The sequence below is a fragment of the Paenibacillus sp. NRS-1782 genome (assembly GCF_050467685.1).
In the GTDB taxonomy this organism is placed as follows: domain Bacteria; phylum Bacillota; class Bacilli; order Paenibacillales; family Paenibacillaceae; genus Paenibacillus; species Paenibacillus terrae_A.
This window is the reverse complement of record NZ_JBITPH010000026.1, coordinates 1-53,863: the sequence shown is the minus strand read 5'-3', so window position 1 is coordinate 53,863 and position 53,863 is coordinate 1. Positions and strand designations below refer to the sequence as shown.

Below are 53,863 nucleotides of genomic sequence, written 5' to 3'. Positions count from 1 at the left end.
TCAATTCGTTCGATCATTTCTTCGCACCTCCTCGTATGGATTCCATCTCGGATACCGTATCCAACACCTTCAGCGTGGAGCCGCCCGATGAAGCTTTTGTTGTTTTTTCCTTCGCTTTCTTTTTCTTCTTCTTTGCCGCTTCCTTCTTCGGCTCCGATTCTTCGTATTCCAGTTTCGGTAAGTCGTCCGTTTTGGACAGCGTAAGCGACATCATGTGCGTGCCATTTTGGAACGTATGAGTATCCGCGTTGACATAATAGCCGCCGACAATGTCCGTCATGCTCTCGAAGGCATAAACGGCAGTTCCCGCAACGACCTGCGTAATACCTAACGCATCTACGGATACGTCTTCGCCGACTTTGCCGAGTTCCTTCAGCTTGGCCTTCGCGAGTTGTTGGATTTGGCTGGCGGTTGCGTCACTGTCCGCAGACTCTACGTGTTGCATCATTCCATATTTTTTAATCAGCGCGGCATCCTTCGCCGTAGACGTTATCGGTTTCTCGTCCGTTCCACCCTGCGCCTTGACCGCTGTACGCATCTCCTCAATCGACTGAGAGCGTCGCGCTGACGTAATGTTAACGCCATCCTCCAGCATCCAACGGACAACTTCGTCTTTTTTCTCACGCAAAAAAAGCTTACCCTCACGCGAGTAAACGATGAACTTACGGTTATTTTGCTTACGCGTTTCCGTTAGCGCCGTCGTAATCATATCCCACAGCGACATATCACGGAGGATAAGCTTCGGGATAACGTAGCCCGTGTTTGCAACGGTTCCGGCCGGGATTCCGAACGATTTACACAACGAGGACACGATCGTTCCCGCCGTTTTGCCGACGAACTTCTGCGTATCTACGTTTTTCGTGAGATATACGTTTTCGTCATACGCCGTAATCGTTGTATCGCCTTTGTCGTCGATATCGTACGTAAAAATAACGCCGCGAAACAGCCCGACATCGTCCGCGTAGAAGCGCAGCTCCTTCCCGAGTTCAAACGCAATGCGCTTGTCGTCCGCGTTTAACGTATTGGAGTACGAGATGGACAACGTACGATGTGGCTGTGCGACGTCTCCGGACCACGTTGCGGATTTGACGAGCGGTTCGATCCAATACTTTCCGTCATAGAGTAATTTAATTTCCATTACGGTATCACCAACTTTTGCCCCGGCTTGAGTACGTTAGGGTTCGGGCCGATTGCGGACTTATTTTTTGCGTAAAGCTCACGCCATCGGTCGCCGTTGCCGAGTACGTCTGCCCGTTGCGCTATCTTCCACAACGAGTCGCCTGCCTTAACCGTATATGACTTTGCCTTAACGGTTGCGTTCGGACGCTTTACCGCCGATGTAAGTTTCGGCATTGTTTTCGACGCGGAGCCCGTAAGCTTTTTATTGTCCGATTTCTTTGCGATGTCGATAAAAACGTGTTCTTTCAGCGACAACGTATAATAGATATCGCCCGGCTCACCGCCGCGCTCTTCGTATTCAAAAGAGCGTATAGTAACCGCGAAATTGACGGAGGTACCTGTAATGATAAACCGCGCAGGCTTACCACTACGCATCCAACGCTCGATTATCGCGACATATTCACGTGGTGCCTTGAGGTTAGAGTACGAGCAATAGCCTGCGTTGTAGTCACGCGGGAAAAACGATGACATCGAGAACTCACGGAGACGTTGATTGCCGATTATCGTGTACTCGCCGAGATTCGAAATCTCTACGTCTTCGTAACCGTGGGTCATCGTTGTTTGGATACTCTCGGGATTAACGGGGAGCCATAGGACTTCCGCGCCATTATTGTACTTTAGCCAAAACTGCAAAACATCGCCTCCTATCTCGCTAACTGATACGCCAGTTGACGCGCTATTTTCTCGATGTCAGCGTCTTCACGTACATTAAACGTATTCCCCGTGATTACGATGCCGCCCGATCCTCCTCCACGTTGCTGATCGCGCCATTCGGACGCCTCGTGCTTCGTGAGGACCGTCTCATCCTTATGGAGGCGTGCCGGCATCCCGTTATATGGAACCCGGTCAATACCGCCAGCAAAACCCGCTGCGCGGCGGAACTTCGCCCACATGCTATCGTCGTTAGGGTCCACCGAACTTGATGGAGCCTGTAATTCCGTAGGCCCACTAAGTGCCGGAGTACCTTCCGACAGGCTGTTCAGGTGTGCGTTATACTCAAGTAGACGTTCCCCACCGGCTGCGCCGCTAATCTCCTTCAGACCGCCGCTCAGAAAGTCAATAGTCTTCTTAACCCACGGGGATGCTGTAATAGCAAGGGCTACGGTAAGCCCGATTGGATTCGGCGCTTTTCCCGCGATAAACAAACCGAGGATAAACGCAAACTGCGGATTATTGACGATCGTACTCGCGAAGTTCTTACCGATAGCCATCGCAGATTCCTTACCGAATTGCGCAAACTTTTCGGATGTACCTCCGTTCCACCATTCGGATAACGTCTTCTTAACGTCATCGAACACAAACGCAATTTTACTCTTAATATCCGGAAGCTTATTAAACTCCGGATTGTTGATAAAATGCGTTTTCAAATACGCCTTCGACGTACTAACTGCGCGTTGCATAGCCGCCGTGATTCGCGGAGTGTACTTAATAACGAGGTTAGACATTGCGTCCGCAAGTTTGGCAATGATCGGCATCGTCGGTATCAGGGCGGAAATCTGCAATGTCTCTAATGCTCCGGAAAATTGCTCTACACTTCCCGCCGCGCCTTCCATCTTCTTTTTCGCAACTTGGAGGGCCGTGACGTTCGCCATTTCCTGTTGAAACTTCTTGACGCCCGCCGCGCCCTCTTTGAAGAGGATGTTACCTGCGCGAATCGCATCGGACCCGAACATATCATACATGTAGGTTTGACGCTGTTCAGCGGTTAATTTACTGAACCGATTCCTCAGCAAATCCGCTACCTGCGCCAGGTCTTTAATCTCGCCTTTATTATCGTAGAACGCGGAGTGAATGAGGTTACTCGCTGTCAAGAACTTCTTCGTTTCCTTTGCCGACTTAGCCGTCCCAACCTTGAGCCCCGTCTGAGCTGCGACGTATTTCTCGATGTCCTTCGTAACCGCTTGGACGGATGTACCCGTCGATTTGATGCCTTTTTTCGACATGAACGCTAATGCATCCGTAGTATTAACAGTCAGTAAGTTGAAGTCCTCGAACAAGCCGTACGCTTTATCGGTCATGGGAGTCAGGTTTGATAGCATCGTCTTCAGCGATGTACCTGCGGATGCCCCTTTCAGACCGTTATTCGCAAACAAACCGAGCGCCGTATTCGTATCTCTAAACGACATACCAACACCGTCAGCTACGGAGCCAACCTCAGCTAGGGAATAGCGTAAATCGTGTACATCCGTAGCTGACGCATTCGCGGTACCCGCCAAGATATCCGCAGCCTGCGCCGCAGTTAAGCCGTCTTTTTTGAACGAGTTGAGCGCGGTCGACATGACTTCCGCAGCTTCAGCGAGACCGAGTCCGCCAGCCGTCGCGAGATTCAAGGCCGCGTTAAGACCGCCCGCTTGGACCTGCGCGGTGGACATGCCCGCTTTCAACAGTTCCTCGATACCTTGCGCGGCTTCAAGTGCGGAATATTTCGTTAATGCGCCTTGCTGAAGGGCTAATGCCTGCATGGATTTCGTTTGCTCGTCGGTCGCGCCTGTTAGCGCCTGTACTGTCTTCATTTGAGCCTCGAAATCCATCGCCTTTTTGACGGAGTCCGCCGCGAACGCAATCCCCGTAGTCGCAACGCCAATCCCCGTTGCTGCTACTCCGAACTTGAGCATTCCGCCCATTGCCTTACGGAGAGGACGAGACATATCGTCGATGAGGCGTAGGTGTCCGATCAAATCGAATGAAATCGTAATTACCTCCTTCCTGCGTTATTTCTGTCGCGCCTTCGCTTCGATATCGAGCTGAACCACCATGGACGCGTACATAAAGAAGCGATGTCTTCGTTCCTTTGCGTAAACTTCGTCGGGCGGAATCCCGTGACGCTGGAATATCTCGTGTAGCATGTACGCCTCCGGATCGCCCGACTTAATTAGTTTTTTGCGTCTTCAACGAGCTCCGCGTCTTCCACGAAACCGGAAAGGACCAGAACCGCTTGTACCATACGAGACTGTTCGCCTGGCAACAGCGCCTTCTTCACGCAATCGGCTGCGTCGGATGCCCCGTAGTGGTCTTTGAGTGACTTATCGCTAAAGTCCGGATCGACGGCGCTTTTTGCAACCAGTAGCCGGTTAAATAACGAGCCGTCTAAGGAACCGTCCTTACCTGTCGTTGCCTGTGAGCGAGCGCGCTCAATTGCGTCCTCATCTAACGCTTTAATCGTGAAATGCGTCTTCAAACGCGGAATATAAATCTCTTCCTTCAAATCCGTTGTTGCTCCGAGTAACGCTTCGAGTCCTTTAGCCATCTATGTCAACCTCCGTTTATTTTCGTAATTAAAAAGAGGCCCCGAAGGACCCCGTATGTTAAGCCGCGCGAATTTTATCCATAACTTCGTAACCGCTGAACAAGAACGTAAGCTCCTGCTCAACGATCGAACCGACCTCGTAGTTGATAATCGGAATCTTATCGAATGTGACGTTTTTCAGCCGCACCCGATACGCTCCGAACGATTCGGGGTCGTCCAATTTGACAACGAGTTCCGTTGTGAAGGCAGGACTCTTATCGTCCGTAACCTGCGCCATCTTCTCGATCCATTCCGACGTCACCATGTAGCTCCCGATCGAACCGGAGCCTTTCAGCGACGTTACCTTATTACCGATCCAGCGCGTACCGGCGAGCTTGACGTCTTCGAAGCCGATCTCGATATTCGCCTCACACGAGTAAACGTTGGACATCCAGTTACCGTCTGCGTCGTTTACCGCTCCGTACGCACCACTGATTACGCGTGTAGCGTCTAGTACCATCTATTTTCACCGTCCTTATACGTTTACTGTGATGAAGATACGTTCCATCGAATCGACTTCCACGTAGGAAAGGGCGAGAAAAACCTGATCGCCTACGGATGGGAAATTCGGATCAAGTCCGACCGCAGGGCCCGATAGTACGCCCGAGATTTCCAAGCGCTCCAGGTACGCCTTAATCGCAACCATCAACGTAGCCTGACCGTCAGCGTTGTTGTTGAGCTTGCCGATGTAATTGTCTTCCGCGGTTTTGGTAATGTCCGTGCTAATCGCCTGACGTGCGCGCATATTGCGGACTTTTTGTTTGGACGTTACGAGACCTTGCTTAACTTTCACGCGAGTACCATCGTTAACGAAAACAAACGAACCAGCCGTAAGCGCAGCGTCAAACTCCGTCTTAGTCAAGCGTCGAGTAACGTCATCCGCAGGCACTTGCGCGTAAGTAGTCGAGCGGTTAATCGCAGTTCCCGCAATCAAGCCGGCCACCCACGGAGCAAATGCGGATGAATGGTACGTTTTAGTACCGATGACCACTCCGCTAATTAAGTTGACGATATAGTTGTCCGCATTAAGTACAGACCGCGCGTTACCCAGCGCAGGGTCAGCGTCCGTAGCCGCGTCACCACCGAATACGGAGATAAAGTGCTTGCCTTCCGTACGGTTGCGGATTGTCCACGTCTTGGTCAGCGCTTGCTCATCCGCGTTAAATTCACCGTCGAAGACAAACACGTTAAATTCGCGGGCATCGTAAGCCGCACGCATATCCGTGTAGTCCTCGGCGACTGGCGTTTTTGGCATCGTATAGACGAGTACGTTCTTCGCACCGCCCTGCAACGCAAATAAGATCGACTGGATATTCGACGCTCCGAACAAATCGGATGCGGCTTTCTCCGTTTCGACCGTGTAAAACGTCTTAGCTGTCGCCTTTGCGCCGTAATTTAACAGCGGGATCGCGGCCGTGCCGCGTGCGCCTCCGTTAATCTGCGCGGCGGCCGCTTCGACGTAATTGATGTAGAGACCCGGCTGGATAGATAATGCAGTAGGGTCCCAAGAACCTCCGGCCATCTAAAAACCTCCTTTGGAAATAAAAAAGAGCGCCCATTGGGACGCCCTACACGTAACGCGGATGTATGTGATTGATCTTGTCGTATTGTCGTTGCGGCTTCATTTCGCGAACTGTCGTTTGCAAAACACCGACCGTCGCGTATATCTTGTTCTCCGTCGCTCCCGGCTGCGCGAAGCCAAATCCTTCGAATCGCATATGCACGTCAGGCAGTCCGCCCTCTGCGTAAATAGCCGCACTCAGATCGGACATGATCGGCATTGTCTCTTCCGGGTACTTCGCGAAATGGATGATTTGGTAATCGCGATCAATCCGGTAATGCATTCCGGTTTCAAGCGTCCGCCCATCTCGTAAAAAGCGGACAACAAAAAGCCCCGGCGTAGGTTGCTCCGGGACTGTCTGCTTCTCGTACGTTGCATCGGGGTATTTCCGCTTTATGAACGCCTCGATTGCTTCAATCTCGCTAATCAGCGCCATGTTACAGCCCCTCTCGCTTAATCGCGGCTTTGATTTCCGCCTCTATCGTCCGTTGCCACTCGCGTTCATTCTCCTCCGCCGGCTTATCCAAAAATCCCGGAACAGTGCCCGGCGTGGTCGGATTACGGAAGGAATCGCCATGCTTCTTCGGGTATACGTCGTTAAGATACGTAGCGTAATCGAACTTACGTTTACCTTTAACCTCGATCGCGGACGCGCTGATCTCGCCGACCCACTTATCGCCCCGCTTCGTAACATCCGTCGAAATAGACCGCCGCAGTGTACCGGTCTTTAGCGGAGCAATATTCGTAGACTCCCGCCGCCACTCGTCCATAACGTCCTGTACTCCCGTTTTCGAACCGTCGGAAATTGCGTCCTCAAGCCGCGTACGATATCCCCTGAAGAAACGTCCGATAACGCGCTTAATAAACGGAGCCCCGCGCGTGGCGTCAAAATCAAGTCTGTTTACCGCCATCTATACGTTCACCTCCGTTATTAGCGCCTTGCCGGACAACCCCCGTTTAGGCTGTATCGCGATCGGCTTGCGTTTAATCGTTACGCCGAGTTCGTTTGTGTACGTAATCTCGTCGTCATACGAAACGTCCGCCAGCTTGTCGAGGTATATCGTCATACTCGATAGCGCCTCGTCTCCGAACTGGTTCGTAACGGTCTTCGTCTGTTCGGATACGCGTGCAGATACCGGTACTTCCGCGCCAGGCGACGAGTGACCCCACCCGCTACCTTTAGCCGCCTTCGTTATCGTTATTGTTTGCCGCATGGATACGAGTGGCACGTCACATCACCGTCCATTTCGCGCTTCGTTTCGATAGCTTCACGCCATTTTCCGCGCCGATAAGGTCGAGCGCAGTCTGCGGAATAAACTTACGCAGGTCATCGTAAGGCATCCCGGTTGAACCGTCTTTAAACGTCACATTGAACACGCCAGTCAGACCGAACGATGCGGTACCCTGCCGCTGAAGCCGCCCGGTATCGTTGTACAAAATCGAAAGTACATTCGTGAACTCGTACGTCGCCGCGTCAGGAATGACGTATTTCGGATAGGCGGTCGTGAGCGTTCTCCCTGCGACATTTAACATCCGTTGTTTTCTCGCGGTATCGCTCGCTTGCCAATCCTCTACGTCAAGGCAAGACGCATTAATGTACGCATCTGCCGCTAATATCGTAGTTGCCACGGTAACACCTCCGTTTATTCGTCGGAGGTTTCCGTCGTCTGCGCCTTCTTAGCGCGTGGTTTCTTCGGCTCCTCCGGTTCTTTCGCGTCAATACGGCTAATCCAAATAGGTACGAGCACGTCCAAACGTGCTATCTCACTGGCATCCTTGGTTACATATACCCCTCGCGTATCAAACTCGATCCCGTCAAGAGAGTAATGAGGACCTGCGTGGTACTCCGCCATTCACGTAGTCACCTCCGTTAAATATAAAGAGGAGCCGAAGCTCCTCCGATTAAGATACCGACGTGCTGATATTGTCCAGAATCGCGATCTTCTCGCCCGCATTTTTGACCGTTACGCCGTACTCGCCGCGAATCTGACGAGCAACAAAGTCAGCGCCCGGTACAGTAGCGTCCACGTCATGCAGCGCACGGCCGTTCAGTGCGTCGATAGACAGGATATCGCGGTCAAACAGTGCAATTTTATTTTTCGGAAAGTTCGGATCGACGATGACGGTTGCTACGGAGCCGCCCACGATATCAGAAACGAACGTTTGTATCTTGTGGCCGGTAGCGGTGTCCGTGCGCTCAGTCCGAATCGTATCGGAAGCGAATTTCGTGATTTGACGAGCCCCCGCGGTGTTAGTCAAGATGGTGTTTACCGATCCGCCACGCAAGTAAATTTGTTCGGACAGGTCGTTCAGATGCGCAGGGGTAACTTCCTTACCCTCGGCATTCTTTTTCGCAGCGCCTTTCTTGTCCGCAAAATAAAGCAATCCGCCTGTTGTACGAGGCATACCAGCGGCACCACCAATACGGCGACCATAAATCAACCAGTCATTCATCTCGCGTTGCATTTCTTTTAGACGCAATTGTACTTGGTAGTTCAGCTCATCCGTAACGTTATAAGTTCGCACGTTCTGTTGTGTACCGGACACTTGCGCATACCGCTCGATGATCTGTGTCACATTGTGATCTACGAGACGGTCATGACCTTCATCGACACCGGGCAGCGCACCTTCCAACTGCGGACGGGCAACGATGCGAATCTCTCCGCCGGCTTCGATCGCTGCTGCGTTTGTGCCATCGTAACCACGGACGACGGTAATGACGTCACCAGCTACGGCAGTAACACGCATATACTCCTCGCCAGAAACTACGATCGCATTGACGCGGAATTTGAGTCCGTCACCTTCAGCGACAGTAATTGCCGTAGCACCTACCGCAGCAGCAGAAGCAGCAGTTGCGCGGTTAGAGTTGAGGTTATCGGACATCCATTCGAACTTTGTTTGATACAGAGAGTTGGAGCCTAGCCCCACAATGCCGAGCAAGTTTGGTGCGTCCTCGATAATTAGGGAAATACCCGCTTCGAGCTGGCGCACTTGGTCCTGAAAATCGTAAGTTCTCAACATATATAAACTTCCTCCTTATATTTGGGCAAAATAAAAAGCCTCGGATTTTCCGAAGCTTTAGCGCGTAAGTTTATTGGATAGCTCGACGACCTTTGCGAAGTCTCTGATTCGTTTTGCCTCCGCGAGCTGCTGCTCAAGTGTGCGCGTTTCCTTGTCGTACGGATTCCCCCCGGAAGCGCCTCCGATTGTCAGCGGTTCCTTTTTCGGCTGCTCAACCAGGAACGGTTTACTCGCAATCAACGCCTTAACTACGTCCTCGACGCCGCTAATTCTTCCGTCACCCTCGACTGAAGCGGTGCTCAAATCCGCCAGTACATACGCGTCGTCAATCGCATCCACTCTAACGTTTAACTCACGCGCCAACGTGCGAAACTCAGCCTTGATAAGACGTTGATTAGCGGCTGTTAGCGCTTGGTCACGTTCAGTTCTCGCAGTCTCCGCAGCCTCCAATGCTTCCGCTTTTTCCGCCTCAAGACGTTCAGTTGCGGTCATTTCTGCCCTCTGGCGTTCTTCATTGGCACGCTCGAACTCGGTCAATTTCGCTTTAAGCTCGTCGTAATCCGCATACTTTTTACGTTCACGTGCGATACGATCCGCAATGACCTGGTCGAGTTCGTCCTGCGTGAAGGTCTTCGGTGGTGTCGGATCAATCGGCGGGTTCGGCGTTGGGTCTGGATCGCCCTCCGCGAACAGTTGTAGACTCAGCGGATACTTAACGTTGGTGTATTTGCTCATAAGTCCTCCCGCGTTTAAGCGCCGCGTAGCGCATAGTATCCGACAGTTTTTGGACGTATCGTAGGTCCGGTCTTTACTTCGGGTTTCGTACGGGCATCAAAACGTGACGGCAGCGCGGATGAAAGATATCGCGCCGAGGTAAATCGCCATAATACGGGTAATCGCCGGGGGCGTCCGACGTAAGCTTAACGATCCGCCCCTCCCAATTACGGCAAGCGTCTTTTGCTCCGTGGCTCGATATCTGCGCGTAGTAAACGCCGCGTCCGAGAGATTCGTTAATAGTGGCCTCGCGCTGCATTTCCGCCATTTTCGTACGGACGAGCATGTCTACGTACGTTTCTGGCTTCCAGCGGCGGCCTTTCGCGTCTATAATTCCGGAATCGACCGCATCGCCAAGTGTTTTGCGCATACGGTCGAGTACGTCACGTTTTAATGTTTCATTACCATTAACGCCTTGAGATAAGTTTGCGCGGAGAGAATCCGCAAGAGCCTGTCGGATAGCGGCTTTCGTCTTGCGATCCATGTTGCCGGTCACCGCAAGGATATCCGCATGGGTGTCTAGGATCGCGGAAGCCAGTAAGTCGCGATTAGCTCGGTTGAGCTTAGCTTTATCGGCGGCTTCCAGTAACGTTTTGGCAACGCCAAGATCAATCAACGCACATTTAACGCCATCTTGCGCGGCTTTTGTAAGGTTATCGCGAACCCACTCTTTTGACTCGGCGTTTAATTTAGCAATAGCTTCGGACGCCTCTTTTGCAGCGCTATCGGCCGTCTTGCGGTTAGCTCCTCGCGTAAATAAGCGACTTACGGCGGAACCAATAGCCGAACGAGCGCGCCGAAAAGCCCCGAGTAGTTTAGACACGGGGCCATCATAATTCGGGTCGTCCATTAGGCGTCACCGCCTGGGTCGTTAAATATCGAAGCGTCAACAGTGCCCGAAACGCGCTGCTCGTCTTCGTCAATTCGACGGACAAGCTCGGCTGCCTGCGAGTCATCTACGCCGTCTAAATCTTTGATTGCGTCAGTAACCGACCATGTAGGCTTACCGCCAGTACGCAGGTTAGCGACTTCTGCCGCTTCCTTTTCATCACGCGGAATTCCATCGCGCCAGGTAATCGTAGGGTACACTGCTTCGTACGCTGTGAAATCGGCGACACCATCGTTGGCGTGGTTCTCTAGTTTCATCGCCTTCCACAACGCATTACGTAGACTCCGATCAACGTGCGCTCTAATGCGCTTCACCTTGGACAAGATCGGCATAAACCGTGCTTTAATCGCGCCAGCGTCCGTATGTGACGTCCCTGTCCCGCCTTTATCTGAAGCGAGCGTCGTTCCGAACAACCATTGTGGTGTCTCGCTGATTTGGTAAACGAGGCCAAGAAGAATATCGAGCTCTTTAAACGCGCCATCGAGTTGAGAATTCCACGTCATATAACCAGGCGTTGCGTCGTCCTTGGTTACGGGAATATAGCGCCCGCCGCTGCGTACCGTCGCGTCGTCGTCCTCCTGAAAATCGGGCCCGTACGCAGTTGGATCGCTGTGCTTCCAGAGGATATAGTCAATTTGGACGAGTCGATCGTTTAACGCGGCCAGTACGCTCTCCAGCTTCTCCGTACCGCTTTCTCCACGCCAATCTGCGTCCGTTGTCTTGTACGGGACGTGCTCGACAAGCAATTCCGGCATTCCGGTCGGTACAACGTCCTGCTCCCGTCCCGTCGGAACTGACTCACCGATGTTATACGTTGGAATAGGCGCTCCCCATCGATCATCCACGCCTCGTTCCGTAAGCTCATACCTTTCGTACACGATATAGCCCGGTATATGACGCTCCACGTTTAGGTACGGCGTCTCTGTAGTCGGGATACCGGACAAGAACGACATGATTCGGCTACTATTTTCGATCTCCCACTCTACCCATGCGATATTCACCGCCTTAAACCGCTTCTTAGAGCCGCGCGACAGCTCCGGAAATACAATCGAGGCGTCTACGGGTTCAATAATCGGCTCCAGCGGTGCCTCCGGCGCATCCAAACCGAGTTGCAGCGTCTCAGATACGTCCGTACGTTGTCCGTAGTACGTCTTGAGAAACGAATCGCCCCGAAAGCCTGCTCCGATTACGATCTCGTGGATCATCTGCGTTAGATCGTTCTCTTCGACGATGCGACTTAGCGCTGTTTGTTCGGGGGATTCCGGATCGCGTCCGGTCTCAAACGTGGGCGCCTCACCTACCATCAAGTCCGCGGGCTTCGTCAGCAACACGTCCATAAGGTTGACCGCGATAAATAACGTTTTGAGCTGCGGCGCAAACGGCGTATCTTTTAGGAGTCCGGAAGCGCGATCGTATATCTCAACGTGGCGACCTTGGTAAATAGCCCGTCCGCGTTCATACTTCGCTAAGCGTGGAATCTCATAAACTGGCGGGTATTGAGCTCCGGTATAAAATAGCTTTGTTTCCTTTACATCGTAAAACTCCGACACAAAGCTCCTCCTTTCGTGGTATAATTTCCCTATAATATAGAGGAGGGATATTTTTGAGCTTCTTTGATAGACTGAATAGAAAAATGCGAGAAATTGAAACCGACCAAGACAGAAATCAAATGATTGAGGACAGAAACCACCTTTTAAGTGAAATCAGAGCCGCATTTCAAGAATTGCGGGAGGAAGCCGCAAACCTAAGTGCAGCTTTTAATGTCACACCACCAGCTTTAGGTACCGACACCACTTGGATCGTACAATACCAAGACCGCTCCTTTGCGGTATTCACTGATGAAGTTGCCCAAGTACTTAGAAAGAACCAGGATATTGAAACTAAGTCGGCTATCGAAAATATCATAATCTCTAAAGTGCACTAGACTACATCCATTTCGGCTTATTCCGGAGCTTCTTCCGTCCGGTCTTCGCAATACTTACGGCCATTTCGAGCGCATCCGGTAAGTCATCGTGGCTGCCGGACCCGTACAGCTCGAACTGCTCCAGTAATAACGAGTGTTTCCGCGTAAATTGAATAGCGCCGCTCTCGATATCCGGGAGCAGCGCTTCTATACGGAGGTCCTTACGGGACCGTTGATATATTTCCTTAACGCGAGTCTGAGCGGGATAGCCCGCCGTCCTCAGCGCATCCTTCAGCTTCATAACGAAAAACTCCTGCGCAGCTTGCGCCTCTGCCGCGATCGCTGTCGGTTGATAACGTTGTGTTTTCTCCACGACAACGCGCATAAACTCGTCCGGCTTAACACGCTCTCCGTACGCGTCAACTACGTACTTCGTACCGCTCTGTTTATGCCGCGCAATCGTTACAACCGCAGAATAGTCACCTCGCGTTTTACCCATCGCAAAGTCAATTCCGAGATAAATATCGTAATCGGACGTGAGGAAATCACGGTCCTCTCGATCCCAATACGCGAACCGCTCCGGATTGAAAATCGTCGACTCCACGTCGACCGGATTGTTCATATACTCCGTGTTGAACGCCTTCGTACCGTTATCCCATTTCCACGTCATCAACTTCCATAGCGGCTGCGCTTCCGGCCACAATACGGTAGCCCCACGATCCATTTCCGCGCGATTTAACTCGTACAGCGCTTTTGCGTCCGCAGCTCGATTCGGATTATCTCGGTCGGTATAAACGAGACGGCACGCTTCCCATAGGTCCATACGTTCAGGCCATTCGATAACTGCGCGATATACGCGACTCTTAAAGTCCGAACGCTTGTATAGGACGTTTACGAGTAGCGCCTCGTGATGGACCGTTGTTCCCATGTAAACGAAGGCTGTACGTTTACCCTTCGGATCACCCAACGGTACGACGGTTTGTGCAAACCAGTCACGCATCTTCTGACGGAGTTCTGGCGTGGCCGCGTTAGACTTGATGTCCTCCAAGTCGTCACATACGATCAAATCCGGACGGACACCGTTCCAGTTACGCCCACGCAACGCTTGGCCGGTAGATGCCGCTTCGACCTTCGTTAACATTTTCGGTACGCCGTTGTCCGTCGGCTCCCACGCGATAAACTCCGAGCTATTATCCTTCGGGTTCTCCTGCTGTTTCGGAGACAATAAAGGACCGAAGTCCCTCCGCAGCTTCTCGTTATGCTTAAGCTGCATCGAAATCCAGTCCAGGTTTCCGCTCGATACTGCCGGCGTCTCCGATATGATAATTTCGTACTTTCGTTTCCGATACACAATCTCGCGCAAAGGAAACGCCTTGGAAAGATACGTTGACTTGGCGTGAGAACGGGGCGCAGCGACTGCGACCTTATCGTTGGTATTAATGTTGGACACATCGTCCATTATCACGCTAATTTCACGGTGAAAATCAGGTGCTTCGTCTACGTCTACGATATCGAACCCGTCCCAATTGCCTGCGTTACCCGGATTTTTAGCTTCCGAGAAGTATTCGAGAGCGAACGCAATAAGATCCGTTTCAGCTTCGTTAATTACACTCAACCGCTCATACTCCGAAAGCTGCATTTCTACCTCGCGCTGGTCCTCGTCACCCAAGACGGCGATGTCTACGCCGTCGAGTGCGTCAATTAGGTCGGCCAGTTCGTTTATCTGCGCTTCCCGTTCGTTTCGGCCGATCCATTTTCCGTTAACCCATGCGATAGATACCGCCTCCTCTCTTAGTTTTGACGGGAATTTACCGTGAAATTAGCCCGTTTCGTAGCTTCCGCATAGTCTCGTTAGGGATTGCGTAGATAAGCCGTAATTTTACGTATTTCGCGCGACGGAAGCATTCGCCCACATTACGGCCTCTTCCAGCTTTGTGTTTGCGAGGGACTTCTCGCGCGAGTTCGGAGCGAGTTCATCAATCAAATACGCCAAATCTCTCGCCTTCTGGCGAATGGCTTCGTACTTCTCCGTCTGTCCTGCCCTCGGTGCGTGATAGCGGAAATTGTTCTCGACAACTTCGTTCATAGGACATACTCCTTCCGAAAGTCAAAAGTTTATTTTGATACGCCGAAATTTCGTACACCAGATTTAGGGCCGCGCGAGGAGGCGCTTGGGGGTACGGTGATACTGCGTTGTGTTAAAGCGTTAATCAAACGCAATTGAAGCGCAGACTCCCTTCTTCGTTCTCTAATCGTAAAGGCACCGATATACACCGAGTATGCACGTACATGTTCACAAAATACGCGTTATGTGATTATGTCTGCGCCCGGAACCCGCGCCGTTACTGCGTTTATTCTCGTTGCATAAATCCGCGCTATACATTGCATATACATTTCCAGCGCATAATACGGATAATCCGCGTCACTATGCGGATTATCCCCGTTACATACTGGAAGATTATACACGTATTTCCCGTATCCCCTATCGCGTTTATGCACCGCTTATTCAACGAACAAACGTTCGAGATGCGGCGACCTATTCGTGGTGTGGCGCGGCGTCACGGTGAAGCATGCAGGCGTGATCGGAAAGTTTCGGAGAGGGCGTGCACCAGGAGCTTCGTGTAGATAAAACGCACCTAATCCGAAAGCACCCGAAGACGCCGCGCACAAATCGCTTCCTATTATATACGCGCTTATTCCGTGTCTTCGGAGTCGCTACCCTTACGCACCTTAAACGCCTCAATCCGTGCCCTCAGCGCTTCTACATCCGTAGCGTTCGCATCCTTCGTTTCAACCTCGACCCGATCCGTCAACATCCCGTTAATTTGAAGCACGAGTTTAGCGGCTGCTGCGTTACCCTCACGGATAGCCCATTCCGCCATAGATTCGACTACTTCCGGTAGCTTAGCGCTATTGTTACGGATGATCGCACGCTTTAACTCCACATCAAATGTCGGTGTCTTACGCCAGTTCTCCAGCGTACGCGCAGTAACTCCGCAAATAGCTGCGATCTCTTCGAACGTCTTACCGCCCTTATTCGGAATAGATAACCACTCGATAGCTACGTATTGCTCAGCTGTTATTTTCTTCGCCATAATTACGTCCTCCCTTCGTTTAAATAACGCAAAGAACCGCCTACCCTACGCTCAGGCAAGGCGTAAGGTAAAGCGGCTCATTTCACGGTAATTTAACGCTTAAATCCATCCGCCTAACCCTCCGCGATTGAAGCGCAGTAATACGTATATAAACCAGAATAACGCAGGAAGTGCGACTATGAACGCAGCTCCCTTTGCGAACTCTAGTACGTCAGTCTTCGAATCGCCCCGTATCTCTGCGTAAGTAATCTTAAACAACCCCGCTAAGACTAACGCAGTATGAACGCATAACCAAACGAATAATACCGTAGCCATATACGCCCTCCTTCCGTATTGTTCACGCTGATTCATAGTGAATCTACGGGAACTAAAAGATACTGCGCGTCGCTCCGCTCCTTGCCGTCGCCTATCGGCTCCGAACGCGTATATAGATTATTGATTAATATACTTTTCTGCGTGACCCGCAAGGAACGAAGTGACGCAGCGCTTACTACGTAGTGTGTAAGATAAAGAGTTGCTCGACCCCTAAAACGGCTGAAACCCGCGTCGCTCTAAGGTGAACCCCGTTTTTGAACTATGCAGTATTTGATACCCTTATGGCTCTAACTATGCAGTATTTGATACCCCCTAAAACGGAAGGCCCTCGTCATCCCCGTCAAAAGCCGCTTCAGCAGCGCGTTTATTCTGCGCAAACTCGAACCGTACGCCCTGCGTATATTCATCGTCATCGAACTTCTTACGGTACATCACGTCGGGATTCATGCGAATAACGACCGCACCAAACGCCTCTGAACGCATCACAAAGCCGTTCTTGCTCAATTCACGCAATCCCCTGCGCGCAGTCTGTTCGTCAATCCCAATGATTCGCGCGAGTGACGCCTGCGTAACGTGGTCGAGCCTGCTTACGTCTCTTTCATCCGGATTCGTACAAAGGTAAAGCATTTCGTAGTGTACATACGGTATCATGCAATATAAAAGGCCCGCCGCCTGAACCGTTAAGTTCTTGACGTCGGACCTCGTTTTTGTTTGGTAAACTTTCGTAAAGGACTCGCCTTGTTTAAGCGCTCGCCCGATCGAGTGATACTCCGAATCGACAGCGTATACTTTGCGTCTGCCCTCTTTAGCTTCTGTAAGGACTCCGCACTTAGTCAGCGTTCCGATAAGCGCCACAGTCCAGCGTGCGGCCTTTCCGATTGCTTTCGCGATCTCAGCGGAACCCATACGTTTACTCTCGTAATAAAGGTCGCCGCCTTTGTCCAGCCGCATGTACGGTAGCAGCTTCATGACCGCGCCAAGTCCATTTAGCGAAAGCATTGACGTGAGGTTGCGTACGCCGCCGTGGTATGACGTAACATAATGCTTCGTATTCCGCGAAGCTGCGTCAGCTCGTTGCGCGTACTCGCGTTTCCTGGTGATATCCTCTTCGGACTCCACACGGTAACCGTCGACTGGAACCTCCTGGACCCACTCGCCTGAATCATTCTGCCGCAAAGCAAACTCGCTCATTCGGACACCTCCGCTTTAAACCGTTTCGTAGGATCTATCGGCTCAATTCGGCAATATCCGTTTCCTAAGTCAATAATGCGGGAGTTGTCGCGGAGGTCAATCGCGCCTGCCGCTTCCAGTCGCTGTCCATACGTTAGATCGCTCATACGTCTCTGCGCTGCTTCGAGTTCCCGCAGTGCCTGCGTAGCCTTCTTAGCCTCTCGCTGGATCGCCTTCAGTCCGGTAAGTGCTTCGGATACATCTACGTTAATTCGCGCGCTGATTTCGTTAGCCGCCATGTATACGTCATCCTTCGTGTTCGCGTTTTTACCGATGAGGAACGTTTTTGGACGTCCCAAACGGGAATAAACCGCCTATGAAAGCGCGGCTTAGTTTCAATTATTCTTCATAACGTATAGATAACTAAACGGACAAAAAGCAGGGTCAAAACGCAGGAATCTACGCATATACGTCGAAGTAATCTCGTATGAAAACGCTAATTACTGACGTAGATTTACTCACCGCAGCACTTACACAAGCACGCGTTACAGTTTACGAAAAAGACGGACGAATTGCAGATTACGGAGGTGTGATCGAAAGGTACACGCCTGAAAGCGTGAAGATAGCGGGAATGTACTTTAGGCGCGGAGAATACGTTTTAAGACCGAGAGCGCACGAAAAAAGCCGGAATAGCTCCGGCCTGGATCGTTATTAGTACGTTTTGAAGCGTTCAGCATCGTTCCACATCGCGTTAAACTTCTCGGCAAACTGCGCGGCCACATCCCCGCCTACCAGCGTCACCAACACCTCGTCGTTTTTCGTGCTGGCGGCTTTCGAGTAGTTGAACGAACCTGTCGTAACCGTCTTTCCGTCCGCGATCGTAACTTTAAGATGCATAAGGCCGCTGTGTGCGTTCACCTTGACCGGAATACCCGCGTTTTTAATCAATTTAAGCGCTTGAGCCTGCGCATCGCCTGTCGCCTGGGACTTATCCGCTATGATTCGTACAGTTACGTCGCGCCCCTCAGCGTCCCTGATCGCTTTTACGATGTCGGGCTGCGTTAAGCTGTAAATGGCGATATCGAGCGTAGAGTCAGCCGAATTAATGACGTCAATGAGCGCCTGATCCGGATGATCCTCCGTAAACGTTGCCTGGACATTCGCGGTGTAAACTGGCGCTGCGGCTTCCGCAGTACAGCCGATAACGGTCGTTAGTAATGCGATTGATGTGATAATCTTCGTAATTTTCATTGTAACAACCCCCTCGTACGTTATTTCGACGCCTGGCTAACGTTCTCCTCCCGTTCGATTAACGATGAAATATCGGCCCACTTCCCGACGGCGATGCGCACGTACAAGCGGCCGTTTGCATAGCGTCCTGCGCAGAATTTGCGTTTATTCATTGCGTAAGCACCTCCGCGTATTATTTATTCCGGAATACAATAACCGCGACAATTATCGATACGACCAACGCAGCCAAGCTGACAACCATCGTTATACTCTCCATACGATTACCTCCTATAGAGGGGCCGTAAGCCCTCATGCTTATTTATTGCTGGCGTCCTCGGTAACATCACAGAAGTCAATCGCGTCTTGTTCCCGACGACTTAACCGCTTGAATCCCCGTAGTATCGCTTGTTCCCGGTTGGCGGCTTTTACAGTGACCCGGCACCCCACGCTAATGTTGTCTTCCGTGAATCTTAAATAATAAATGTTCATACTCCATATCCTCCCGCGTAGGCCGCCGCCAGATTGTATATATAAATCCGTTATGTTAAGATTGGGTGGAGATGGCGCTATACTAGCCGCCAACTCTTGAGGAATCCTTAACGTCTGCGCCTACCGCGTCGTTTGGTTCCTTTTTTCTTTTTATTACGGCTGGCGTTGTGTACTTGGAGTATAGCCAGTGCTGTGACCAACTGTATGACTGCCGTAATAAAGTTTACCCAATCTTTCATATTGAAGTTCTCCTTTCCGATGACTCTTCGTATGTGTCATCCTTATATACACATTATACACTAATGTATAATCATTAGTCAATAGTTTTGACAAAAGTTTATTTTTCCTTTATATTAGGTATATAAAAATGTTCGGAGGAGTGGCATAATTGATTAAGGTGACCCCAAAGCTAAGCACTATATTGAAAGAACGCGGACTCACGCAAACTGAATTAGCAACGGCAGCGGGAATCCCGCAGGCAGCTATATCTAGGTTCGACCGAGCCAGCCAAGGCGCATACGCAAACATTATCGCCATCGCCCGCGCGTTAGATGTGTCAGTTGAAGAGTTGTTTGATATAGAAAACGAATAGAATTAATTATTGACTATTCACTTGTGTATAATGTATAATTGACTTATGAAGTTAATTTTACTTTTGAAAGGAAGTTATACAATGGAAGAAATAAAGCAATTACTAACAGCCTTAATCGAAAGATCTGACGTAACGAACGCCAAACTAGACGGTATCGAAATGCGCCTATCCACGTTGGAAGGCGAAGTAAAAGGCGCGAAGGAAGAACTAGCAGACGTAAAGGGTAGCGTTGACTTCCTCGTCCACAAAATGGGCGAACACGATCGCGACCTCTACGTTATCAAAACGAAGCAAGGTTAAACAACGAAAGCGCCGCGTAAAAACGGCGCTCTTTTTATTTCCGTTGTATAGTACGATTACGCTGCGCACATATTAAGGATCGTAGCGCTTTGCGTAAACTCCTCTGTTAGATCTCCGCAGGTATCGTTAAGGTTGTACGTAATGACCGGACCGGGCGCAGTATCCTTGGCGTATTGCTCCGCACGTTGTTCATTCCGCCCTTTTGCGTAATGGTCCACATGCCACATCTCGTAACGGCTGCGCCTCCGTCGCGTAGGTTCGCCGTAGTTCTTCCGGTCTGCTCCGTATTCTTCGGCGGCCTTTTCGGAAGTTTCACGCTCCAGGCGCAAGGTGAGTTGTGACGCGCTGAAGAACGGGTATTCCGTATTCGTAACCTTATCCGGATGCATATCCGTGAGTTCTTCACGGAGAATGTAGTCCGCCAGACGCACCAACTCGTACGCGTCCGGATATTCGCCCGTTTCTGCTGTATACGCAGAAATTAGCGTATCGACTGAGGCCATTCGCTCAGTTCGGTCCACAATATTAGCTTCGATTAAAGCGGATACCGCGCCTGTAAACATTTCTTTATGATTCAAGTAAAATCCCCCTCGTATTTAAGATCGAAATATCTACGCCGCTAGTTGCGCTTCTCCCGGAAAATCACACGTAACTTCTCCGTATTCCCAACGTCGGTATACTTCCGCAATTCTTTCGATCGCACGATCCACCGCCTCGCCCACGCTCTGACGTTCAACGCACATAATGGCCGCCGCCTCTTTCTGCGTGAGGTCTACGCCATAAACCCACGCAATAGCTTCTGTCTGCCGCTCCGTCAAGCCAGCCGAATTAATCGCGCTACGCAAGTCGATTAGTATATCGCTGGCCGCCGTATCGCCTCGGAAGCGTGCGGAGCTGATCCGGTGACGGTCGCGGAGGAGGGAACGTACCCCCGCAGCGTCGTTGAGTGCGTATTTTACCGCGTAGCTGCGGTCTGATTTTGCGATGTCTATTTTTACAGAACCCATACTATGCTACCTCCTCTTCCGCAGTTTCGACGCGTGAACGGATAATCTCTACGTATTCCGGTTCGCGTTCAATTCCAATAAATCCGAAACCCTCACGCTTGGCTGCTACAAGGGTGCTTCCGCTACCTGCGAACGGGTCCATGACAGTACCGCCCGGCGGTGTTACCAAGCGCACAAGCCACGCCATGAGGTCGGTGGGCTTGACTGTTGGATGCGTATTGCCTACGCCTCTGTCCGCTTTGCTCGCCTTTTTGCATACTTCGCGAGGCGTTATGTTGAAATACGGAGAGTAAAACGCGTCCTCGTCCGTCGTAACGCAGTTCGCGGGGAACCATCCGGCAACGTGTGTCGGAGTGTAAAACGCGCCGCCTGCGTATGCATTCGGCAATAACCCGCCAGTTGATGTGTAATTATCGCGAAGAAACTGAACGTCCTCCTCCGTTATTTCTTCGCGCGGCTTCGCAACAATCGCCATACTTCGGACGTTTCCGTCCCATCTTGCTCGCGATGCTTTTCCCATTACGCCACATCTCCTTGCAATAGTTCGTTTAACTTTGCGTCGCCTTCACGCACAAGTTGCAGTTCTTCATCTAGCGAACTCCACGTCCATTTGCGCACTAGCGTCTCACCGTTATACGTCCAAGTAGTCACGCCAACTCCGCAGTCATACTTCTCATCCCACGTAGCTCCCAAAGCCTCCCAGCGTTCTTTGACCGCCACTATCTCGCGAGCCTTCGACATCCAAGCATCTTCGCGCAGTCGTTCCGCTTCTTTTTGGCGCTCTATATTACGTAAATATCGCTCAAGTTGGCTGACTCTTCGCTCGCGGAACGGTGCGTCTGGATTACTAACTAGGTACGTAAGGTAGTCACGCCCCTCGGCCTCCGTCAGTATCTCTGTCCGGTCGATAAAATGGGCGATATACTTACGCTGGGTCCCCGCTATATCCACGCATTCGCCTCCCTTTTTCCGTAATGAGCGCAGCAACAACGTACTTACAAGTACGCCGAACCGCCGCTAATCTATTATGAATTATTCATACGTTGATTTTTGCGAATACTTTACGTAACTTCTCCGCTCTCTCCGACAACACCGCGCTCATGTACTACGTTAGTCTCGATCCAAGCGTGTTCGCACGCATCATGCACGAGGATAGGCTCCGGATCGTACACGCTAGTTACCTCGTCGCCTACGTAAACCTCACCGCCACACCAAGCGCAGTAAGCGGAAATGCGCGGTTCATCGCGTGGGCTTGGCGGTTGGAAGCGATCAAACACGCTCATATCACGCTGCCTCCAGCGCAGAGCCTTGCGTAAGGACTGCGTTAAGCTGTTCGGCTAAAGCGGTGCCGATTACGTAAGCCACACGGGACGCTACACCGTTACCAACGATGCGGTATTGAGCGGATAGCGATATATCGTCCGGTAACACGTACCAGTCGGGTACGGATTGGATGCGTAGGCATTCGCGGACGGTGATACGGCGTGGTTGTGTCGGATGGATTTTCGGTTTGCCCTCGCCCGTTACCGTTCGACCCGCCGAGTCTTCCGCTTCTCTTGCGTAATTACTCCAGAATATGTCCGGATGGGGCTTTGCGGCTTCGCGGCCCGTACAACCTTGCGGGAGTGTCGGTATTATTTCCGCATCGGTGGCGAGTTTCATCTGCTCACCGTGATTAGATACCGACCCCGGATGAATGCCCTCATTCCGGGCATGTCCGCCTACTGTGGCTCCCGGCTTATCCCAAGTCGCCTGTCTATTGGCCTTTTCGTATGTCCAATCGGGGTTTACGTTGTCGAACGGATGCCCATCGTGATTATCTGCGTAAGACGGATGGACAAACGCTTTCCCTTCGTTAAAAATTCGACCCATAATTGTCGGGCTTGGTTCTTCCCACTTATTAACGCGGAACCCGAAAGCACCTCCGGCATTCCGGCGAGCATAACCTTGCATCGCTTTTTCAGTAATTAATTTCTTCTCGTGATTCGCTGAAGGCTCCGGTAAATCTCCGATCACATCGCGTAACACTTGTGTCCGATAATCTTCCGCTCTCGGCTCCGGAAACTTGAACGTGAATCCCAAGTCCTTGCGGATACCCACGATAAACACGCGCTCACGCTTTTGTGCCACCCCGAAGTCCCACGAATTAATTAACCGCCACGTCACGGTATAGCCGATCTCGTCAAATCGCTGAAGCAACGCGTCAAACGTCGGACGATGCCGCTTCGTAATTATCCCCTTAACGTTCTCGAATACGAATGCTTTCGGCTGCTTACGTTCGATAATCGACAGGTACGTCCAAACAAGCTTACCGCGCTCTCCCTCTTCGCCTGCTCCCGATCCAGCAACGCTGTAGTCCTGACACGGCGGACCACCTGCGATAATATCCGCGTCAGGTATCTGCGCCTGTATTTCGTCACTCGTAATGTCACCGCATACGACGTGATCGCCGATGTTATGGGCGTAAGCTTGCACCGCCCGTTTATCGAAGTCGTTCGCGAAGGTTAACGTATATCCTGCCGATTTGAGTCCGACCGCCATGAGGCCCCCACCGCAGAATAATTCGGCGACCGTTAAGCCGTTCGGCGGTAGTTGCGGAGTTACGTCATAGTTTCGTATGGCTACCGCCTCCTTTCGCTCGCTTACGTCCAGTACGTTTTCGGCTTTTGCGCGCACAATCCGAGCAGGCTTTTCGTAACTATCGTTATACCCGATGAGGTGTTTCCGCGAGTGTTCGTACTGCGCTTGTGTCAGCGGGTAAGTAACATGATTCTCCGTATCGACCACGTTCCTTTCTTTTCCTTGCGGATTTACTAGCCCGTTTGGAGCGCCTTTCGCCCACTGTGTAAGCACCGCAGGACTCGGCTGGTCAAGCGTCGCAATCGGATGCTTACGTATATAGTCCGCGTAACCGCCCTCCACGAGTTTATCCGCTACGTGATCACTCAACGTTTTCGGATCGTGATTCGCTATCGTCATTCCCGCCCTCCTTCCCGTAAACACTCCGCAGGGCGGCCGAATAACCGGCCGCATACCCTGCGTCATACCCACGTGAATAACCGCTGTTAGCCGCTTCTTCTACTGCAATCATGCGGCAGTCCCCACTTGTAACAGCCCTACGTCGCCCATATCTCCGAACTCACGCGCTACCCATTCGCGTGCTTCCGGATTCTCGCGTTGCTCACCTTCTGATGGTATCCAACCGAAGTGGCTACCGCAGATATAGTTCAACTTTGCGAGTAACCGTTCGTCCTTGAACCATACGTGGATCGTACCTTTTGCGAACATTTTGAAGCGGAGCCACTCGTTTTCGAATTCTTGCGAAGATAAAGCCGTAAACTCCCCGCTTACAATCGGATCAATAAGCTGAAACGCCTTTACAATATCGTCAACCCATTGGCGTACATCCGAGTTTATCCGTCTGTAGTCTTCTCTAAAGTCCCACGAATTGAACGGTGAATACCGGATAGGAATAACAATTTTCTTGTTGATTTTATACGAACTGTTTGTTTTCCATCCGTTGTAATAGTGTACGTTGCTGGAGTAGCTCGTCATATGGCGATCGGTTATCTTTTGAAAGATTGAGACGATACTGTCTGTTAAAATTTCTCGCTGATTCGCGACGAGCGCCATTAAAAGCATCCGTATGTTTACGAGATTGATTTCCATGTCACTCGCAGCTTCTATCTGGCGGTTTAGCTTATGGACTGCCTCGTTCGTAAGCATTTTACGAAACTCGTCCGTTTCAAGAATCAATTCCCAATATCCGCTCCGCAACCGGTCTAGTTCCTCGCGCAAGTCGTTTCCGGTAAACTCTTTGTTGTACGGCGTCACCGGCGTTAGCCGCGATGAGCGTTCCCCATTAACTTGCGCAATGTAGCTGAAGAACGACGCCTTCGCCCGTATCACCTTGTACGTATCTTTCGCAAGCTGACACGCCGTTTCGTATTCGATTACTAATCGCTGAATGTCGTTCATTTTCGCTTGTAATTCGAACGGTTTGACGTAAGTCGTGAGCGCCGCTCCCACTTCTTCAACCACTTCTTTACGTCTCGATGCGCTAAAGAACGGGATTGAGTCGTATATGGACTTACCGGCGCTCACCTTTTCGACTTTGACGTGGACTAGCGCGACTTCTACGTCAGTCTTACGTTCAGCCTGCGAAAAAGCGCCGCTTACATATCGGACTTCCGCACCGTATTCGCTCAACTTCCGTAATAACTCCTGCCTTTTCGTTGAAAAAGCGTTATCTATCGTTTCTTTGTTGAGTATTGCGAATATCTCACAATTTGTTAGCTGGTTTTCCGCTATTTCCAGTGCCTTTAGAGCGTGATCTACGCCGTTCGAGAATGGTGGGTTCATGATGATGAAATCATATTCCTTGTATGTTTCGTATGTTAGAAAATCGTCCCACACAACGGAAATCCCCACGCCAATCAACGCGCTTACAAGTCGGTGGTCATTCTCAATCGCGTCGATTTTAAACGTAGAACCACGCTGGAACTTTTCTCGTATGTGCCGGATCATATCGCCTTTGCCTGCGGATGGCTCCAAGATGCGCCCGCTTATTCGGTTTCTGCCGACTAGCCTGTCGAACAAATCGCGCGGTGTTGGATAGAAGTCCTTATTATCCGTATAAATCAATTCGCATTCTCCTCCCGATTCTTACGCCTTCCCGCGCTCACTCAGTAACCGGCTGTCGTATGAGCTCTTTAATCATTCCGGCCAGTCTCCGGATAAGTACGCAACGATCTCGTCAATCTGCGCGTGGAGTGCGTCGAGTGTTCCGCTATTGTCTACGGTGAAGTCCGCTGTGTACCCGCCGAGCGCTGTTTCCGTATCATGCACGAGGTCAACGTAATTAAACACGTCGCCGGATTTGATAGCGCGGTCGATACGTACGGCGTCCGATGCTTCGACGCGGATGAGGACGTAGCCGGCGGATTTGAGTGCGTCGTACTCGTTTGGCTGGCGTACGTCGGAAATGACTGCTCGTAAATCTTCGTGAGCGTAGTGCACACGGTGAACTTCCGCGAGACAATTACGAACCCATATGTCCTCGTCAATCAAAGCGCGCATAAGCTGACCGTGTGCCTGGTAGCCGACTCGCGGTTTAGACTCGCGCGGTATTTCTGGATACCTACGGTGAAAATCCGACTTGAGTTCGTCGCCGAACGCGAATTGCGTGTACCCGTAGTTATCCGAAAGGTAACGAGCTACTTCGTCCTTACCGCTGCGGAGACGACCGAGCAACCCGACGTTAGGCAGCGAAATTAAACCGCTCAAGCCGCCACCTCCTCGCGTGTGTCGTCGAGAATTATTACGCGAGTTACGCCGGACCAGCATCTATCGAAACATCTCCGGTTAGTGTCGTTACGGTAAATAACGAAATTCTCTTCACCATTGTGCCCGATTTCCTGTACGGGACCAGTTGCACCACTATGCGACGTACCCTCCACAACGTCACCGACGCGAACCTCTGTAGGCTGCGGTACGTTCAGGTACTCCGCAGGCACGTCAAGACCAAGCGCGCGCCGTAGGCTAATCACGCGCCCGATGTGTGCGTTAAATACGTCGCCTGGCGCGCATTTGGCGACACCCCGCGTAATGTGACCGTCGCACGTACACCGGATTATCGCGACGACCGTACGCTTGTCACGGTTAACTACGTGTTCTACCGTGTGCATTGGTACGTAGTCCTTCGTCTGCTCCGTTAATGGCCAGAAGCATACGGTGTCATTCAGAATCGGCGTCCCTCTAAACTTCCGCAAATCCGCAACGTCAGCCCTCGCACGCTCAACGATTTCGTCCCGGCGCTGTTGCCTCGCAGCCTTTGACTCGCTAACCTCCGCAGCCGTCGCAGGTTGCGTCTTTAAATACGTTGTCGCCGCACCTTTCAGCGCAGCAACTTCCGCTTCGAGTTTGCGGACATCATACGCAATGCCCTCGTCCATGATATCGATATCCTCTTGTGCTACGCGTATATCGGTATCCATATGCCGGACCGTCGCCTCTAACGCGGCCAACCGTAAGGCTAACGCGCTGATCGTAGCGGCCGCTTGATCTTGCGCGGACTGTACGGACAGGAGAGGCGCGGCGGTTAACGGTTCGAGTACGCGGTAATCTCCGTCAAGAATGTACCAACCGTTAACACCTGCCCGGTCAGACAAGCGCGAATCTACGTCTCCAGTTTCGCCTATCGTGTGACGGAAATAGCAATACGCTGATTCCGTTTTATCCGAGCTGACGATGATTACGCGATCGCCTACCGCTGCCTTACGGTTGACCATGCGGAATCGTTCTTCGCCGATGCGGGCGATATCCGTCGATTCGAGGACTACGTAGTCGTCATGTGCCGGGTTCAGCACGGTACCGTCCTTCCACTTTCCGGTTGTTTTTACGTTGAAGCCAGCTACGTCTGTCGCCTCATGTATTGTTCCGTGGAAATCCTGCCCAAAGAAGGCGTCGCGTCCCGCTGTAATTTTAATCCGCTCTCCAACGGCCGCTTCCCGCTTAACTTCACGATATTCACGTTCGATTCCGTTGAGGGATTCGTCAGGAAGTACGGTAATGTTATCGCTCAATATACGCAACCCCTTTTCGCTGAATGTGTGGCGATCGCCATTTTCGGACTCAACTACGTAAACTCGTTCCCCGTCGTGGATAACCGCGTTACCGGCGAGGTCAGTAGCAGAGAGTATTGTAACAACGTCGTCCTCTCTCGGACGAGTGCGGCTGTCTTTATCGACGTCACGGGCTGCGTCAGGATAACCGAGACGCGCGGATAATGCGTGGTACGAAGTCCACCGCCGCCCTGGATGAATAACCTCCGCTTTTCTGCCGCCAATCGGTTTATCGTCAGGCTCTAGTGTGAACCAATTACGGTAGCTGTCCCCACCGGAGTCCGGAAGCTTCGTGTAGCTCCATGAACCGCGAATCGTATATACACGGTCATCTTCGTGAATAACCTCGTACCGCTCACCTACCTTTTGTCCAGCTACACCAGCCGTGTGACAACGCAAATACTTCGTCATATAATCCGCTCCCTGTTCGTTTATTTTTACCCTCGTAGGGCCGCCCGTTGTTAAGGACTACGCCACCTCCTTGAATTGCGTCTCCACTTGCGCGAGGATTGCGGCTTTAGCTTCGGCTGGCATAATCTTTCTGCAAGTTCGTACCCACGCCGCATGGTTCGGGTTTAGAACGGGGCAAACACGTAGTGAAAGCTCGTCATCGTCCGGAACAATTTCGTAAATGACAACGATGTCGCCTACGGCTAGTTTTTCCGAACGGCCCGTATCAATCACACGCGCATAATCGCCAACCTTCAGCGTCTTCTCGTCCGCCAGTTTCATCTCAAGCGCCGCTATGGTTGTGGTAATCTTGGCGAGTTCTTCGCGCTTGGCTACGAGGAGAGTTTCCGTTGAGACACCGCACGGCACATACACGTTAAAATCACGTGCGTACACTCCGTAGGTACCCGAAGCGTCGATGCCACACCCCACATCGTTTATTACGCGGACGTCTCCCGCGTTGTCCGTGAATGACGCATCACCTTCGTGTAAACGATCAATTAAGAAACAGTCTCCTCTATCGATATCCCAATAATCGTCCGAAGGACATACGACGATATCACCTACTTGCGCAGGTTCCTCCGTGTTCCCGAACCTCACGCCTTCGTACTCAATCACGCCGGGCACCTCTCCCCGAATAACTCCGCTTAATGCCGCCATATTTACACGCTCCTATTCGAATAAATTTACGTCAACTGTTTCGATAATCCGCGAATCGTTCAAGTCGTTGACAAGCACGCCGTACTCGCGTGAATTGACGCCAACTGACGCCGTTAACGTGTCCCCGTCGAGTCGGTCTGGCCCGAGCCCCGCGATAATGATGCCGCTAATCTCACCGCGCCGAGATTCGTCCGCCCAAGCGACAAGCACGTCGGCGACTACGTTTGGGAACGGGATGATTTCGGCTAGTTGCGGCTCAGCTGCGGGTTCAATCTCGAAAATGCTACGTAATAAATATGACATTTCCGACTGTGACTTCGAGGCTGACGTGCCCTGCGTAAGATTCTCCGCTTTGAAGTATGACGCGTAGACGCCCCCGCCGGAAGCTCCGCCCTTGTGTTCGATACCCGTTGATAGCTGAATTTCGTCCCCGACACGCCAGTCTGCGAAAGTCTTAGCGCGAGTCTTACGCTTAACGGCTGTGATTTTGTACCGTGCGCTTGTTAACGTTATTTCATCCATGCTACGCCTCCTCAGCGAACATAATACAGACCGCGTACTTCATATTGATGGAGCTACCGCAAAGTGCGGGCCCTACCCATCCGAGTGTCGGCGTACGTTCCGTACGAACAAAATCCCGTAACGCCTGCGCCGTCTCTCCGTTAAAGTGAACACACTCCCCGTTAGTTAACGTTACCGTAGCGACCATATAACGCACCTCCTATCGTATAGCCACGTGAATCACGAACGCCCAAAACAACGCGCAGCCTGCGAGAACTACTGTAATTGATGCTCGTTCCGTCTCCGTAAGCTCCTCGTCCGTCTCGATGAGATTGACGCGAGGAATCGGTAAACTCCGTAATCGGTACGCCGCCGGACGTATTGAGTACGTCCATTAAGCCGCAGCTCCTTCCGTGTCGCCAACGCTGTAGTCAACGTCGGTATCGTCGATAACGGTTCCGTGGTGTGCGTTCCAAGATTGGAGCATACAGCAATTTCTAATATCAAATTCCGAAACACTATCCGTAAGCTTACGAGTCTCACCGGATACGCATCTGACGAGCATGTTCGCAAGCCTCTCCGCGGGCTTCGGCGCATCCGTATACTCGCTCGGCACCGACAGGCCCATCGCTCGGCGGAGTGCGATTGCCTTGCCGATTTCAGCGTGGAATACGTCATCGGGCGCGGCTTTTGCGCGGCTTTTTTCGAGGATCGCATTGCCGAGTACGTTCCGAACCAGTGCAGTGACAACGCGTTTATCTCGGTTAACGTGAAACTCTGGCTTTGAGGTGAGCAGATTAAACGTATAGTTCCCGTCTGTATTAGCGATCGGACTACACATTTTCCGAGTCAACTCCGCAACGTCAGCGCGTGCCTTTTCGATAACGGCTGCGCGGGTTAAGGCGGCCGGCTCCGGTTTAGTTACGTTAGATGCGTCACCGAGAAGCGCGCGGATCGTATCGGCGTTGTCGCGGATGAATTGCGTAAAAGCACTCGCTAAAGCTTCGTCAGTACCTAACGTTGTTACCGGTTCGAGTACGACGTAATCCCGATGCAAGACACCGCACTCCTCCCCGTTGAATATCGCGTATACTCCTACGCCCCTACTCTCTGTGACTGTGCTTTTATCGCCCTCTTCGTAACCGTACGCACATTGCGGATTAACGATTTTAATACGTTCCCCAACGTTTGCCTCACGTTTAACCTCACGATAATTCTGCGCTTGTTTCGTTAATTGCTCCATATTCCGAATCGCCTCCGTTTTAGTTTTGCGTTACTCGGCGGTTACTTCCGCCCTACACTACGTTTGTTTCCAGCGGAATGAGTTTCGCACAGTTGAGCGTAATGTTTTCCGCCTTACACTTACTTCAACGACGCTCAACGTCCTGTGACACACTTTTACGAAAAATAAAAAAAAAACGGAGAAGCCCGTAGGCCCTCCGCTTACTTCCGTCGTTTAGCCGGAACCATCCGCATCAACTCGTCAATCTTCCGCAGCTCGTCGTCCGTCAGGTCGCCGAACTCCGAAGCGTGACGCAAAAACGGATGCAACCGAAACGTCCGCAACATCTCGCACATAATCGCGCTCGCCATTTATACGTACACCTCCGTCTATCTAATCGGACAAGCTCCGCCCTCACATCCGTCCATCCCGTCAAGGTCGGACTCGCCCGTGGTTTCATAACGCTGAAGCAGCGCCATATCAAACGGACTCATAGCCGCGGAAAGCTCGTCGTACTTCTCGCGCGTAATCGCCTCGTATGGCGCAAGGTCGTATGACCCGCCGTCCAACGCTAGGAAAGACACCGCCGTAAACTCGTCCCAACGCGAATATACGATTTCCTCTGCGGTGTCCCACTCGTGCGGACGTACCGTGATCGTATTAGACGAATTATGCTCGGTGTAATAGCGTTGGAACGCGAAATACGTATCAAGTTGTTCCGCTGCACTGACGTCGTCCTTCGTACGTGTTGCACCGGAAGCGACCGGAAAGTCGATGACGTAAGTACGCGCGTTTTCCATACGCTCTAAATACGTATCGCCGGGCGTACCGACTTCGGGATTTACCGTCCAGCCGAGGTCGATAACCGCTTGAGCCAACGGATCGGACGCGTTAATACGGATACGACGGATGTAATACGGAGAGTGCGACCAATGAAGGCCGGATGAAACTCCGCCCGCGACTTGCGATATCGTCCCTTCCGGCTTGACCGCCGTAACGAGAAGTGGCGCAGATACGCGGAGTTCCTTCGCGTAACGGTCGGCTTCCGCACGCGCTACGTCGCCTAAATACTCAAGCATAGCGTTCTCGCCCTCATCGTCCAAGCCATAAGTAGCGAGCGCATCCTTAACGCCAGTCAGCGAAGTACCGAGTAACCTATCGCGCTGCTGAATCGTACTCCAGTGCGGAATCTCAAGCTCCGCGAGTGTCATGCGCATACCACAGCGTGCAGACAATCGTTGCGCCCGATCTAACGCATCCATTCCAGATTCCGTCGATACGTCAAACGCCGTCATGTTTACGGTTGTCAAGTTACATACGCCATACGAATCGAGTAGTATTTCCGCGCAAGGGTTAAGGCCCTCCGCATTCGGTCGCCGTCTACGCGCTTCCTCTAGATTTACGAAGCCTGGCTCGCCCTCAGCCTGCATCAACGTAAACACGAGGTTTAAGAACTCCCGCGAAGGCTGCTCCGTAAACGCGATCGAATTGTTCGACATTCGGCGGTGATGCAACGGACGGGCATTCGGATCGAACGTCGGTAAGCTCCCCAAGAATCGCGCTTCCTTTTCAAGGCCGAGCGCGCGTGTCTTCTCGATGACCTTCGCGTGTTTATCTGCGTCCCAAATACCGTTAAGTCCGTACTTCGCGAAAATGCACTCGTAGTCATCTGCGTCCATAAGGAAAATTTCCGCAGTACGTCGCACGCCCCCGACCACAACGTTATTACCGATGAGATTACCGATATCGAGAATGTGTATCGGACGCACGTATTGATAGCCCGCTGGATGCCCATGTTGTAGCGTTAGCCCCGTCGGCTCATGGTAAAACGGAACCATTACGTCCACCAACGGAGCCAAGCCTGGATCAATCTCGTTATTCAGTACGCGATCAATCCCCGCGAACATCTCACGTAATGGCTCCGGACCGGACGCTGTACCTCCGAAAGTGTTCAGACGCTCGCCGTTTGGCCGTACGGAACTATACGAAACCTTAATCGTATGGATGTGTTCGTATTCCGGCTTCGTAAGGATATCGAGGTACAAGCGCAACGATTCGACCCACCCTTCCTTCGAGTCGCCAACGTAAATCTTCGCGTATCCGTTCGCCATATCGCGGAGTTGCGTGTGCTCATATCGGGCGGCTTTCGGAACCGGCTCGTACTCCGAGTGGAGCAGCGTTGTGTTAGTGCGGATAGGTGCGAGGGTTGCCGCCATATCCCTCGTACACTTGAATCCGACGCCAGTTCCGACCATTAGCAGGTAAAACAAATCGCCGAGGTCCGACCATGACGCGATATTAATAAACGAACAATTGAAATTCGCCAGTGGATACTTCTCGGCTACTCCGTTCTCCGCGCCTCCGACCCACAGCGTCCGCCCACTGATGAACTGGCGCAAATGGAACATATTATCGAAAAGCAACTCTGCCTCCTTCCGGTGCCATTCGATATCCGCGCCGTATCCGATTTTGTCCATATGCTTAACACCGAGGCTTACGTTATATTCCGTAGCGCGCCGGACTGTCTCTTTCCACGTTTCGCGTCGGCCTTGTTCAGGAAGCCAGCGCGAATATGTTCGGAGATATACAAAGTGACCAAGCGGATTCATCTCCGCGGGAAAGTCCGGGTATTTAGCGATAAACTCGTCCGTTAATAATTGCATGTTAGCGCATCTCTCCCGTTCTCTTTTCTACTTCCGCAAGCTTCTCACGCGTCTCCGCCAGTTGGCGCTCGTATTCCGCGACGTCAAGTCTCTTATAAACAAGCGCGAGTGTAAGCCTGCTGATACGGTTGTGGAGACTAAGCGCGTAGCGTACGTAAATTTCCTCGTCTTCTTCTCGCGTCGTCATGACAGCGCCACATCCGTATATTTACGGATCAACGGACGTATAACTCGCGCAATTTCCTCGTCCGTCATTGCATTTAACTCCGGCGTATCCGTCATCTCCTCGAACCTTACGATATCAGCTTCCGAGAGGACTTCGGACGGATCGCCGCCAACATCTTGCAACGTAGACGACAACGCTCCGCAAATAATCAACGCGTGTAATTTTTCGTCAGATATTACGTTACTCATTCGGTAACCGCCTCCCGTAGTAAATTACGTATAGCGTCCTCCGCATTCTCAACACGACCAGGAACGCGGACATACACATCCAAGTAGCCGCCGGAACTCGTGTACACCTTCGCCCCTATGCGGGTGCCTGTCGTCGTGGTTCCCGCGCATATCTCGACAACGTCGTAGTCAATTTCGGTAGCGTAGATTCTCGCACTCACGCCGCAACCCCTTCCGTATCAATTAAGTCCTCGCGAATCAAGTACGCCAGCGCCACCGCACATGCATCGCTATCGTCATATCCCGCCCGGAACGCGTAATCCTCACCTAACCGCAGTAACCTCCGCACGGCCGCCGCTACTTCTGCCTTCTCCGCTTTTCCGTTCCCCGCCACCAATCGTTTAACCGACGTTGGAGCCAGCGCAGGCTTCAAGTCCGCCGCTTGATATCCGTAGGAATATAACGCACGATCCGCAGCAGCCCACGAACTGAATATCGTTTGTGTAGCGCGTTTATTACGTCCTGACGTAAAGTCCTCACGGACAACGTGATCAAACGGACGATGCTCGCGAACAAACGAGCCGACGAACGACTCAACGGTGTAATTGCGAACCGCGTCCGGGTCGTCGGTCGACGTTGCAACGGAGGAACACGCGACGAGGTACGGTTGTCGATTCCGCACCTCCAACGCAGCGATTCCGGGACTTAGCGATAGGTCGAGCCCAAGCACGCGTAACGGCTTAGGCCGCGTCGTCTTCACCAATTCGCAACACCTCCGCTGATTTCTCGCGGATAAGCTCCGCCAACATCGCCAGTTGTTCGGCCGCTGTAAACTCGTGATCCAATCGCTCACCCATATCGTATAACACGTCCGCCTCCTCGTCTGGCAGTAAGCCTCGTAAGACGCCACCGTTCTTACTAAACGTTAGCAATAACGCAGATAATACGATATATTTACGTGCATCATACGCGTGCCCAATCTGTTTGCGTTCTTCCAAATTCTTCGGCTCCTCGTCGGGCGTCTCGTCAACATTTCCGTCCATGAAGCCGGTAGCAAACGCCCAAACCGCAAGTAGTGCGAAGAGTATGCGCGACCACCACGTCGCCGACTCTCCGAAAATGAGACCCAACGCCAGCAACGCTCCGAATCCGACCGCAAACACGACACCTACGGATACAATTCCGCTACTAATTTTCCGTCCGTATTTCATTGCGCCATCTCCCTTATCGTAATTTCGATTCGTCGAACGGTTCGAACGTTATTTGTCCGGGACAGTTCTGCATCTTACCGTTGCGGAAGTATTTACGCCAAATGTCGCCAGCCTCTTCGCCATCGCCGCTCAATTGGAAAAGAACGTCAGGGAACCGCTTAGAGAATACGCGCATATCCGCTTCGTGTTCGTACCATTTACACGAGTCAGCGCACTCACCGATAGCGAACGCGAGGTCATCTTCGTCCTCGATCGCCTGTCGAACCTCGGGTAAATCCGGAGTTAACTCAACGCTGTAATCCGTACTGTATCCCATATTTACGCAGCCTCCTTCGTTTGGCTTTCCGCCGCTTCCGCTCGAATCCGTATAATATCCGCAAGCGCCTCGCTCGGTCCGCGCTTCTTCCAATCCGGTAATGACGAATGATTGATCGCGAGTACCTTACGTTCCAGCTTCGCGATCTCCGGTTCAGACAACGACAATGCAACCGTCCGCTTGAAATCGAGAAACATCCACTTATCGAGGTCGAGTTCCGGAGGGTTGCCCGTTTCAGCCGCGTGTACAATATCCGCAAAGTGGTCGAGCACTTCATTACGCATCCCGTCCGTAATGTGCAGACCGAACGCCGCGATATCCGGGTACTTCTCCGCATCCTCCGCTGACATCGCCCACGCTTTTTTCGACGCATTTACGTAGAGAATTACGTAATAGTCGAGGGGCTCCGCCGGGGTTCCGTACATAACGGAATAACATATGCACTGTTTAACGTGGTCAATCTTCGCACCATTCCGCATCGAATAGCCGGACGTCTGCGAGTACGTACCTTGCTTCGACTTGACTTCGAGGCCGACACGGAGTGTTTCGCCATCTTCGCTGACGCAGCGCAGGACGCCGTCACCTGTTCCGTAAAGCGCGAAGGTCTTACCGCGATGTTCGACGATATGACCGCGTTTTGCGAAATCCTCGAACATCGGTTCGCCGCGTTCATTCCGCTCGAACGTAAATCGCGGCAGCTGACCGGTCGCCTTAGCGTAATGTTGCTCAGCGAATAGGATATCGCGCTGAATAACGTCGCCGATCGCTGTCCCGATACGGACCCAACGCCCTTGATGCGCTGGCCGCTCCGTCTTGTCCTTCTTGGCTCCGCGCATCTTCTCGTACAAGCCGCGAGAGTCAGCGTTTGCGGAAGACGGTGAAAAGTACGGCGCCTCTTTCGACGGCCATATCTTACGAGACTTGTCCATTAGGAAATCCGCGTACCAGCGATGAATCTGTGCGTCGAGAGCGTCGTCGTACACTTCGGGGCTTTTATGCCAAGCGTTGAGGAATTGCGTAAAGTCTTGCGCGATTTTATTTGCGAGTTCCTGCGACAGTTAAACCGCCTCCTTGGGTTTCGTAATAGTCCGAACGATTGCGCCAGGCGGCGTATAGATAAGTGGTCGTTCTTCGCTGTCAACCACGACGTTATGATACGTGATTCCGTTAACTTCCGCTTTCTCCTTGAGAATCGCGTAAAGCTGCAATGTCGCCTCTACGTCGTTCATTGCGCGGTGGTGTCCGTTTAACGGAATGCCGTAACGCTTGCAAGCCTCGCGGCGGCCTGCGGGCTCGTCTGGATCGACTAAGCGGGACATGGCGCGAGTGCAGGCGAACCACTCCGTTGCTCCACGTTCTGCACCTCCGCCTACCTGCGTATATTGCTTTCGGATAAACGAGAGGTCAAACGGAGCATTTTGAGCAACTACGACCGATCTGCGGGCGAAATACCACAACGCGGTGATCGCCTGTTCAGCCGTGGAAGCGCCACGCAAATCCTCCGTCTTAATTCCAGTCAATTCCGTGATGAACTCCGGAATATCTGCGCCATCAGGCAGCGTAACATACGTCTGGAGTCGTCCAATTTCGCGAGTATAACCGCCGGCCCCAACTTCCGCACGGATGGCGGCAATTTCGGTAATGTGGTCGGTGGTGGCGTCAAGGCCCGTTGTTTCTACGTCGATTACCGTTACGATTTCGTTCATTTACGCAGCCTCCTCGTATTTATTTGCGTACTCAGGCAGCGGGCGGCAATTATCGAAATCCCACTCATCTGCTCCGTACTCCATCATCCAGCGCGGTTCGATCACAATATCAGTAACGAGCGGTACGCTGAACGTAACTGTCTGCGTCATAATCTCGTCGATAAGCGCGATAGTCTCACGCGTTAGCTGCCCGTTAGGTATCGAGTTTTTGATCTCATCGTGAATGGACGCGTTAAACTCCCAGTCCCGCGCTCGGCACTCTTGGGCATTACGGATGCCGATACGCTTCAGCACGTCCGCGCCAGTCCCTTGAATTACGGCATTGAATGACGCGCGCTCCCAGTATCCGATAAGCCCACGCTTTTCAGATAGTACGTCGATTTCGTCTTGAATGCGTTGTAACTTCGCGGAATCTAACGCACTGAGCTTCGTTTTATTGCGCAACGCCTTCCGCTCTGTATATAAGCGGATTAGCCGCTGTTCGTTCTTGGCCGCCGCTGCCGCAACGCTCTTGTAATCTGGGAACCGCCGCTTCCGCCCGTCCAGTGTCTCAACGTAGCCGTGCCGCCGCATAAACTCACGGATATCCGCCACCATCGTTTTAAACGACGGAAATGTACGGTCGAAATTATCGAAGAACATCGCAGCCACATCGTCAGTAACGTTCATCTTCTTCGCGAACGATTTCGGCGACTGATCGTACGACACCGCAAGCTGGCCCGTCTTCATCATCTTCCGAGGCTGGAACGTATGCGTCGGGTCGTACGCTTTGTCGATGCAATATTCCTGCGGAAGATTAAACGTCATCATCGCCATCGTCGTGTAGAGGTCAACGCCGTCTACGAAGATTTGACGCATAGAGTTATCGCCATATCGCGTAAACATGATGTGCGACATTACGCGCGGTTCGATCTGACCGAGGTCAGCGCCGACGAACGTAGAACCCGGACGCGGTAAGAAGCAATTACGTACGCGATTGCCTGCGCCTTTTGACGGAAGGTTCTGAAGATTCTGGCCGCGGCTGACTTTACGGTCATCGGCGACGAGTTTGCGGACAATTGCGTGGTAGTTGGCGTCAGTTATCGTTAGTGGCATCGATCAACCTCCGAAAATATAATCCGCAGGCAACGATGCAACTACGGCCAAGAAAAGAATAAACACAAACGCCTTTGCACCTTCTTCTCTGTCGCCCCGTCTGTATTCCACGAAACAATCATGAGCAATGCCTAAAATCAACAAGAGAACAGCGATGAAAATAGTCCATGCTATAATCAACATCATCCCTCCGTTTCAAATTCGCGTAATATATCAATTGGACGCCCACTGTAGCCTGACGAACTGTACCGCCCGGTCGCAGTCCCACCCGACTTAAACTCGGAGTGTACGCGTCCATCAACTTCGATAATCGACGACTTACCAGCGCTGCCTAGCATCGGCTGAATATACGTTGTGAGTAATTTCTCGTACGCGGCAACGGTGGCGAGCGGCTTTAGCGCTTCCTCTTCCTCGTAGTACGCCTCCATAACATCCGCTGCTGTACTCCGTTTCTTACCGCGCTTAAATTGACCAGTACGGTCACGTATTCCGAGATGGTCGTAGATTAAATACGCTAGGTGATTCCCGTTTGTAATCGAAAATTCCGTTACAAACAAAGGCGCGTGTTCTTCATCTGCCGGCGCTGACTCTTCCGCCTCTAACTCCGCGAGACGTGCGACTGCGTTCGTGTACTTCTTCAGCGAAGTTTTCCCTGCCGCTTTACATTCCGCGATAATTGCACGTTGTTTCTCGGTCGCTTCCTTATTACGTGCGATCCGTCGACGCTGCTTCTCGATCCAGCCTTCGATTTTGCTGGCGTTTAACGTACGATCCATCTTACGTACAAACTCCGGTCCGATATCATACGCTGTAATTACGTCCTCACGCGCTTGTTCGAGTAATGGCGTAAACTCCGCCTCAAGCTTCGCGAGCCCTTCGAGGTCGACGACGAACCCTGACCGCGCCAGGAATACGTCTGTCTCCGGTAACTTGGAGTCAATCATCGCGTAACAGTCGAGTAGCTTGCCGACACCATCTGCGGAGGCTGCGTTTTTCATCTGCTCGTATTGCCATTCGGAGAATTTCCAGCCGTATAAGACGTCCTTTATCGCATAAATCCCGACGAGCTCGGTACTAAACGGAGCTGGCGAACGATTGCCGAACATATCTTCGAACGTGTAAACAGGTCCGTTGATTCCGAAGAACCGTCCGTACTTCGCGGTTAACGGCTTGAGGCCGAAAGACTCTTCGTGTTCGTTAAGCATCCGCATCGCATCGAGTGAGTCCCATGCGCATCCGTGAATCTCGTAACCGTCCTTAATCGCGACGTGTAAATCGTAACGCGCTGATCCCATGTGAAACGACTTGCCATGCGTTGGTTGTGATAAATACGGAGAGATTGCCGCAAGCACTTTCGAACGCGTTAGTTGTAAATCTCCAGATTTAAACGCACTCATAGCGTCAAGAAACTCGAAGCCGGGTTCGCCGCGCATGTCGACGTGACCGTACGGGATGTAATAACCTTCGTTGAGCAACGGAAGCCATACGGAGTAACCGATCGAAACGTCAATATACGTATCGACGCCGGTACCCTCGAAGTCGTTCGCGGTCATGGACTTTACGCCAAGTTTCGCCCACCTGTCCGGCCACTCACGCATCTGATGGCGGCACTCCTCACGTAACCGCTCAACGAACGCTGGTAGCTCCGCGCCATCCGTAATGATGTGGAAATTATCCGGTTTCGTCCGTAACGTCTCCGCTATCCTTTCCGCCCTTTCCTGACGCTGCGCATCCGCCAAGATACGCTCGCCCGCTGCAACTACGTCAGCCTTCGTTACTTGACCGCCGGAGCGGAGAGGCGGGAATTTGCCTGTTGCTCCCGTCTCTCTTACCGCGTCTACGGCCCTACGTTCGCGCTCCGTCAACGACATTGCGCTAATACGTTCGACTGCTTCGGCTGGCGTTTCCTCTGCGGCTTTCTTACGTTTGGCTGCGTCGGCTACACGTTCGGCTACGTTAGGGTCTGCGGTCGGCTGGCGGAGATTAAGCGTTAATTTAACGTCAGCCATAATACGGCACCTCCTTACGCTGCGGCTTTCGCTTCTACTTCCATCCGGTCAAAACGTTGTTCGACCGGAGCTACGAGCTTCACCCATGAGGATTCGCCACCGTACGGGGAGTAGACGGAATCACCAAAGTCAAAGCGCGTTCCAGACACGTTACGAATAACCGCTATTGAGCCGCTTGGGTAACCCGTTGCACCCGTGTCTTTTGTAAATTGAACGACGTCTCCGTCTCTATACGTGTTTACCTTCCGCCCAATCACAGCCCACTTCACAGTCTCCGCATCAACGCGTTCGAGTTCGTCCTGACGGTAGAATTCGAAGTTGCTGCCGTCTAACAATACGGAGCGGAATGGCCTACTATCTTCGTCATCTCTCGTAATCTTGACGATCGAACCCTTCGGAATACCACTTTTCGCGACGAGAGTACGCGCAAATTCTCCGACTTTGAAACGCACAGGCTGCGGTTGTGGCTGCGTCTTCTCCCCGTCAGAAACGGGAGTCAGCTCTGTAAGCAGCGCAGTCCAGTCGTCTTGCTGCGGAAAATCAACGTAAGCTTTCTCACCGCGGAGGCTACGGACAGTACCGACGGCACCGTTATTTACCTCGCCCCATCCGTAATGCGGACTCGCTCCGTCTTTAATCGTAAGGCGAACGGTAGAGCCGACTTCGACCGTGAGTTTACGTTTAACTTCCGCCACCTCTTCGTCGGTTGCGCGGACTACTTGACGCGTGCGTAAGTTATTACCGAGCGTGCCGTCCGGCCGTTTTGCCACGTAAAGGCCACGCACTCCGTTAACCTCAACCTCTACAATCTCTACGATAGATCCGATTTCGTAGTTATTCGCGTTGTCGTTGGGCCCGATCACCTTCGCAAACTCACCGACCTTCAGGCGTTTAGGTGCGGGTTCCTCAGAGGTTACGGGTTCGAGCACGACGTACTCGCGCAGCAGCACCATTACGTGGTTCGATGACCCAACCGTTACACGCACATCACTGTATTTACCCGTGGAATTCACTACGAACTCGGCTCCGTTTTCGTAGCGCCCCTCTCCGGAAGCCTTACGTACAATGCGGATACGTTCGCCTACCTTGGCGTGGCGTTTAACCTCGCGATAGGCAGCGCTGGTCTCCGATACTTTCGCATACACTTCGAACTCCTCACCGCAAAGGTCGAAGTCGTCGCCATCGTTATCTTCAATATGCGGGTCGCCGCAAACGTCAATCTGTGTCACCGCGTAAAATGCGCCTTTCGTAACGTAACCATTCTCGTCCTCATAGCGGATGATATCGCCAACTCGCGCATCACGGTCAACCTTGCGATACCTAACTCCGCTTACCTCTACGTCTACAGCCGGTACAGTTACGTTCAATTTCGTCATTTAATCGGTCTCCTTTAGGGGCTCGTTGGCCCGTGATTTATTTGGACTTACGTTAAGCTGCGAGTGCTAACGTTGCTACTTCCGATTCAGGTTCGTCGAGATTACGATTCAGCGCGATGGACAACTCGACCCAACGTTCGGACGCTCGCGCCTCGCTACACCAATACTCGCTCAGGCAACGATTTTCGAACATAAACACCCGCGGGGCCTCGCCATCGACCGCCCACACACCAACGATATAGTCAGCGTCGGCTCGATCGTACGTCGTGCCGTTGCCTTTCCGTGCGTAAACTACGAGGTCCGCGACGCCGCCTTCACGTTCCCGATCTGAACGTCTGCGCACCGTCTTAACTTGAATCTTAACGTGGCGACCCGTAAGTGGCTCCGTCGCTAATACGTCGTAAGCTTCCGCTGTTTCCGAAGTGTGAACGGTCCATCCGTTAGCCAACAGCGCAAGACGCGCCGCCATCTCGGAGTATTTGCCGGTAATTTCCGTTTGATGTGCCGTATTACTCACCTCCTTTACGTAACAACCCGCTGATAATAACGATGATGACGATAAGGCCAGCCGCGTTCAGAAATCCGAAACTAAATCCGAATACGAACGAAATTAGGAACGCCAGCACCCACGAAAGAAAGGCGTAAGCTCCGAATGTCAACAAGACCGTGAGTAAGAACGCTTGCCACGGACTGAGTTTACTGAGCATATTCCGTGCCCCTTTCCGTATAATTTACCGTGCCAGCTACGTCATCAATCTCCAACGCCGGACGAGCTACGGTGATTCTTACGTAACCACTGCCGCGAAGTGCGTTTATATAACCTTCCGAGTCCTGCTCCGCTACTCGACACGCGACTGGCTGCTTGCCGTCATTTTTATCCGCGATTAGCCAAACGTTCGTTCCCAAGCCCATACACGTGTCTCCCTTCGTTATTAAAATCTGCGTTTCCGGACGCGATTACCACAACATGCGGCGGCTCGTTACCGGAGCCTCCTGCGGACACCTTCGGTTTTTCTAGCGTTACTGCGGACATATTCACGCCCTCCTTTCGTGATTAAAACGGTAATTCCTCTTCGCTGATATCGATGGGGGCTTCCGGCTGTTGTGGTTCGGTCGGCGGAGTCTGCGCTGCTGCCCCGATAGACAGACCCAAACGCGAGATATCGAAGCCTGCGATAACGAGGTTCTTTACCTGTTCGTCCTCGTCAGCTACGTACAAGCACATCTCGAACGATTCCATATCGAACGGCGCATCCGCCAGCTTCTCGAAGTTCTTGCGTTCCTCGTCCGTCAGGTCTTCGTCCGCGTCGATAATCGGAGACAACGCAACGACTGCGTTTGTACTCGTACCTGTCTTCGAAAGTTCGAATGCGATTGTGCCGAGCTTCTTCGCGTACTTTTCGATGACGGCTTTTAGCGTTTTCTCTTGCTTCGGACTCAGGTCAACTACGATGTCCTTGCCCGTCGTCAAATCGAAGAATGCGCGCAAGAACCGTTGTTTGCCGCGATACAGATACGCCTCATCCGTAATTTTCTTGACTGCTTCATCGCCCGCTCCGCTGTCCTTCGCAACCTTAGCGTCGGCATAGAGGAGTTCGGCCGCTTGGTCCCAAACCGTCGCACCGGACTCGACATATCCGCGAGCATTACGTACAGCACCGTTTTTCGGAACAAACGTATTCACTTTCTTGAACACGCTGTAACCGTAATACTCAGCTACATCGTTAACGGACTTGACTCCGACTTTGAACGTCGTACCGGATTTGAACGATACAATCGGACTCTCCTGCGCACCTCCGTCATTGTTCGTAGCCGCCGCAGCCGCTTCGCCTTTACGTGTGAAAATACTCATTCAATCACGTTCCCCTCGGTTAATTTTCGGATTTCGAATTAGCGTTGTTACACGCTGTATTCTTACGTCCGCTACACGGTACTGACACATCTGGCAACGGGTCCCCACACCCTCCGTCAATACCGCGTAGCCGGCGTAAGAAATTCCGGCTTATATAAAGGAAGCGAAAATTTATACGTAAGCAACAACGGACTTCATAATATTCGTTTTCTCACGTTGAACCTCGATAAGCTCACGCGCTAGATTTCGTAATTCCACGTCAATCTCGTTTATACGGGCGTTCATTTCCGCGACGACACGTGACGATTCGGATTTAATGCAACGTAATTCAGCTTCCGCACGTTCGACCGCTAGCTCTGCTTTACGGACGTTAATACGTTTTACTTCGCGCTTTTCCTTGCGTTCAGCCGCTTTAACTGCGCGCTGGATTAAGCGCTCGATCGGATTACGAATGACTTCGTTTGCCTTGTGCTGCGGATAAAGCGTATAAACGGTAGACTCCGAAGGATGGACGATAAACACCGTACGCCGATACGCGAACATGCGGCCGGGCTTGCCCTCTTCGTCGATTACGTGCTCCGAGATTAACGAAGCGCGGCGCAACATATCCATTACGTGCATAGGCGCTCGGCTGCGATCCACACCGAAATGCTCGGCGGCGCGGTCGCAAGCGTGCGGAGATACGAAGATTTTTCCGATAAAATGCGTGCCGGCTTTCGGGTCAATTGCGATGCTCATGCGATGCGAACCCCCTTTAACGTGGGAACGCGGATGTAGTCCGCTGGGTCTTCGTATGGAACGGGTGACTCTTCGTAGCGTTTAGATATCGTATATTCGTTGTTACACGCATAATTTTTATGCGATTTTCTACGGATCATCGTGGGCACCTCCGGTTAATAGCGTTGACAAGCGTTATATTAACTGGTAAACTGCAAATTGTGAGGTAAGCGAATTTCCAGTAAAAATACATAACGCATACACCAACAGTCTTGTTTAACAAACGAGTCGTTGTGTTATAATGCACTTAAGGGTAGGTCGGGCCTCATGCCTGAAGCTCCGACTCAACCTTATAGTCAGTTACGCAGAAATATACTTCCTATTCACGCGTAACCCTTCGGGCAAGTAATCGCTAATGTTCCCGAAACGATTGGCGTCGTATCGGTGACCAAGTTTGCGTAACTTGCGACTAACAGCTTCAGGATGCAGTCCGAGCGCTTTGGCGAGTGCTCTGACGGATTCAAATTCTTCCTGAAGGAATATTGATACGATAGCTGTCGTATCAGAATCGACCTGGCTAGGGTCCGAAAGGTAGGCGATCAGTTGATGCTGGTCGTCTTCTTTCTTTAGTACTTCAACTTCCGTTTGTATTTCGTCTCTGATTTTGAGTATTGGCGCACTCTCATCAAAACTTATACCTAAACTTTGCTCGTAATGTCTATTTCTCCTTAGTGAGATTTTGATGTAATCCTTTCTGGCGTTACTCAATGAAGTTGCAAGCTGTAGTCCGAAGTTCTGTAGATACTCTCTCGAAGTCAACTTCAGTAACACGTCATCGAAAATTGCATCAGCTTCGTTTTGAGTGCAGAGACCACTAGCTATCAACCGTCTTCGATGCTGTGCTAAGAACTCGTCTTTCGCTGTCTCATAAAGTAAGTTAAAATTATCAGTAGTTTTGTCCTTGAAGAAAGCATCATATGTTTTATTTAGTTTTTCAAAGCTCAGAGGAACCACCGCCTTTTGTTTTTTCGCCTTACACTTACTTCAACGACACTGAGAGTCTCGTGACACACTTTTCTTAAACTATTTTTTGAGAAATTTTATACGGAGGCATTTATGGCTTATAAAGCTACTAAATGCCTGCTCGGACACTTGCTTAAAAACGCTGGCCTATCTCAAGCAGAACTTTCGAGAAAAACCGGGATACACAAAAGCCAAATTAGCGCGTATATAAATATGAGGTATGGCAAGACTATGGAAATAGCACATGCCCGTACTATTTCAGAGGTTCTTGACCTGCCTACGCCTTACAGTCTATACGAATGGACTGAAGCACACCCGAGCGGGCGCACGAACGATTAACTCGTTGCGTGCGGTCTAATTGGACGTGATTCACGTTGATTCCTAATATCACATTACTCGACGCGCTTTGCCAACGGTGAGTCGCGCGCTCACGCAAATCCGATCCCTCTCCGCACCGTCACACATCACCCTCACCATCTCAGCATCCGGAATATCGTTAATATCCTTGTATTCGTCCGGTATCTTTACGTCGTATAGCGCGCAGCTTGACGTTAGCCTTTCGCGTATTTGAGCCCGCAAAGTCCGTCCGGCGCGATCGTTATCCCCACCGAGTAGTAATTCCTCAATCGGACTCTTCCGTATAATGTCCGCCTTTTCCGCCGTAAACGACGATCCTCCGACAGCGATCGCAGGCACACCGCAGCTCCAAGCGTATAGACAGTCCGTCTCGCTCTCTACGAGCAGAACTCGCTTAATCTTACGTTGATTTATGATATGGATGCCGTAGATTAGCGATCGAATAGGCGCGCCGCCTTTGCGATACCAAAACGTCTTATCCGCAGCCTTCCGGTACTTCACGTTCATCAACCGACCGGCTGCGTCAAACCACGGGAGCGTTACTGCTCTCGCGCGTGGGTCATATCCCGTTTGAAATAGCGTTTGGATATCGTGTGATATACGCCTTCCTGACAGATACGTAGATGGCACTCGCTGGTAATCGGCAAGTATCCCGTTATCCAGTGGTTGTGGGCGTTTGTTTACCGTTGGACCTCGAAGTCGCAGCGTTATGTAATCGGCCGGAGCGTCTCGTCCGTCATGGAGTAATTCGTGCGCTTCCTCCTCAGTTATGTTGCGTAAAAATGCGATAAGCTTAGCGGGACCGCCCGATCGCCACTCCGGGTCCTCTGCGCCAGGGTCGAACCAACATCCGTAATATGGTCCGTCTCGCAGGTCGACGAAAAATGACGGAGTATCGTCCGTGTCGCGGAACGGGGAACATGCGATAAGCTTGTCCGGTGTCCAGCGTGGGGATTTCCACGGGGCCGACTCAATGACTGCGATAATAGACACTTACTCTTTCCCTCCTTATCTAAGCTTTCGTTGGTGAGCCACCTCATTTCTCACTTCTTTCAGTAATCCTAGTGTTAACTTTAGTTTAAAGAAAGTCTCCTTCTCGTCAGGACTCATGTGGTCGATTCCTTCTTGTTGCAGTACTCTTATGTTCTCTTCTATTCCACTAAACTCAATAAATCTAGCAATCTCTATTGTCTTGTTATTAAGACCTGAGATGTTGTAGTCGATAAGTTGTGATTGTTTATGGTCCCTCTCAGCCTCCTCCCAATCTGATATTGTTGGGGGAAGCTCGAGGATTTCGGTAATCGGAGCAACCCTAAGAAGATCGTCGGCAGGAAACAACCAAACTTCACGGTACGATGGCTTTCTTTTGATTACATACTTAGGGAACCTGTCGCCCAAATCCCATAGAGCATTCTTTATTGAATGCTCCGGAATTATATAGTGATGCATGAGTTCAGACTCGGTTGCTCTGAACAGGTCAGCTTGCTTGATCCCCTCACTACGCTTAGCTAACACGTCTAAGGCGACATTTCTAATTAAATCCGGAGAAAAAGCAGGTATACCCACTTAAACGCTACCCCCTCTAGTTATAAGATAACTTTTATCTTGACTAAAGGATAGCATTGGCCGTTTACCGTGTCAACCATTAAAATCCAGACGCAAATTTCCCCGCATCCTCACTCGCCCGAATCTCGCGCACGATCCCGAAATTCGGAAGATACACGATCTCCACGCGCGCATCTTCGCCACCATTACGCCCCTTACCGAGTTCTACCACGCCCCGCCCTTCGTGAGCCAACGTGTCGATACCGAACGTATTCGCAGCGTCTTCCAATACGGCTTTGGTCTTCTTGATCTCCGCACGTTTTGGCGGCTTCAACTCACGTACGCCGTCATCACCTTTTTCGGACGGATTCTCGTCGGCTTGCGTAATGACGTGGATTACGCTTTTCGTTCGACCGGACAGCAGCCGCAGCTTTTTACTCGTAGCAGCCGCATCGCCCCCCGCTGTTTTAGACGTGTTCGCCTCGTAATCCATATAGTAAATCGGATCGACGACGACCACATCTGCGCTATTTTCGAGGATGTCGGCCTCAAGCTGGCGTACGGACTTATCGCGAAAATCTGCGTCGTCTGTTGCTCGGAGTATGATACGTCCGGAGACAGCTTCGTTAAGGCCACGCAGCCACTCGACGAGTTTAGCCTCGAACTCCTCCGAGAGCTTACCCATTAACATCGCCTTGTTATCGAAACCAGCCTCGTAATCCACACCGTCAAAATTAGCGTTGAAGACGCCCGATTTAGCGCTAAGGTACGAGTAGGCCCTCGCAAGCCACTCATACGCAGACATCTCCAAGGCCCACACGAGTACCGTCGCGCCTTGAATCGCAGCCTCCAGCGCTTCGACCATTACGATAACCGACTTACCTCGGCCAGAGCGAGCGTACCACGTGTACATATTGCTACTAAAAAATCCGCCAATTTGCTCGTTAATGTATGGGAACGCTGACAACCAAATGCGAAAGGACTCGCCCGATTTACGTGCTCCGTACTCCGTTAGGAACTTCTCGAAGTCTAGTTTCACGTCCGTTGACGTTTTATCACGAACTGATGTTCTCATTTTAATCCCATCTGCCATTTTTCGCAAGTATTCCCCGAAATCTTCAGCCGATAGCTCGTCGAATTTCGCCGCAAATTCCGACTCATACCTGCGTCCAGTCTCGTCGTCCACGTATCCGTTAATTTTTTCGAGGACTATACGACGAGCTGCGGCCTCTTTTAACCCTCGCGCAAGGTATTCGAAACTATCCGTCACGCCGGGTATATACGTAATATCCGGACACTCTGCCGTTAATGTTACGTAGGATGGAACCTGTCCTCCGTTTGTATCGGCATACGCAAGCACGAAATCAAACGCCTGACGCTCGCCTGACGTCGGGAAATCCGTGCGGGTTATGCCAAAGCGAGTTAACGCTTTAACGTCGCCCGTATCGACAATCTTTGACATCAGTTGCTCTCCGTATACGCTCATGCCCATACCTCCAGTTTTACAATGAAATGACAAATCACGTCAAACCTCAAATAGGTCGTTTTTACCAAAAGATAGATTCGACATAAACGGAAATACGTACCACTTACTGGACGGATTTAGGTAATAAGTAGCATTGTTACGAATAAATTCATGTCTATATTTGTCGAATAATAGTGATAACTGCGTGTCCACAATCTTCCTACTCCCGGATGCTCGTTATTACGCCGTTTTCCTCTTATTATCACGTATCCCCCGTTTACTTCCGCCCACAAACGGCATCACCACGCACATATCCCGAACACGGTCCGCTAATCTTGCGTCAAACACCGTATTCAAGTCATCAAGCGTAACGTTAGACGTGTATATCGTCGGTAATCCGTTCGCCGTGCGGTAATTGACGATGCTGTGCAAGTCCGCGCGAAATGCATCGGTTGCCGACCGTACGCCTATGTCGTCCAAGACCACGAATGGCGTCACTTTGGCGCGTGATTCCATTGCGTAATATTCGGCGGCATGGCGTTCGGCTGTCTCGGCTGGAACGTGTGATCGATTGAACCCGAGGAATAGCGTTTGCCACGCATTTACGTCGAGAAAGTACGCGGGCCTTTCCAACGGCTGTAGCCCCCGCTGAAGCGATCCGATGTAATGGCGTACGATATACTCGTGTAGTACCACGATCGCCGACGTGGTTTTACCCGTACCTGGAGAGTCCGAATAGAGGTACAGCGATTTTACACGCTCGCCCGCGTCATCGAATTGCCGCTTGAACGTGTTAACGTACGAGGCGATGAGCTTATAAGCCTCCGCCTGATCCTCTCTTGCCGGAGAGTTTTGGAGCGTCACGCCTGCGTACTCTTTCGGTACGTCTGCCGCTGCAATCCGTCCGCCCGCGCCGTTGAATCCATGAACTGCGATCCAGGACGAACAGAGGTTATTACAGCTTTGTCCGCCAGCCTGTGAGCAGTGCTGCGCAAGTATGCATTTGTCTACGTTAGACATTGCGTTCCTCCTTTACACTTTTTACAACCAATCCGCTAATTCATCCGCGACCATCCCGCCATTAACTACCGTAGCCTCCGCTTTTTCCTTGCGCCGCCTGTCCGCAAGGACACGGGGAATTATCGCGTTTAAACGGTAGCTGATCGCGAATCCTGCCGTAAGTATCGGATAGTCCGGTGTGGGCTTATATTCACGGAAAATTAACGTGAAAGCCTCGTGCAAAACGTCTGCTCCGTGGTCCGCCAAAGCACGTTTAATTGCACCCTGCTCGAAACCCCAGTTACGCATCGGTAGGTACGTCTCGACTCCGAAGTGCTCGCGATTCAAATCGGCGAACATTGCGTGGACAGTTCGTACGTTCCACTGTGAGTGCGGTAATGTGCGCCAGGCTGTGCGGTCAATTTTTTGCCTTGTCACTTTCTCCCCTCGCTTTCTATGATACTCTCACTTAAGGAAATTTCTTGTTCGCATAAAATACGAACACTCATCGTAATAACGATAATCCATTGTTAAATGAATCATTTTCGCGTATGTGAAGGGTGAAATTAAGCATATAGAACTATCTGCTTAGGTATCTTTTCGCGGACCCTATCGCGTAATCTGTACCGCTCGACATGCGTACTTGACGGAGGTCTCCTCGATTAATCGCGTCTACCAATCCGTGCAACAACCCCTCAGTAGCGATTGCCCTACGAATTGCTTCCGACCAGCCTTCGCGTGCCTCTGCGAAAAATAGCGCGTCCTCCGTTCGAGTGAATCTTCCGATTAAGCCATCCGGAAGTCTATCGTCAATATACTCGCAGAATACTTCTGAATCCCCAATACACATCGTTGCCCCTTCGGTCGCCGCCACGCATGTCGCTAAGTCTGCGTTTAAATCTCGCATTTCGTTACCGCCTCCGTATTATAGATTGATAGGGATATTCCGGTAAAACCGCAAGTCCGACGATTAACTCTTTTTGCGTCAAAAAGCTACTAACGTGCTCTGACTAGTTTATAACGAATTATTTTACCGCGAAGAAGAATTATTTTTACTTCTTGACGAAATAAGATACCTTTAGCATAAGTTCAAATGCCCAACTAATCACTGCGCATTTTGGTAAGAACTCCTCTAATCTACCCCATGCTCCCGTTTTCTCAAGTTTTCATTTTTTCGTAAATCTTGACTAACTTCCTGCCCTGAATTGTTCTCTCTCTTGACTCCTCCGATTATATAGAGACTGGTTTAATTTGAAAAATCGCAAATTTGACGATTACGTATTTTCCGAGATGTATAACAGACTTCCGTTTTAGCCGGATTTCTTAGGTTAATTTATGCTAGTTTTCGTCTCTGATACGGATATTTTCCGATTTGCAAAGGTTACGAAAAGTACGTAAAATTGGACGATCTCGCAAATACTCCTCATTTCGAGCTTAAACGTAGTATTTACGTGACGTGTATATCAACTACCTTCCGCCCTATCCGTATACGCTCATTCCCGTTAACCTCCCGCATCAAATCCCGCCTATTCCGCCGTATCTGCCCCACGGATGGGAACACGCCTAGCTCCGTTAAAATCGCAGGCAAATAGCGGTTTTCCGTGCGTAGAGTACGACAGCATTCCGGAGCATCAACGCCGCCTATTATCACGGTAAAATGACGGTAGAAATCGGTCTTAATCACGACGTTTCCAGTACGTCAATGCCAAGCGTATCGAGCGCGTACTGAATGCCGTCCGCAAACGCGCAGTCTTCACTGAACTTACCGTATCTTCCGATCCCCTCGCGGTGCCGTTGGTGAGTGTGTGCGATCTCTGCATATGTCTGTTCTCGTGCTTGCTCTTCCGTCATCTCACGCTCATACCCGTTAACCAACGCGGCCAGCAACGTATCGAACGATATCTTACGTAAGGTAATCGTATCCTTATGCAACGCGCCGCCGGTCTTTAACGCTAGAGTCGTAATCTCCGCGTTTGAAAATATGTGACCTCTGGATGGGTCCCGTAATCCCTTGATCGCGTCCGCAACCTCTGCGGGAATTACCGGTTTATTGACGTTACTCATTCGCGTCATCTCCTCCGTTTTGTTTGCGATAATATTCGATGATATCGTCGATTGTTTCGAATGTTTCGTTATTCATTTCGGTATGCCAACCCACTTCCCTATTACGTTGTCCGTCTGCCTACGGATAAGTTTCTCAGTTGCGTATAGTCTTAATTTACAATACATATCTCGCATACAGCGCGGACACCTATTCATGGTTTTTGATTGGTACAAGGAAACCTCAATAACATACTCAGCGCAGAATGGACAGTTCATAACGTTAATCCTCCGTTGCTAATTTTGCGATGATGGCCGCGAGTCCGATCGCTTCTGGAAACGTAGCTTTCTGCGTTATAACTCTGATGCTGCCGTCAAGTCCGTTTATCCGCACACCGTACGTAGTCTTTGGAGTGGGAATACGCGCAACCTCAATGTATGGAAAACGTTCAAGCACCGCCCATGCATCGGAAATAATTGCCGTGTAGTGCGGGATCAAAACTCGAACTTCGTTTACCTCACGGAATGTACCGTACGTACTGCCGCCGAATACTTCCCGCTCGATCCACGCATCCCTCTCTCTCTCGCTGACATTCCACCCCACTTTGCGATGATTTCTTCTCGTTTCATACGGCCACCTGCTCGATACGGACAATCGCGTCCGGTTTGACTTTTACGTAGTTCTTGACGAATGCCTCGGCGTCAATACGGTGATATAACGTCCGCAGTCTTCTCTCTCGTGTTCCGCGCATACGACTTTTTGTCATCTCGTAAATTACGTACTTCCACATCGTCATCCCTCCCGATATTTAATAACGACCTGAGCTACCTAACCGCGCCAACGCTCTATCGAGTGCGCCCGTAATGTCACTCGCAAGTTGCGCTCTCTCATCCGTTTTGGCGCGTTCCCTAACGAGTTCCAGCGCGATCGCTTTTCCGATATCTGCGAGCTTAATCGCGGTGCTGATCGAAACCATCGTGACTCCGTGTTCCGAGGCATCAATTAGTTCAGCGTAACTTTCCCGCATGCCATCGTAAATAAGACGCGCTTCCCTTTCGTTACTCCTACTTTATCCCTCCCGTAATTTAACCGTGTTATTAGGGCTTGCCCCCGTCAACCTACCAAATACCCGCGCACTGCCCCTACGCACCTAATTTGACGGTAATATCAGGCAATTCGCACGCTCTAATAGTAGCCACCAACGCGTCCGTCTCAGCGGACAGTACCGCCATAAATTCCGCCAGGGTTTCCGCTGATTCTGCGGCAGCTACCGTTGAGCGTAACCGGACCGAATCGAGCAGCGCCACCAATCCGCCGGACGTTAACGGATAGTAGCCGACGTCGTCCCATCGTTCGCGGAGTTCCGGATCTGGTGCGCCTTCGACCGCTTTGTAGCCGGGCGCTTTCGTAGGGTCGACGATCTTGCGTTGGCTGACGATGAATTGCGTACCGTCCGAGCGTAGTGCGAAATTAGCGGTTAGTTGTACGTTCATTAAGCGAAACACCTCCGAGTTTATTGTGTGGAAACGTGTACGCGTCGATTACACACGCGACGAGACCGAAGAAAGATAACGTTACGGATGCGAGTAATACTGCGGTTATTTTCATACGCGATTACCTCCGTTTACGCGGACTTAGAGTGTTTGCGCGACCGCTTCTGCTTCCGGGCTGAGGTTCCCGTCGATGCCTTCGCTCTATCTATCTCGCGCTGTATTACCTCTATGAATGCCTCTGTGTATCCATCCTCGATTAGCGTATAAACCTTTCGACCGTTTGGGTGAAGGTACTTGAAAACCGTTCCCTTACGCGGTTTATACCCTGTAGCAGCTTCTAATTTGGGGTACATTATTTTGTAGACTACGCCGATACTCTGTTCATCAGTACTTAGGCCCCGCACGTCGGCATATTCATAGAGCAGGCTCGCAACCCTACATCTATTCTTTTCCCTCACTTGGTCCTCAGGGCTCCAGTTTTCGATGTTATCAGGAGCCCCGTAATGAGGCTGCACCCTAAACCCCTTAACACCTGAATCATGAGTAGCCGTAAATTTATAGGACGCAGCCCCGTCTTGCATGGACTTTAAGATAGAAGTTGCTTCAGATATTTCCCGACGCATCTCGGATAAGTCATCATGGTACGCGATAAATAGAGATTCCTGCCGAACTACGATGCTTCGCAAAACTTCATTCTCCTGAATAAGCGTCCCTACTTTGCTCGAAAGCTGCGTAATCTCTCTTTTATTTCCCGTAAAAAATTCCATATTAATACTCCCCCTCGATAATGTTGTAATCAGCGTCAATAACGTCAGTCCGAGCGTATTGCCCGTTCGGAAACACGGACACTAAGTCTCGTAACGCACTGACCGCTTCCGTATACTCACGCGCAGTTAACGGGTCTAATGTCACAATAGCGCTACTGTACTGCGCCATATAAGCGTAGCGTTTCGCAAAGTCACGTACGGCACGGCTGAACGACATGACTGACGCGGTTAAATCCTGCGTGTTGGTAGCGAACGCGGTCCGCCCCAATTCGTCAATGTCTCCGTACCTCTCCTCGTACTTCCGCAAACGTTCGGATACGTTCGGATCGGCCACGTACTCCGTTCTCGGCGGTTGCGCACGCACTGCTTCGAGCGTATCGCACATAAGGCCGTAATCGTCCTCCGCTTTCTCTGCGCGTGCCTCCGCAAGTTCCCGTGCCTCACGTTCGGCCCTCAGCGCTGCTTTAACTTCGCGTAGTTCGCGGACCGACATTTCGTCGACGGACTTCGTAACACCGGTTGACGGGATAGTGTGCGGTGACGATATGAAAGATGCGCGGTCGATGTC

General features: G+C 51.4%; 77 protein-coding genes. 5 read left to right on the top strand and 72 right to left on the bottom strand.

The genetic code is table 11. The features are described from left to right. Positions 1 to 13: 13 nt before the first annotated feature. From ACIFQM_RS11425 to ACIFQM_RS11350, 16 genes are all read right to left on the bottom strand, one after another. Positions 14 to 1,138: an XkdQ/YqbQ family protein gene (locus tag ACIFQM_RS11425; protein ID WP_430065589.1), complete on the bottom strand. Its 1,125-nt coding sequence runs from the start codon at positions 1,136 to 1,138 to the stop codon at positions 14 to 16. Then, entirely contained in the window at positions 1,138 to 1,650 is a 513-nt protein-coding gene (locus tag ACIFQM_RS11420; protein ID WP_430065587.1) for a LysM peptidoglycan-binding domain-containing protein, read from the bottom strand. Before ACIFQM_RS11420 ends, ACIFQM_RS11425 begins: the two co-directional genes overlap by 1 nt. Positions 1,651 to 1,823: 173 nt before the next feature. Next, positions 1,824 to 3,857: a phage tail tape measure protein gene (locus tag ACIFQM_RS11415; RefSeq protein ID WP_430065585.1), complete on the bottom strand. Its 2,034-nt coding sequence runs from the start codon at positions 3,855 to 3,857 to the stop codon at positions 1,824 to 1,826. 33 nt (positions 3,858 to 3,890) lie between these two features. Beyond that, positions 3,891 to 4,025, bottom strand: a complete 135-nt coding sequence (locus ACIFQM_RS11410; RefSeq protein ID WP_430065583.1) for a hypothetical protein — start codon at positions 4,023 to 4,025, stop codon at positions 3,891 to 3,893. A 26-nt stretch (positions 4,026 to 4,051) separates the two neighbouring features. Further along, a complete protein-coding gene (locus ACIFQM_RS11405) occupies positions 4,052 to 4,426 on the bottom strand; it encodes a phage tail assembly chaperone (protein WP_430065581.1) in 375 nt (124 codons plus the stop codon). 58 nt (positions 4,427 to 4,484) lie between these two features. After that, positions 4,485 to 4,925, bottom strand: coding sequence for a phage tail tube protein (locus tag ACIFQM_RS11400; RefSeq protein ID WP_045245306.1), 441 nt, complete (start codon positions 4,923 to 4,925; stop codon positions 4,485 to 4,487). A 15-nt stretch (positions 4,926 to 4,940) separates the two neighbouring features. Further along, positions 4,941 to 5,987: a phage tail sheath subtilisin-like domain-containing protein gene (locus ACIFQM_RS11395; protein WP_430065579.1), complete on the bottom strand. Its 1,047-nt coding sequence runs from the start codon at positions 5,985 to 5,987 to the stop codon at positions 4,941 to 4,943. Between the two features lie 46 nt (positions 5,988 to 6,033). Further along, positions 6,034 to 6,462, bottom strand: a complete 429-nt coding sequence (locus tag ACIFQM_RS11390) for a hypothetical protein (RefSeq protein ID WP_430065577.1) — start codon at positions 6,460 to 6,462, stop codon at positions 6,034 to 6,036. 1 nt (position 6,463) lies between these two features. Further along, a complete protein-coding gene (locus ACIFQM_RS11385) occupies positions 6,464 to 6,937 on the bottom strand; it encodes an HK97 gp10 family phage protein (protein WP_430065575.1) in 474 nt (157 codons plus the stop codon). Beyond that, on the bottom strand, positions 6,938 to 7,255 hold the full coding sequence (locus ACIFQM_RS11380; RefSeq protein WP_430065573.1) for a hypothetical protein: 318 nt from the start codon (positions 7,253 to 7,255) through the stop codon (positions 6,938 to 6,940). Position 7,256: 1 nt separating this feature from the next. Then, positions 7,257 to 7,655 (bottom strand): hypothetical protein, encoded by a 399-nt coding sequence (locus ACIFQM_RS11375; RefSeq protein ID WP_430065571.1) that lies wholly within the window; start codon positions 7,653 to 7,655, stop codon positions 7,257 to 7,259. Positions 7,656 to 7,669: 14 nt separating this feature from the next. After that, a complete protein-coding gene (locus tag ACIFQM_RS11370) occupies positions 7,670 to 7,879 on the bottom strand; it encodes a hypothetical protein (protein ID WP_430065569.1) in 210 nt (69 codons plus the stop codon). Positions 7,880 to 7,928: 49 nt separating this feature from the next. Next, complete coding sequence (locus tag ACIFQM_RS11365) at positions 7,929 to 9,047, bottom strand: SU10 major capsid protein (RefSeq protein WP_430065567.1); 1,119 nt, start codon at positions 9,045 to 9,047, stop codon at positions 7,929 to 7,931. A 57-nt stretch (positions 9,048 to 9,104) separates the two neighbouring features. Further along, positions 9,105 to 9,782: a scaffolding protein gene (locus tag ACIFQM_RS11360; protein ID WP_430065565.1), complete on the bottom strand. Its 678-nt coding sequence runs from the start codon at positions 9,780 to 9,782 to the stop codon at positions 9,105 to 9,107. A gap of 73 nt (positions 9,783 to 9,855) precedes the next feature. Beyond that, complete coding sequence (locus ACIFQM_RS11355; protein ID WP_430065563.1) at positions 9,856 to 10,671, bottom strand: phage minor capsid protein; 816 nt, start codon at positions 10,669 to 10,671, stop codon at positions 9,856 to 9,858. Beyond that, positions 10,671 to 12,260, bottom strand: a complete 1,590-nt coding sequence (locus ACIFQM_RS11350) for a portal protein (RefSeq protein ID WP_430065561.1) — start codon at positions 12,258 to 12,260, stop codon at positions 10,671 to 10,673. Before ACIFQM_RS11350 ends, ACIFQM_RS11355 begins: the two co-directional genes overlap by 1 nt. Positions 12,261 to 12,313: 53 nt before the next feature. On the opposite strand from ACIFQM_RS11350, the gene ACIFQM_RS11345 reads away from it, so the two are divergent. After that, the gene (locus tag ACIFQM_RS11345; protein ID WP_430065560.1) at positions 12,314 to 12,634 is read left to right on the top strand and encodes a hypothetical protein; all 321 of its coding nucleotides are present in this window, start codon (positions 12,314 to 12,316) and stop codon (positions 12,632 to 12,634) included. Position 12,635: 1 nt separating this feature from the next. On the opposite strand, the gene terL is transcribed toward ACIFQM_RS11345, so the two are convergent. From terL to ACIFQM_RS11300, 9 genes are all read right to left on the bottom strand, one after another. Continuing rightward, on the bottom strand, positions 12,636 to 14,072 hold the full coding sequence (terL, locus tag ACIFQM_RS11340; RefSeq protein WP_430065621.1) for a phage terminase large subunit: 1,437 nt from the start codon (positions 14,070 to 14,072) through the stop codon (positions 12,636 to 12,638). Between the two features lie 420 nt (positions 14,073 to 14,492). Then, positions 14,493 to 14,699, bottom strand: coding sequence for a DUF7681 family protein (locus ACIFQM_RS11335; RefSeq protein ID WP_430065558.1), 207 nt, complete (start codon positions 14,697 to 14,699; stop codon positions 14,493 to 14,495). Positions 14,700 to 15,306: 607 nt separating this feature from the next. Then, a complete protein-coding gene (locus tag ACIFQM_RS11330) occupies positions 15,307 to 15,708 on the bottom strand; it encodes a phBC6A51 family helix-turn-helix protein (RefSeq protein WP_430065556.1) in 402 nt (133 codons plus the stop codon). A gap of 627 nt (positions 15,709 to 16,335) precedes the next feature. Beyond that, positions 16,336 to 17,214 (bottom strand): hypothetical protein, encoded by an 879-nt coding sequence (locus ACIFQM_RS11325; RefSeq protein WP_430065554.1) that lies wholly within the window; start codon positions 17,212 to 17,214, stop codon positions 16,336 to 16,338. Continuing rightward, entirely contained in the window at positions 17,211 to 17,552 is a 342-nt protein-coding gene (locus ACIFQM_RS11320; protein ID WP_430065552.1) for a hypothetical protein, read from the bottom strand. The genes ACIFQM_RS11325 and ACIFQM_RS11320 overlap by 4 nt, the downstream gene beginning before the upstream one ends. A 352-nt stretch (positions 17,553 to 17,904) precedes the next feature. Next, on the bottom strand, positions 17,905 to 18,444 hold the full coding sequence (locus tag ACIFQM_RS11315) for a phospholipase D-like domain-containing protein (RefSeq protein WP_430065550.1): 540 nt from the start codon (positions 18,442 to 18,444) through the stop codon (positions 17,905 to 17,907). 20 nt (positions 18,445 to 18,464) lie between these two features. Further along, positions 18,465 to 18,596: a hypothetical protein gene (locus ACIFQM_RS11310; RefSeq protein ID WP_430065548.1), complete on the bottom strand. Its 132-nt coding sequence runs from the start codon at positions 18,594 to 18,596 to the stop codon at positions 18,465 to 18,467. 142 nt (positions 18,597 to 18,738) lie between these two features. Then, entirely contained in the window at positions 18,739 to 18,912 is a 174-nt protein-coding gene (locus ACIFQM_RS11305; RefSeq protein WP_430046233.1) for a hypothetical protein, read from the bottom strand. Positions 18,913 to 19,019: 107 nt separating this feature from the next. Further along, complete coding sequence (locus tag ACIFQM_RS11300; RefSeq protein WP_430065546.1) at positions 19,020 to 19,151, bottom strand: hypothetical protein; 132 nt, start codon at positions 19,149 to 19,151, stop codon at positions 19,020 to 19,022. Between the two features lie 158 nt (positions 19,152 to 19,309). Here ACIFQM_RS11300 and ACIFQM_RS11295 point away from each other — a divergent pair, with 158 nt between their 5' ends. Together ACIFQM_RS11295 and ACIFQM_RS11290 are read left to right on the top strand one after the other, a co-directional pair. Beyond that, positions 19,310 to 19,504 (top strand): helix-turn-helix domain-containing protein, encoded by a 195-nt coding sequence (locus tag ACIFQM_RS11295; RefSeq protein WP_262384591.1) that lies wholly within the window; start codon positions 19,310 to 19,312, stop codon positions 19,502 to 19,504. Positions 19,505 to 19,585: 81 nt separating this feature from the next. Next, positions 19,586 to 19,804 (top strand): hypothetical protein, encoded by a 219-nt coding sequence (locus ACIFQM_RS11290; protein ID WP_430065544.1) that lies wholly within the window; start codon positions 19,586 to 19,588, stop codon positions 19,802 to 19,804. Between the two features lie 56 nt (positions 19,805 to 19,860). Here ACIFQM_RS11290 and ACIFQM_RS11285 read toward each other — a convergent pair whose 3' ends face one another. The 23 genes from ACIFQM_RS11285 to ACIFQM_RS11175 all read right to left on the bottom strand — a co-directional run bounded on the left by ACIFQM_RS11285 (position 19,861) and on the right by ACIFQM_RS11175 (position 35,200). Beyond that, complete coding sequence (locus ACIFQM_RS11285) at positions 19,861 to 20,382, bottom strand: hypothetical protein (protein ID WP_430065542.1); 522 nt, start codon at positions 20,380 to 20,382, stop codon at positions 19,861 to 19,863. A 33-nt stretch (positions 20,383 to 20,415) separates the two neighbouring features. Beyond that, positions 20,416 to 20,811 carry a sigma factor-like helix-turn-helix DNA-binding protein gene (locus ACIFQM_RS11280; protein ID WP_430065540.1) on the bottom strand — a complete coding sequence of 132 codons (396 nt, stop codon included), beginning with the start codon at positions 20,809 to 20,811 and terminating at the stop codon, positions 20,416 to 20,418. 1 nt (position 20,812) lies between these two features. Further along, positions 20,813 to 21,331 (bottom strand): DNA methyltransferase, encoded by a 519-nt coding sequence (locus tag ACIFQM_RS11275; RefSeq protein WP_430065538.1) that lies wholly within the window; start codon positions 21,329 to 21,331, stop codon positions 20,813 to 20,815. Continuing rightward, positions 21,331 to 21,762 (bottom strand): hypothetical protein, encoded by a 432-nt coding sequence (locus tag ACIFQM_RS11270; protein WP_430065536.1) that lies wholly within the window; start codon positions 21,760 to 21,762, stop codon positions 21,331 to 21,333. Before ACIFQM_RS11270 ends, ACIFQM_RS11275 begins: the two co-directional genes overlap by 1 nt. A 110-nt stretch (positions 21,763 to 21,872) precedes the next feature. After that, positions 21,873 to 22,094 carry a hypothetical protein gene (locus ACIFQM_RS11265; RefSeq protein WP_430065534.1) on the bottom strand — a complete coding sequence of 74 codons (222 nt, stop codon included), beginning with the start codon at positions 22,092 to 22,094 and terminating at the stop codon, positions 21,873 to 21,875. A gap of 1 nt (position 22,095) precedes the next feature. Further along, a complete protein-coding gene (locus tag ACIFQM_RS11260; RefSeq protein ID WP_430065532.1) occupies positions 22,096 to 23,790 on the bottom strand; it encodes a DNA cytosine methyltransferase in 1,695 nt (564 codons plus the stop codon). A 108-nt stretch (positions 23,791 to 23,898) separates the two neighbouring features. Beyond that, on the bottom strand, positions 23,899 to 25,455 hold the full coding sequence (locus ACIFQM_RS11255) for a DUF4942 domain-containing protein (protein ID WP_430065530.1): 1,557 nt from the start codon (positions 25,453 to 25,455) through the stop codon (positions 23,899 to 23,901). A 72-nt stretch (positions 25,456 to 25,527) separates the two neighbouring features. Continuing rightward, positions 25,528 to 26,097, bottom strand: coding sequence for an adenylate kinase (locus tag ACIFQM_RS11250; protein WP_430065528.1), 570 nt, complete (start codon positions 26,095 to 26,097; stop codon positions 25,528 to 25,530). After that, positions 26,094 to 27,845, bottom strand: coding sequence for a hypothetical protein (locus ACIFQM_RS11245; protein ID WP_430065526.1), 1,752 nt, complete (start codon positions 27,843 to 27,845; stop codon positions 26,094 to 26,096). Before ACIFQM_RS11245 ends, ACIFQM_RS11250 begins: the two co-directional genes overlap by 4 nt. A 57-nt stretch (positions 27,846 to 27,902) precedes the next feature. After that, positions 27,903 to 28,544, bottom strand: coding sequence for a hypothetical protein (locus ACIFQM_RS11240; RefSeq protein ID WP_430065524.1), 642 nt, complete (start codon positions 28,542 to 28,544; stop codon positions 27,903 to 27,905). Between the two features lie 12 nt (positions 28,545 to 28,556). Next, complete coding sequence (locus ACIFQM_RS11235; RefSeq protein ID WP_430065522.1) at positions 28,557 to 29,066, bottom strand: hypothetical protein; 510 nt, start codon at positions 29,064 to 29,066, stop codon at positions 28,557 to 28,559. A gap of 1 nt (position 29,067) precedes the next feature. Further along, on the bottom strand, positions 29,068 to 29,253 hold the full coding sequence (locus ACIFQM_RS11230) for a hypothetical protein (RefSeq protein WP_430065520.1): 186 nt from the start codon (positions 29,251 to 29,253) through the stop codon (positions 29,068 to 29,070). Beyond that, the gene (locus ACIFQM_RS11225) at positions 29,228 to 29,440 is read right to left on the bottom strand and encodes a hypothetical protein (protein ID WP_430065518.1); all 213 of its coding nucleotides are present in this window, start codon (positions 29,438 to 29,440) and stop codon (positions 29,228 to 29,230) included. Before ACIFQM_RS11225 ends, ACIFQM_RS11230 begins: the two co-directional genes overlap by 26 nt. Beyond that, positions 29,440 to 30,288 carry a hypothetical protein gene (locus tag ACIFQM_RS11220; protein WP_430065516.1) on the bottom strand — a complete coding sequence of 283 codons (849 nt, stop codon included), beginning with the start codon at positions 30,286 to 30,288 and terminating at the stop codon, positions 29,440 to 29,442. The genes ACIFQM_RS11225 and ACIFQM_RS11220 overlap by 1 nt, the downstream gene beginning before the upstream one ends. Before the next feature lie 200 nt (positions 30,289 to 30,488). Next, entirely contained in the window at positions 30,489 to 30,623 is a 135-nt protein-coding gene (locus ACIFQM_RS11215) for a hypothetical protein (protein ID WP_430065514.1), read from the bottom strand. A 33-nt stretch (positions 30,624 to 30,656) separates the two neighbouring features. After that, complete coding sequence (gene nrdJ, locus ACIFQM_RS11210; RefSeq protein WP_430065512.1) at positions 30,657 to 32,930, bottom strand: ribonucleoside-triphosphate reductase, adenosylcobalamin-dependent; 2,274 nt, start codon at positions 32,928 to 32,930, stop codon at positions 30,657 to 30,659. A gap of 1 nt (position 32,931) precedes the next feature. Continuing rightward, positions 32,932 to 33,117 carry a hypothetical protein gene (locus tag ACIFQM_RS11205; RefSeq protein WP_430065510.1) on the bottom strand — a complete coding sequence of 62 codons (186 nt, stop codon included), beginning with the start codon at positions 33,115 to 33,117 and terminating at the stop codon, positions 32,932 to 32,934. Next, the gene (locus ACIFQM_RS11200) at positions 33,114 to 33,344 is read right to left on the bottom strand and encodes a hypothetical protein (RefSeq protein WP_430065508.1); all 231 of its coding nucleotides are present in this window, start codon (positions 33,342 to 33,344) and stop codon (positions 33,114 to 33,116) included. The genes ACIFQM_RS11205 and ACIFQM_RS11200 overlap by 4 nt, the downstream gene beginning before the upstream one ends. Beyond that, positions 33,341 to 33,544, bottom strand: a complete 204-nt coding sequence (locus ACIFQM_RS11195; protein ID WP_430065506.1) for a hypothetical protein — start codon at positions 33,542 to 33,544, stop codon at positions 33,341 to 33,343. The genes ACIFQM_RS11200 and ACIFQM_RS11195 overlap by 4 nt, the downstream gene beginning before the upstream one ends. Beyond that, the gene (locus tag ACIFQM_RS11190) at positions 33,541 to 34,083 is read right to left on the bottom strand and encodes a crossover junction endodeoxyribonuclease RuvC (RefSeq protein WP_430065618.1); all 543 of its coding nucleotides are present in this window, start codon (positions 34,081 to 34,083) and stop codon (positions 33,541 to 33,543) included. The genes ACIFQM_RS11195 and ACIFQM_RS11190 overlap by 4 nt, the downstream gene beginning before the upstream one ends. Then, complete coding sequence (locus ACIFQM_RS11185) at positions 34,064 to 34,534, bottom strand: hypothetical protein (RefSeq protein ID WP_430065504.1); 471 nt, start codon at positions 34,532 to 34,534, stop codon at positions 34,064 to 34,066. The genes ACIFQM_RS11190 and ACIFQM_RS11185 overlap by 20 nt, the downstream gene beginning before the upstream one ends. Positions 34,535 to 34,547: 13 nt before the next feature. After that, a complete protein-coding gene (locus tag ACIFQM_RS11180) occupies positions 34,548 to 34,850 on the bottom strand; it encodes a hypothetical protein (RefSeq protein WP_430065502.1) in 303 nt (100 codons plus the stop codon). Positions 34,851 to 34,852: 2 nt separating this feature from the next. Further along, positions 34,853 to 35,200, bottom strand: coding sequence for a hypothetical protein (locus tag ACIFQM_RS11175; RefSeq protein ID WP_430065500.1), 348 nt, complete (start codon positions 35,198 to 35,200; stop codon positions 34,853 to 34,855). 159 nt (positions 35,201 to 35,359) lie between these two features. Here ACIFQM_RS11175 and ACIFQM_RS11170 point away from each other — a divergent pair, with 159 nt between their 5' ends. Then, positions 35,360 to 35,587, top strand: coding sequence for a hypothetical protein (locus tag ACIFQM_RS11170; RefSeq protein ID WP_430065498.1), 228 nt, complete (start codon positions 35,360 to 35,362; stop codon positions 35,585 to 35,587). A 321-nt stretch (positions 35,588 to 35,908) separates the two neighbouring features. Here ACIFQM_RS11170 and ACIFQM_RS11165 read toward each other — a convergent pair whose 3' ends face one another. The 11 genes from ACIFQM_RS11165 to ACIFQM_RS11115 all read right to left on the bottom strand — a co-directional run bounded on the left by ACIFQM_RS11165 (position 35,909) and on the right by ACIFQM_RS11115 (position 44,619). Continuing rightward, entirely contained in the window at positions 35,909 to 36,556 is a 648-nt protein-coding gene (locus ACIFQM_RS11165; protein WP_430065496.1) for a 3'-5' exonuclease, read from the bottom strand. After that, entirely contained in the window at positions 36,557 to 37,651 is a 1,095-nt protein-coding gene (locus ACIFQM_RS11160) for a DNA polymerase (RefSeq protein WP_430065494.1), read from the bottom strand. It lies immediately after the preceding gene. A 182-nt stretch (positions 37,652 to 37,833) separates the two neighbouring features. Beyond that, positions 37,834 to 39,660, bottom strand: coding sequence for a DNA polymerase (locus tag ACIFQM_RS11155; protein ID WP_430065492.1), 1,827 nt, complete (start codon positions 39,658 to 39,660; stop codon positions 37,834 to 37,836). A 14-nt stretch (positions 39,661 to 39,674) separates the two neighbouring features. After that, a complete protein-coding gene (locus ACIFQM_RS11150; RefSeq protein WP_430065490.1) occupies positions 39,675 to 41,036 on the bottom strand; it encodes a hypothetical protein in 1,362 nt (453 codons plus the stop codon). Between the two features lie 52 nt (positions 41,037 to 41,088). Then, complete coding sequence (locus ACIFQM_RS11145; protein ID WP_430065488.1) at positions 41,089 to 41,553, bottom strand: hypothetical protein; 465 nt, start codon at positions 41,551 to 41,553, stop codon at positions 41,089 to 41,091. Next, complete coding sequence (locus ACIFQM_RS11140; RefSeq protein ID WP_430065486.1) at positions 41,546 to 41,743, bottom strand: hypothetical protein; 198 nt, start codon at positions 41,741 to 41,743, stop codon at positions 41,546 to 41,548. Before ACIFQM_RS11140 ends, ACIFQM_RS11145 begins: the two co-directional genes overlap by 8 nt. Continuing rightward, complete coding sequence (locus tag ACIFQM_RS11135; protein WP_430065485.1) at positions 41,733 to 41,948, bottom strand: hypothetical protein; 216 nt, start codon at positions 41,946 to 41,948, stop codon at positions 41,733 to 41,735. Before ACIFQM_RS11135 ends, ACIFQM_RS11140 begins: the two co-directional genes overlap by 11 nt. Then, positions 41,911 to 42,069: a hypothetical protein gene (locus ACIFQM_RS11130; RefSeq protein WP_430065483.1), complete on the bottom strand. Its 159-nt coding sequence runs from the start codon at positions 42,067 to 42,069 to the stop codon at positions 41,911 to 41,913. Before ACIFQM_RS11130 ends, ACIFQM_RS11135 begins: the two co-directional genes overlap by 38 nt. 21 nt (positions 42,070 to 42,090) lie before the next feature. After that, positions 42,091 to 42,888 (bottom strand): hypothetical protein, encoded by a 798-nt coding sequence (locus ACIFQM_RS11125; protein WP_430065481.1) that lies wholly within the window; start codon positions 42,886 to 42,888, stop codon positions 42,091 to 42,093. Positions 42,889 to 43,059: 171 nt separating this feature from the next. Further along, positions 43,060 to 43,626: a hypothetical protein gene (locus ACIFQM_RS11120; RefSeq protein WP_430065479.1), complete on the bottom strand. Its 567-nt coding sequence runs from the start codon at positions 43,624 to 43,626 to the stop codon at positions 43,060 to 43,062. 339 nt (positions 43,627 to 43,965) lie between these two features. Further along, positions 43,966 to 44,619: a hypothetical protein gene (locus tag ACIFQM_RS11115; protein WP_430065477.1), complete on the bottom strand. Its 654-nt coding sequence runs from the start codon at positions 44,617 to 44,619 to the stop codon at positions 43,966 to 43,968. Positions 44,620 to 44,721: 102 nt separating this feature from the next. Between ACIFQM_RS11115 and ACIFQM_RS11110 the strand changes: the two genes are divergently transcribed. Next, positions 44,722 to 44,967: a helix-turn-helix domain-containing protein gene (locus ACIFQM_RS11110; RefSeq protein WP_430065475.1), complete on the top strand. Its 246-nt coding sequence runs from the start codon at positions 44,722 to 44,724 to the stop codon at positions 44,965 to 44,967. 48 nt (positions 44,968 to 45,015) lie between these two features. On the opposite strand, the gene ACIFQM_RS11105 is transcribed toward ACIFQM_RS11110, so the two are convergent. The 13 genes from ACIFQM_RS11105 to ACIFQM_RS11045 form a co-directional block, all read right to left on the bottom strand. Then, complete coding sequence (locus ACIFQM_RS11105) at positions 45,016 to 45,978, bottom strand: toprim domain-containing protein (protein WP_430065473.1); 963 nt, start codon at positions 45,976 to 45,978, stop codon at positions 45,016 to 45,018. Positions 45,979 to 45,993: 15 nt separating this feature from the next. Next, entirely contained in the window at positions 45,994 to 46,551 is a 558-nt protein-coding gene (locus ACIFQM_RS11100; protein ID WP_430065471.1) for a hypothetical protein, read from the bottom strand. 79 nt (positions 46,552 to 46,630) lie between these two features. After that, a complete protein-coding gene (locus ACIFQM_RS11095; protein ID WP_430065470.1) occupies positions 46,631 to 48,016 on the bottom strand; it encodes an AAA family ATPase in 1,386 nt (461 codons plus the stop codon). 219 nt (positions 48,017 to 48,235) lie between these two features. After that, on the bottom strand, positions 48,236 to 49,015 hold the full coding sequence (locus ACIFQM_RS11090) for a DNA replication protein (protein ID WP_430065468.1): 780 nt from the start codon (positions 49,013 to 49,015) through the stop codon (positions 48,236 to 48,238). 21 nt (positions 49,016 to 49,036) lie between these two features. After that, positions 49,037 to 49,303: a hypothetical protein gene (locus ACIFQM_RS11085; RefSeq protein ID WP_430065466.1), complete on the bottom strand. Its 267-nt coding sequence runs from the start codon at positions 49,301 to 49,303 to the stop codon at positions 49,037 to 49,039. A 271-nt stretch (positions 49,304 to 49,574) separates the two neighbouring features. Next, the gene (locus ACIFQM_RS11080) at positions 49,575 to 49,901 is read right to left on the bottom strand and encodes a hypothetical protein (RefSeq protein WP_430065464.1); all 327 of its coding nucleotides are present in this window, start codon (positions 49,899 to 49,901) and stop codon (positions 49,575 to 49,577) included. A 773-nt stretch (positions 49,902 to 50,674) separates the two neighbouring features. Next, positions 50,675 to 51,058, bottom strand: coding sequence for a hypothetical protein (locus tag ACIFQM_RS11075; RefSeq protein WP_430065462.1), 384 nt, complete (start codon positions 51,056 to 51,058; stop codon positions 50,675 to 50,677). Between the two features lie 259 nt (positions 51,059 to 51,317). Further along, on the bottom strand, positions 51,318 to 51,638 hold the full coding sequence (locus ACIFQM_RS11070) for a BC1872 family protein (RefSeq protein ID WP_430065460.1): 321 nt from the start codon (positions 51,636 to 51,638) through the stop codon (positions 51,318 to 51,320). A 22-nt stretch (positions 51,639 to 51,660) separates the two neighbouring features. Next, entirely contained in the window at positions 51,661 to 51,825 is a 165-nt protein-coding gene (locus tag ACIFQM_RS11065) for a hypothetical protein (RefSeq protein ID WP_430065458.1), read from the bottom strand. Positions 51,826 to 51,843: 18 nt separating this feature from the next. Then, positions 51,844 to 52,011 (bottom strand): hypothetical protein, encoded by a 168-nt coding sequence (locus ACIFQM_RS11060; protein WP_430065456.1) that lies wholly within the window; start codon positions 52,009 to 52,011, stop codon positions 51,844 to 51,846. A 166-nt stretch (positions 52,012 to 52,177) separates the two neighbouring features. Beyond that, entirely contained in the window at positions 52,178 to 52,528 is a 351-nt protein-coding gene (locus ACIFQM_RS11055) for a hypothetical protein (RefSeq protein ID WP_430065454.1), read from the bottom strand. A gap of 131 nt (positions 52,529 to 52,659) precedes the next feature. Continuing rightward, positions 52,660 to 53,295 (bottom strand): hypothetical protein, encoded by a 636-nt coding sequence (locus ACIFQM_RS11050; RefSeq protein WP_430065453.1) that lies wholly within the window; start codon positions 53,293 to 53,295, stop codon positions 52,660 to 52,662. Position 53,296: 1 nt separating this feature from the next. Further along, positions 53,297 to 53,788, bottom strand: coding sequence for a hypothetical protein (locus ACIFQM_RS11045; protein WP_430065451.1), 492 nt, complete (start codon positions 53,786 to 53,788; stop codon positions 53,297 to 53,299). Positions 53,789 to 53,863: the final 75 nt, after the last annotated feature.

Coding starts and splice junctions, on each gene's coding strand:
- ACIFQM_RS11425 (WP_430065589.1), bottom strand. CDS start 1,138: ATGGAAATTAAATTACTCTATGACGGAAAGTATTGGATCGAACCGCTC.
- ACIFQM_RS11420 (WP_430065587.1), bottom strand. CDS start 1,650: ATGTCATCGTTTTTCCCGCGTGACTACAACGCAGGCTATTGCTCGTAC.
- ACIFQM_RS11410 (WP_430065583.1), bottom strand. CDS start 4,025: ATGCTACACGAGATATTCCAGCGTCACGGGATTCCGCCCGACGAAGTT.
- ACIFQM_RS11405 (WP_430065581.1), bottom strand. CDS start 4,426: ATGGCTAAAGGACTCGAAGCGTTACTCGGAGCAACAACGGATTTGAAG.
- ACIFQM_RS11400 (WP_045245306.1), bottom strand. CDS start 4,925: ATGGTACTAGACGCTACACGCGTAATCAGTGGTGCGTACGGAGCGGTA.
- ACIFQM_RS11395 (WP_430065579.1), bottom strand. CDS start 5,987: ATGGCCGGAGGTTCTTGGGACCCTACTGCATTATCTATCCAGCCGGGT.
- ACIFQM_RS11390 (WP_430065577.1), bottom strand. CDS start 6,462: ATGGCGCTGATTAGCGAGATTGAAGCAATCGAGGCGTTCATAAAGCGG.
- ACIFQM_RS11385 (WP_430065575.1), bottom strand. CDS start 6,937: ATGGCGGTAAACAGACTTGATTTTGACGCCACGCGCGGGGCTCCGTTT.
- ACIFQM_RS11370 (WP_430065569.1), bottom strand. CDS start 7,879: ATGGCGGAGTACCACGCAGGTCCTCATTACTCTCTTGACGGGATCGAG.
- ACIFQM_RS11365 (WP_430065567.1), bottom strand. CDS start 9,047: ATGTTGAGAACTTACGATTTTCAGGACCAAGTGCGCCAGCTCGAAGCG.
- ACIFQM_RS11360 (WP_430065565.1), bottom strand. CDS start 9,782: ATGAGCAAATACACCAACGTTAAGTATCCGCTGAGTCTACAACTGTTC.
- ACIFQM_RS11355 (WP_430065563.1), bottom strand. CDS start 10,671: ATGGACGACCCGAATTATGATGGCCCCGTGTCTAAACTACTCGGGGCT.
- terL (WP_430065621.1), bottom strand. CDS start 14,072: ATGGACGATGTGTCCAACATTAATACCAACGATAAGGTCGCAGTCGCT.
- ACIFQM_RS11335 (WP_430065558.1), bottom strand. CDS start 14,699: ATGAACGAAGTTGTCGAGAACAATTTCCGCTATCACGCACCGAGGGCA.
- ACIFQM_RS11330 (WP_430065556.1), bottom strand. CDS start 15,708: ATGGCGAAGAAAATAACAGCTGAGCAATACGTAGCTATCGAGTGGTTA.
- ACIFQM_RS11325 (WP_430065554.1), bottom strand. CDS start 17,214: ATGAGCGAGTTTGCTTTGCGGCAGAATGATTCAGGCGAGTGGGTCCAG.
- ACIFQM_RS11315 (WP_430065550.1), bottom strand. CDS start 18,444: ATGAAAATTACGAAGATTATCACATCAATCGCATTACTAACGACCGTT.
- ACIFQM_RS11310 (WP_430065548.1), bottom strand. CDS start 18,596: ATGAATAAACGCAAATTCTGCGCAGGACGCTATGCAAACGGCCGCTTG.
- ACIFQM_RS11305 (WP_430046233.1), bottom strand. CDS start 18,912: ATGAACATTTATTATTTAAGATTCACGGAAGACAACATTAGCGTGGGG.
- ACIFQM_RS11300 (WP_430065546.1), bottom strand. CDS start 19,151: ATGAAAGATTGGGTAAACTTTATTACGGCAGTCATACAGTTGGTCACA.
- ACIFQM_RS11290 (WP_430065544.1), top strand. CDS start 19,586: ATGGAAGAAATAAAGCAATTACTAACAGCCTTAATCGAAAGATCTGAC.
- ACIFQM_RS11280 (WP_430065540.1), bottom strand. CDS start 20,811: ATGGGTTCTGTAAAAATAGACATCGCAAAATCAGACCGCAGCTACGCG.
- ACIFQM_RS11275 (WP_430065538.1), bottom strand. CDS start 21,331: ATGGGAAAAGCATCGCGAGCAAGATGGGACGGAAACGTCCGAAGTATG.
- ACIFQM_RS11265 (WP_430065534.1), bottom strand. CDS start 22,094: ATGAGCGTGTTTGATCGCTTCCAACCGCCAAGCCCACGCGATGAACCG.
- ACIFQM_RS11260 (WP_430065532.1), bottom strand. CDS start 23,790: ATGACGATAGCGAATCACGATCCGAAAACGTTGAGTGATCACGTAGCG.
- ACIFQM_RS11245 (WP_430065526.1), bottom strand. CDS start 27,845: ATGACGAAGTATTTGCGTTGTCACACGGCTGGTGTAGCTGGACAAAAG.
- ACIFQM_RS11240 (WP_430065524.1), bottom strand. CDS start 28,544: ATGGCGGCATTAAGCGGAGTTATTCGGGGAGAGGTGCCCGGCGTGATT.
- ACIFQM_RS11235 (WP_430065522.1), bottom strand. CDS start 29,066: ATGGATGAAATAACGTTAACAAGCGCACGGTACAAAATCACAGCCGTT.
- ACIFQM_RS11230 (WP_430065520.1), bottom strand. CDS start 29,253: ATGGTCGCTACGGTAACGTTAACTAACGGGGAGTGTGTTCACTTTAAC.
- ACIFQM_RS11225 (WP_430065518.1), bottom strand. CDS start 29,440: ATGGACGTACTCAATACGTCCGGCGGCGTACCGATTACGGAGTTTACC.
- ACIFQM_RS11220 (WP_430065516.1), bottom strand. CDS start 30,288: ATGGAGCAATTAACGAAACAAGCGCAGAATTATCGTGAGGTTAAACGT.
- ACIFQM_RS11215 (WP_430065514.1), bottom strand. CDS start 30,623: ATGTGCGAGATGTTGCGGACGTTTCGGTTGCATCCGTTTTTGCGTCAC.
- nrdJ (WP_430065512.1), bottom strand. CDS start 32,930: ATGCAATTATTAACGGACGAGTTTATCGCTAAATACCCGGACTTTCCC.
- ACIFQM_RS11205 (WP_430065510.1), bottom strand. CDS start 33,117: ATGACGACGCGAGAAGAAGACGAGGAAATTTACGTACGCTACGCGCTT.
- ACIFQM_RS11200 (WP_430065508.1), bottom strand. CDS start 33,344: ATGAGTAACGTAATATCTGACGAAAAATTACACGCGTTGATTATTTGC.
- ACIFQM_RS11185 (WP_430065504.1), bottom strand. CDS start 34,534: ATGAAATACGGACGGAAAATTAGTAGCGGAATTGTATCCGTAGGTGTC.
- ACIFQM_RS11180 (WP_430065502.1), bottom strand. CDS start 34,850: ATGGGATACAGTACGGATTACAGCGTTGAGTTAACTCCGGATTTACCC.
- ACIFQM_RS11175 (WP_430065500.1), bottom strand. CDS start 35,200: ATGTCAGCGGAGGATGCGGAGAAGTACCCGGATATCGCGGCGTTCGGT.
- ACIFQM_RS11165 (WP_430065496.1), bottom strand. CDS start 36,556: ATGAACGAAATCGTAACGGTAATCGACGTAGAAACAACGGGCCTTGAC.
- ACIFQM_RS11160 (WP_430065494.1), bottom strand. CDS start 37,651: ATGCCACTAACGATAACTGACGCCAACTACCACGCAATTGTCCGCAAA.
- ACIFQM_RS11155 (WP_430065492.1), bottom strand. CDS start 39,660: ATGGCTGACGTTAAATTAACGCTTAATCTCCGCCAGCCGACCGCAGAC.
- ACIFQM_RS11150 (WP_430065490.1), bottom strand. CDS start 41,036: ATGACGAAATTGAACGTAACTGTACCGGCTGTAGACGTAGAGGTAAGC.
- ACIFQM_RS11140 (WP_430065486.1), bottom strand. CDS start 41,743: ATGCTCAGTAAACTCAGTCCGTGGCAAGCGTTCTTACTCACGGTCTTG.
- ACIFQM_RS11135 (WP_430065485.1), bottom strand. CDS start 41,948: ATGGGCTTGGGAACGAACGTTTGGCTAATCGCGGATAAAAATGACGGC.
- ACIFQM_RS11130 (WP_430065483.1), bottom strand. CDS start 42,069: ATGTCCGCAGTAACGCTAGAAAAACCGAAGGTGTCCGCAGGAGGCTCC.
- ACIFQM_RS11125 (WP_430065481.1), bottom strand. CDS start 42,888: ATGAGTATTTTCACACGTAAAGGCGAAGCGGCTGCGGCGGCTACGAAC.
- ACIFQM_RS11120 (WP_430065479.1), bottom strand. CDS start 43,626: ATGAGCATCGCAATTGACCCGAAAGCCGGCACGCATTTTATCGGAAAA.
- ACIFQM_RS11110 (WP_430065475.1), top strand. CDS start 44,722: ATGGCTTATAAAGCTACTAAATGCCTGCTCGGACACTTGCTTAAAAAC.
- ACIFQM_RS11095 (WP_430065470.1), bottom strand. CDS start 48,016: ATGAGCGTATACGGAGAGCAACTGATGTCAAAGATTGTCGATACGGGC.
- ACIFQM_RS11090 (WP_430065468.1), bottom strand. CDS start 49,015: ATGTCTAACGTAGACAAATGCATACTTGCGCAGCACTGCTCACAGGCT.
- ACIFQM_RS11085 (WP_430065466.1), bottom strand. CDS start 49,303: ATGCGTAACTGGGGTTTCGAGCAGGGTGCAATTAAACGTGCTTTGGCG.
- ACIFQM_RS11080 (WP_430065464.1), bottom strand. CDS start 49,901: ATGCGAGATTTAAACGCAGACTTAGCGACATGCGTGGCGGCGACCGAA.
- ACIFQM_RS11075 (WP_430065462.1), bottom strand. CDS start 51,058: ATGAGTAACGTCAATAAACCGGTAATTCCCGCAGAGGTTGCGGACGCG.
- ACIFQM_RS11065 (WP_430065458.1), bottom strand. CDS start 51,825: ATGTGGAAGTACGTAATTTACGAGATGACAAAAAGTCGTATGCGCGGA.
- ACIFQM_RS11060 (WP_430065456.1), bottom strand. CDS start 52,011: ATGGTTTCGATCAGCACCGCGATTAAGCTCGCAGATATCGGAAAAGCG.
- ACIFQM_RS11055 (WP_430065454.1), bottom strand. CDS start 52,528: ATGAACGTACAACTAACCGCTAATTTCGCACTACGCTCGGACGGTACG.
- ACIFQM_RS11050 (WP_430065453.1), bottom strand. CDS start 53,295: ATGGAATTTTTTACGGGAAATAAAAGAGAGATTACGCAGCTTTCGAGC.
- ACIFQM_RS11045 (WP_430065451.1), bottom strand. CDS start 53,788: ATGTCGGTCCGCGAACTACGCGAAGTTAAAGCAGCGCTGAGGGCCGAA.